Raw genomic sequence first — 57,671 nt, forward strand, 5'->3', positions numbered from 1 at the left:
AGGTTAAGGGGTTCACTTCACGTAGTGCGCCCGCATTAAAAGAGGATTGATGATGGATGCACTGACACTTCGGCTGGCCTTGATACAGCGCCATTGCGCGGCTGATGCCGTCGAGCTGGAACACCTGCTCACCGATTGTGAAGCGCGTGCGGCGGGCATCAGCGCCTTTGCTGCGCAATTTTTCTCGCCAACACTGCTGCCGGCAAATGCCTGGGTCTCTGCTTTGCAGCCGCCGCTGGAGTTGCCCCATGAGTGAGTTGATCGATGTCTCGATGCTGACGTTGGCACAACAGCTGCGCATGCGGCAGACCAGCGTCCCAGAACTGGTCGAAGCCTGTCTGGCGCGTGAGGAAACTACACGCGATCTCAATGCCTTCAATGAAGTCTATGTGTCTCAGGTTCGCCAGACGGCCAAAGCCAGCCAACGCTTGCTGGAACAGGGTTACGATCTGGGCCCGCTGCATGGCATGCCGATTGCCATTAAAGCCAATATCGATTTGGCCGGTGAGGAGATGCACGCGGGCAGCCAGATACTCAGTGGCAATATCGCCCAGCGTGATGCGGTGGTCGTGCAGCGCCTGAAACAGGCGGGTGCGTTAATCATCGGCAGCACCAATATGCATGAGTTCGCCTGGGGCGGCACCACTAACAATCCACACTACGGTGCCAGCAGCAATCCCTGGGATGATGCCCGCATTCCCGCCGGATCCAGCGGGGGTTCCGGCGTGGCTGCCTCGGTGCGCAGTGCGCTGGCCACGCTGGGAACCGATACCGGTGGTTCGATACGTTTACCGGCTTCGATGAACGGCATCACGGGCCTGCGCCCGGGCGTGGGCCGACTCTCCACGGAGGGCATTTTCCCCCTCGCCACCAGTCTCGATACCGTTGGGCCGCTGGCACGTTATGCCGAAGAGTGTGAAGTGCTGTTTAACGTGCTGGACGGAAAAAACCAGCCGCTGACAGCATTACCTGAACTGGCCGGATTGCGTATTGGTTTGCTGCCCGATGTGCATCAGCAGGTACAGCCTGATGTCGCGGCTGCCTATGATCAAATGGTGCAGTGGTTGGGAGCGGCGGGTGCGCGTTGCCAGACGCTGAGTTTGACCGGGCTTGATCAGGCAGTGAATGCGCTGGTGCTGATCAATCTTGCGGAACCGGCTTCATTGCACGCTGCCTGGCTTGCTGATCGTCCGCAAGAATACGGTGCGGATGTGCGTAAGCTGCTGCAAGCGGGGCTCGCCATTACCGCCGTCGAGTATCTGCAGGCACAACGTTTCCGCACCGGTTTACGCTTGCAGTTGTTGCAGCATTTGAATCAGGTGGATGTGATTCTGGTGCCGACGCTGCCGTTTACCGCACCGCACAAAGGACTGGAAGCGATTCAAATGGGCGACCGCGAAGAGAGCGTGTTGACCGGCAACATGCGTTACAACGCGCTGGCAAGTCTGTCAGCACTGCCTGCTATCAGTCTGCCTGCCGGGTTTGATCATGAAGGGATGCCCATCGGCATGCAGCTCATTGGACGTGATGGCGCTGAGCGCAAACTGCTTGCTTTCGCGCGTCGATTCCAGCAGGAGCACGATTATCATCTGCAAACGCCAACCCGGCTACGTGCGTGAAACCCATTCCCCTGCGCGACCTGTTAATCCTGCTGTTGGTGGTAAACGGCTGGGCTTTTAACGTTATCGCCATGAAGCTTGGCCTGATGGAACTGCCGCCGCTGTTCATGCTGACGCTGCGTTTTGTGCTGGTGGCAGCCCTGTTGCTGCCGTTTCATCGCCTGACGTGGCGTCAGCTACCTGGCATGATGCTGCTGGGATTCACCTTTGGTTTTGTGCATTTCGGGTTAATGGTGATTGGCATGCAAAGCACCGATGCGGGCACCACCGCGGTGTTTATCCAGATGGGCACGCCGATCGCCATGCTGCTGGCCGCATTCTGGCTCAAAGAGCGGCTTCGCTATCAGCAAATCGGTGGCGTGGTAGTGGCGTTTTTTGGTGTGATGATTCTTGCAGGCAGTCCGGCATTCGCGCACTGGCAAAGCATCTTGTGGTTATTGATGAGCGCCTGTGGTTGGGCATGCAGCACGGTGCTGATCAAGCGTCTGCCGCCGATCGCGCCGCTGGCGATGACGGGCTGGCTGTCACTGTTTGCCATTCCACTGGTAGGGATGAGTTCACTACTCACCGAGCAGCACCAACTCGCTTTGCTGCTGGCGGCGGGTTGGCGCGGTTGGCTGGGGGTGATCTACAGCGCGCTGGGTTCGTCCATCCTCGCTTATTCATTGTGGTACGGCTTGCTAAAGCGCTATCCCGCCAGCCAGATTCTGCCCTGGTCATTGCTGAGCCCGGCACTGGCGCTGTTAATGGGCGTGGCGATTCTGCATGAATCACTGGATCGCAGCAAAGTGATCGGCACGCTGCTGATTGTGGGCGGGATATTGCTGGCAGTGGTACGAGGCACAGTAATAAAGAAGAGGGTAGTGGTGTAATTGGGATTTTTCAGCCGCAAAGCTCAGATATCTTTATGTAAGAGAGTTTTATCCGCGTATCACTCAAACCTGTCAATGCGGCATGTCAGGCACGCACGTCGGCTCAAAAGCGCGAGTTTATTCCCTTATTTTAATTTGATTCGTTGCGGTAAACACAGCGCTTACCCGTGTTGATATTGTCGCAGCCCGATGTCCCTGTGTTAAAACGCCGAGTTAAGGGGAGGAATGAATGGGTTTGCGTTTTATTATTCTGTCCGCCGCGCTCATGCATACTGCACTCTCTATCTTCCTAATCATTACCCTCCTATTTAATTAATTCCATCAATGCAATGCCTTACTAATAGCTGGTACTGATTTTTATAAATATTGCTACTAATCTGATTCGAACAGAAAACCCTTCACTATTTTCGTGTAAACAGTCACAGTATCGACCAATTAAAATGAAAGCGTAAAGTAAAGAGAGAATGTGAAGGTTATTTGACTATATAACCTTTTTGCAAATAAATATACCAGTAATGCATATAAATCCCGTTGCTTTTGAGCGTAGAACATCAATCAAGCATAACAACTGCAACTCAACATAAGTGTATGTGAGACGTGAAATGTATTCTAACGCAATATGGATCATGCTGGAGAAGTCAGTCAACATCATCGGGCTGATATATATCAATTCGTTAATGGCTAAATACATTGGCCCAGATAACTTTGGCAAGATAAACATCGCCACCTCTCTGTTTATTTTTGTGCAGACGTTATCATGGTTTGGCGGTCAAAATATTATCTTCAAGCGCATGAGCGAGAGGACGCGATCGGGTATCTCTTTAGCAATGCATACTCAGAATCAGCGACGTTTTTTCTTTCTTATCTCCTCAAGTGCAGTACTGACGTATCTCTACTTCTTTACGGATCTCACGGTCTTTATCTTTGGCGTGGCCAACTGCATCGCGACCTATTACATCGTGATGGACTTCTTTTCGATTTACAACAATACCCAATTAAAATCAAAAATCAACACGATAACCAATGTCATCGGATTATCCCTGGCACTGTTAGCCCGATACGGCATCGCACACTTCGAGCTGCCTATTTACTACTTCACGATCCCCATTATTATTATTCCCCTTATCCCTTACATTATGCGTCTTATTTACTTTAGGCAGACTACGACAATCAATGAGAGCAGTAAGGGTGCCATCATGTATAACCGTCATATGTTGTACACCGGTGGAGCCTTGATCCTATCGAGCATATCAGCGGATATCTACACGCAGATTTCGAGTATTTTTCTGGCCAAAATGATTTCTTACTCAAATCTGGGAATCTATAGCGTTGCATTAACCATAGGAGGCGCCTGGTCATTTATTGTATTGGCATTAATAACGAGTTTCTTCTCAAAGATTTACAACGAAAAGAATCAACCTGCTGTTGATGAATTACTCGGTAAAATCAACAGGATTGTTATCCTGCTGTCCCTTGTTGTGCTAGGTGGATTCTATCTGTTTGGTGAGTACTTTATCCATTTGCTGTATGGCAATAATTATATGGGTTCTGTGGAAATCATACCCATCATCATTATTGGCACGATGTTCTCGTCACTGGGAACGATCTGCTACCGGTATATGATCAAAGAGTCCGGATACAACTACCTGGCTAAGAAAATGTTTTTATGTTGTGTCTTAACCGTGCCATTTTCCTGGGTCATGATCCGTTCCTTCGGAATTAATGGCGCTGCATACTGTTTTTTGATTGTTGAAATTTTGTCTTGCACGTTACTGAATTATTTTTTCAAGAATAGAACAATCATCAAAATGCACCTCAACATTTTTAAAACGAGATAATTTCAATGAGAATGATAAAACACACAGTTAAGTCAGCTCTGAAAATTAGCGCTAATATTTCACCAGAATTCTGTGCTAAAGCCCACTACTACATAAAATTTAAGAAGAAACTTAATTTAACCAACCCGACCAATTTTAATGAAAAGATTCAGTGGCTCAAGTTCAATGAACTGAGCAATGATATCTACACTCGCTGCGCGGATAAGTATAAAGTCAGAGAATATATTACATCCAAAGGCTGCGGTGAAATTCTCAATGAGCTTTATGGCGTCTACGATACTCCTCAAGACATTGACTATGCTGCACTGCCTGAAAGGTTTGCGCTCAAGTGCAATCACGGTGCAGGCTACAACATCATTTGTAGTGATAAATTCTCATTAGATGTTGAAAAAACCAACAGGCAGCTGAGCAAGTGGTTAAGTGAGGATTTCTCATCACATTTTATTGAGCCACAGTACCGAAAGATTGAGAGAAAGATTCTCTGTGAAAAATTCATCGAGAATGAACGCGGTGGTTTTCCAGACGACTATAAGTTTTACTGCTTTAACGGTAAACCTTACGCCGTCATGGTTTGTGTCGGCCGTGAAAAAGGCACGCCTAAATTCTATTACTTTGATATGAACTGGAATCCGCTTCCTTTTGAAGACACAGTGAAGTTACTTAATAAGCATGATCTGCCAGAGATGCCTGATGGCTTTGTGAAAATGAAGCATTATGCAATGAAACTGGCGACCGATTTTAAGTTTGTGCGCGCTGATTTCTATCTTCTGAACGGTGAGGTCATTTTTGGCGAACTGACATTTACGCCTTCAGCAGGACTGGATGTCTCACTTCAGGAAGCGGATGCCATTTTGGGTGGGCAGCTGAGGTTGTGATCAGTGTGCATTGAGCAAACACAGCACACTCATGTCGCCCCTCCCTGTGGGTGAATAGCGGCTCGGGGATTGAGGGTGGCATAAAGCAACCCTTGATCCCCTTGTTATTTATTGATTAAGTTCCTTCAATAGCCTTGTGTTCATATACAGCTTCTCGCGTCCGTAACTTTTCTCTTCCAATACGCCAATTTCCACCAACTGTTTCAAATAGGAAGAGGCCGTTTGACGTTTAGAGATACCACTTTCAACCAGATTTTCGATGCGGCAGTAAGGTTGCGCAAACAGCACCTGCATCAACTCATAGGAATAGATTTTTGGCAGTTTTTCACGTACGTAAGCCGCTACTTCGGTGATTAATGCACGCACAATGGCAATTTTTTTCGTCGTCCAAATGGCGGTATTTCGCACGGCTTCCAGCATGAATAGAATCCAGGCTTCCCATTCACCGTTTGCGGTGACGCCACGCAGCAGCGTGTAGTAATCGTCTCGGTTTTCCAGAATGAACCGCGAGAGATAAAGAATGGGTAACGAAAGCAACTCGGTTTGGATCAAGTACAGAATATTCAGGATACGGCCAGTACGACCATTACCGTCAGGAAAGGGGTGAATGCACTCAAACTGATAATGGGAAATCGCCATTTTTACCAGTGGATCGATCTCGTCATTGGCATGAATGAAACGCTCCCAGTTTGCCATCAAATCACGAATAGCGGTTTCACCCACAGGAGGTGTATAAACCACGTTGTTGTGTTGGTCACGCAACACCGTCCCCGGCGTTTTGCGAATATCACTTTGCACTGCACGTAGCTTGGTGCAAAGCGCTATCGCTGTATTGGTACACAGTGGGTAAGCATCAAGATGGGTATAGCCCTCGAACAGGGCCGTGCGGTAACGTAACGCCTCTTTTGTGGAGGGATCGGCGTTTTCGTCATGATCGGCATATTGGAAAAGCTGATCGCTGGTGGTCACGATGTTTTCAATGCGAGATGAATCCTTCGCTTCTAACATGGGTAAGATGTTAATCAGCAACCCTTGATCGGGAATCAGTTCCCCGGCGGTTTTTAGCTCCGCGACTGCGGCCCGAGCCGCGATGCAAGCCTTCAAAACCCTACGTGTCTCAATGGTTTCGAGGTCAGGCGGCAGCAACGGCAAGGTGTTATAGGGGGTTTCAGGTTTCCAGCTCATATGTTTAAAAAAACCGATTTTATCGACATATAGCCATAATATGTCGATGACTTAAACATGTCACGGCCATATGTTTAAAAAAACCGATTTTATCGACATATCGTCGAAACATGACGATGCCGTGTACATATCGAAATCCAGGTCTCTGTCAAAAATCGTCACAACTCTGCCGGGTTATTGGGGTGTTTGCCAACCCCTTTGAAGAAGAGCGGCGTGTGTTGGCTGTAATTCTCGCAATAAGGGAACGAACCTCATACTCTAAGTTTTTCTCCTGGGTAAATATGCAACAGAAACAATAGCGCACATGATCTATTTTTTAACCTTAAAACTAAATGGAATATGCCTATAAATTTAGCGTTAACTCTTTATGTTCAATAAAATAAAGCTAACCATACTCAATCATTCAGGTTATCAATGACCAAACTTTATTCACTTTCGAGCGCTTTTCCACTCATGCCAGTGAGGAAAATTTTTGCGTTTGTTATGAATTATCGCGCCCCATATAAACGAAAAGTAAGATATATCATATGACCTGAGACATTAGATGAACAAGTAACAACAAAAGGTCAATGCTCAAGGGAGTAATCATTTATAAATCAATACATTAATCCCCTTACAAGACGGAGTTTCGATAAGTACTTTCCTACAGACTATTCTTAGTTATCTTGCTAGGCTATCTTTCAAATCAATCCTGTCAACCGATCTTACGGGCTGCCTATTCCATGAAGAAAGTGCTTATTGTCGATGACCATCCGGTGATTCGTTTTGCCGTGAAAATGCTGCTGGAGCGAAGCGGTATGGAGGTTGTGGCCGAAACCGATAATGGTGTGGATGCTATCCAGAAGACCAAAGACACGCGCCCGGATCTGATACTACTGGATATCGGTTTACCCAAAGTGGATGGTTTTCAGGTGTTACAACGTCTACGCGCACTGCAGTTACCGCTGAAAATTTTGGTGCTGACCTCGCAAGAGGGGGCGAACTTTGCCCAACGTTGCAAGCAGGCTGGTGCCGACGGTTTTGTCACCAAAAGCGATGATTTAGGCGAACTCACCGATGCGATTAAAATGGTGATGCGCAATTACAGCTTCTTCCCGCAAATGGAATATGGACAGCCGAGCAACCAGGATGACGGCAAATTGCTTTCTGATATTTCCGATCGTGAACTCAGTGTGCTGATCAGCATTGCTAAAGGGCTGACCAATAAGCAGATAGGGGAGCAACTGGTATTAAGTGAAAAGACCATCAGCACTTATAAACATCGCCTAAAGCAGAAACTCAATGCACATACCTTAATTGAGTTGATCGATTTTGCCCGTCGTAACAATTTGATTGGATAATGCTCGCTATGCAGCGCTTACGTGTCATTTTACTGTTTATTGGGATGTGGCTGGTTTGCGCTCCCGTTCAGGCTTCCGAACTTCAGTTAATGACGCACCTGATAGGCTCAGAACAACCTGCTTTAATACTGTCCCCCGATGAAAAGGCCTTCCTTCATCAGAAGCATCAGTTGGTAATGGGCGTGATGCGTAACGACTCGCCCCCATATGGAATGCGCAATATTCGTGGCGAATTTGAAGGTATCAGCGCGGATTATGTCGGCCTTATCGCGCAACAGTTTGGCATTCCGGTTCGTATTGAAACCTTTAACGATCCTGAAAAGCGCTGGAAAGCATTGGCGTCAGGAGAAATCGATTTTATCCCCTCAGTCCCCAAATGCATGCCAAAAAACGATTTTGCCATGTCTACATCCTATGCCAGAGACCGGGCGGTTCTGGGCACTGAGATGACACATACCAAAAAGCTCCCAGCTGACCTGCAAGGGATTCAGGTGGCTTTAGTCAGAGATTACCTGCCGCTTTCACTACTACGCCAATATTACCCACAAGCTAAATTTCGTCTTTATGAAAATTATCAGGATGCACTCAGCGCTGTGGCTTTCGGCAAAGCGGATGTCTACCTGGGAAACAGTTATTCGCTCAGTCGCAATTTCCTGAATAATCTCCAGTTAGCCAGCTACAGCACCTTGCCAGTCAGGGATATCGCTTTCGCGTTTAGCCACGATCAGCCTGAGCTGTTGTCATTGTTCAACAAGGCGTTAGCGAATATTCCTTTGGATGATAAGTTGCAAATCAACCGTATCTGGCAACCTGATTTAGTCGATATCACCCAGTCTGTTAATCCGTTGGTTTTCACCCCTGAAGAGAAACGATGGATGGCGACACACCCTCGCGTCAATGTGGTGTTGTTTAGCGGCGATAAAGCGGCGCCAGTGACCATTGTGGGGGCCGATGGGCGATTACGTGGAATGGCATACGATTTGCTCTCGATAGTGCGTCTGAAAACCGGGCTAAACTTTGAATACAGTACTGTGGATAATGCCATTCAGTTGCTGCAACGGGTTAAAACGGCTGAAGTTGACATGTTCGCCTCGCTGACACCCAGTACACAGAGTTCGCAACAGATCCTTTTTACTCGCCCTTATCTGCGCAGTGCCTATGCCCTTACCACGCGCGCAAATCGCAGCGATATTCATTCCCTGCCAGATTTGCGCGGTAAGCGGCTGGCGATGGTGTCGGGCAGTGGGTCAGAAGATCTCATTCACACACATTTTCCTGATATCACATTGGTTTCAGTGGATAACGAATCTGCATTGATGCAAAGCGTGGCTGAAGGGCGCGCGGATGCCGCTGTGGGCATTCTAATGATGTCGGATTATCAAATTAAATCTTACTACCCCCGGCAACTTAAAATTGTCGCGACAGTAGGGGAGCGACCCGCCTGGATATCTTTTGGTGTCGGGCCAAGCGATCCTGAACTGCAATCCATTCTTGATAAAGTGATGTTAAGCATTCCGCCCGTCGAAATGGAGAGCCTGGCAAACCGCTGGCGCCCAGGGGATTTTGTTAATATTGACGATTTTTGGTCACGATATCGTGATTTGATGATCGCGTCCGCTATTTTCACCGGCATCATTATCCTGATGACGGTGGGATGGGCACTTTATCTGCTTCAGCAGATAAAACGTAAGGCGGCGCTACGCCGGGAATTAAACAATCAACTGGCGCAACTGCGTACCGTGGTCAGCAGTATGCCGTTCCCCGTTTCACTGCGCGATCGTCAGGGAAGACTGACATTCTGCAACGAACGCTATTTAGTCGAAACCGGTGTCACCTATGACGAGGCGCTGGGCAAAACCATGGTGGAACATCCCGGCCTGCGCACCCCAGAACAAGCGGCTTTCTACCATGGTCAGCTAATGGAAGTGATGAACTCCGACTCGCGCATTCTGGAAGATCGTCGGTACGACTTGTGGGACAACCCCAATTCTTCCATCGGCGTGACCGTTTATCAGTGGATTGAACCCTGGCATGACAGTGATGGCACAGTGGTGGGTGTGATCGGGGGGTGGATGGATATCTCGGAACGTGAAGCCCTGTTTGCCGAGCTACGTGAAGCCAAAGAGCGTGCGGAAGATTCTAACCGGGCGAAATCGGTGTTCCTTTCTACCATGAGCCACGAAATCCGTACGCCCATGAACGCGATCATCGGCATGCTGGATATGGCATTAAAGAAAGGACGCAATGGCGAGCAGGATATCCAGGCGCTGGAAGTCGCCTATGAATCTGCTGACAGTCTGGTGGGATTGATTGGCGATATTTTGGATATTTCGCGTATCGAGGGTGGACAGCTGGATTACCATCCTGAACCCGTTGATTTGGCGAAACTGATCGATAATCTGCTCAAAGTTTTTCAGGGATTGGCACTGGACAAAAACATCAGTCTGACCAAGCGCTATCCCGAAGAACCGCTACAACCGGTGCTGGCCGATCCTCTGCGTATCAAGCAAGTGCTCTCCAATTTGCTGGGCAATGCGATTAAATTTACCGATCAGGGCGGTGTGTCACTGACTGTTCATCAGCAGGTGGATGCAGTGAGCAATCTGGTGACCTATACCATCGATGTGCAGGACAGCGGTATCGGTATTGATCAGGCACAGCAGGCGACGCTGTTCCAGCCCTTTAGTCAGGCGGACAATCGCCGTTCCGGGACCGGTTTAGGCCTTTATATTAGCCGTACCGTTTGTGAAAAAATGAACGGCACCTTAACCCTGAGCAGTGAGCGGGGCATTGGGACTTGTGTGCAAGCGGTGATGCGTTTGCCCCTGTTGAGCAGTGCAGGGGAAAGAGACGAATCAATCCATGATATTGCTGCGGCTTTGCCCAGCGGTAAAGTACTGGTGGTGGATGATAATGCCGCCAACCGCATGTTACTGGCTAAACAGCTCAGTTGGCTGGGGCAGCAGGCAACGCTGGCGTGCGATGGCTATGAAGCACTGCAATGCTGGCAGCAAGAACACTTCGATGTGATCATCACTGACTGCAATATGCCGGGCCTCAGTGGCTATCAATTGACCCAGGTGATCCGTGAATCGGAAGAAGAGCAGTCGCGTCGGGCGGCGTGGATTATTGGTTTCACCGCCAATGCGATGCACGAAGTCTATGAGCGTTGCATGGAAGCGGGCATGAACAGTTGTTTATTTAAACCTTGCTCGTTAAACAGTTTGTCCGCGGCACTTAGTCAGGCTCATTCCGACCAGGCTGCTGAGTGGGTTGAAGAACAGAACCCGCCAATTGAACAGGCGGATGAAGAACAACGCATGGCGGAAAGCCTGCATGATTTAATGATAACCACGTTGCAAGAGGATCTCTCCAAACTTGCTGTTTTAACGCCCGCGGAGGATCGCCACGCGATCGCCGATCTTGTCCATCGTATCGCGGGAAGCCTGCGTATTGCGCGGCGTAATGATCTGGCAGATGCCTGCCTGAGTCTGGAAAAGCAGTGCCGGGATACCTCTTTACCGGCCGAGGTCTTCACACCCGCCCTGACTTCACTGACGACAGAACTTCACACCTATCTCTCTGACTTGCAGAATTCGCCGGTGCTGTGAGGCACCGGTTTATTTCTTAGTCAGGCAAAGCCATTTCTCGCGGCTAAATCCACCACATCGCTGATGTTACTGGTCTGCATCTTTTTCATAATGCTGCGTTTATAGGTACTGACGGTTTTAGAACTGATATCCAATTCCTGGGCAATGGTCTTGTTTTTTTTACCGGCGGCCAGATGACGTAGCATCTGTATTTCCCGATTGGTGAGTGATTGTATAATCAGTCTGTCAGGATATCGCTGATGATAAGCATTTTTAGCATGGCGAAATACCACGGACTCGTTATTGGCGAGTGCGGTTAATACGCTGCTGAGTTTTTCAATGGGACAGGCTTTGCTCATATACGCCTGGTAATCCAGGCGTAAACTGCGCAATAAATAATAAACGCTTTCGTCTCCTGCATAGGCAAAGATTCTGAGATCGATATAACGGCGCTTTAACTGAATGAGTTTAACCAGTGAGGCGTGGCTGAGTTGGGCCGGATCAAACACCACAAGATGTGGGCGATACACCACCGTACTGTAGATGAAGTCATCCTCATCACCAGTGGCGATAATCACTTTATCGTGACGTTGCTGAAAAAAAAGCACTAAAACATCGCGAATGAGCGGTTGCTTGTCATAAATAATAACGTGCATATGGGCGTCCTTGCTGTGCGAGAAAATAGAAAATCATTCTCACACAGCACCGTCTTTTAATAACCAGGCCGCGTCCTTAATTCATCGAATCATAGACAAGAATACTTTTAAGAAGTGGGGAGATGAAGATGTCGCTCAACCCATTGCGCTAATTCTTCGGGGGAAAGTGGTTTTGTCAGGCAGGTGTTCATACCTGAGCTGAGACAGGTTTTGGTAGCATCGAAGCCACTCATCGCGGTTAGCCCCAGAATCGGCACAGGGCCAAGCTGCTCATTGGCTTCCTGCTGGCGAATATGTCGCGTCATCGTAAAACCATCCATTTCAGGCATGGTGCAATCTGTGATGATCACATCGATTTGAGCCTGGTGTTTTTTCCACAAATCCAATCCTTCCTGGCCATTACTGGCAACCAGAACCTCATGGTTGTTGTTTTGCAGCTGCTGGCTGAGCATCAGGCGCGCGGGAGGGTAATCTTCAACAATCAGCACCTTCGAGCGCTTCTGCTCACTGGGGAGCGTTATCGGTGTGAGTCTGGCAGGATGCGCACTGAGATGGAGACTCACCGCGCTGCCTTTGCCTGCAACTACTTCAGCGGTAATCTCCGCGCCAGCAGCATGTGCCATCCGCTGACAGGCCGCCAGGCTGAAGCCTGTCATCGCCCAGTCGCGTTCGTCGGCTTCCTCTGTCAACTCTGCGTTGTTCATGAGTGCGGAGGCGGCATCAAACCCGCTGCCCTGGTCGCTCACTTCAATGACCAGATGATGGCTACCATCGGGCAGGGTTTCCAGCGGGTAGATTGCCACTTCAATTTCCCCTTGTTCGGTATGTTGAATGGCATTACGCAGCAAGCTAGAGACAATACGGATAATAAACAGCGGATCGAACTCAAACATCGGGGCTGGCAGCGCATCGGTCATTTTGATTTGCAGCCCCTTGTCTTCAGCCTGCTGGCGAAAGAGCGCCACCGTACTGTGCAGCAGCGATGGGATATTCACCACCCGACTGTGATTACTACTTTCACGCGCTTCGGCACGGAAGATATCAAATACATCCCCTACCAATGACAAAAGAATACAGGCGGACTCATAGGCGGTTTGCACATTCTCATTATGCAATTTTTGCTGCTGCAATCGACCGAGTTCCAACTCCAGCAATCCCATCATGGCATTGAGCGGCGTGCGAACCTCATGGCCCATACTCTTCATAAATTGGTTGCGTGAGTGCAACACCTGTTGGTTCTCGGCGGTGGCACGCTCCAGTTGTTCGATTAATGCTTCTTTGGATTGCAAATGCCGGGCCACGGTTTTCAGGCTGTTGCGCAGGCGAGTCACCCACAAAAAGAGACAGCCTGCTATCAATAGGGCGGCGATGATGATGATGAAAAGTGTCCACGACGTCTCAGCATCGTAATGACTCTGCTCAGGGACAGGGAGGGTATCACGCCACGATGCGGCCAGATGGGTCAGCGTAAGCGGGGTAATCTGCTGCAATGCCTTATTGGTCACACTCAAGGCCAGGGGATTATCCCGTTTCGCTGCAAAACTGATATTCATCGGCTTCACTGGCAACGCCAATGCCTGATAGAGCGAGCCGATGCCCGTGCGTTTCAGATGATATTGCGCGGCAAACTGTGAGGCTACCACAGCCCGCACCTGCTGCTGTTTTAGCAGGTGAAGGGCCGTTTGCAGGTTCTCCACTTCAACCAATTGCAGCGTCGGGTACCAGGTTTGGAGCCAGGGGATTAATGGGCTTTGTCTTACGATGGCAATCTTCTCGTCTGACAAATCCTGCAGCGATAACGGACGTTCATGTTGGCGATTCATCAACAGCACGGGCGGTGTCACCAACCATGGCGTACCGGTTTGCAGCCGGGGTGCCGTGGTTTCCTCTTCACCCGGCACACTGAAAGCCTGGCTGACTAACGCCTGAGGATAACGCGCGAGAAAAGCAGCCTTTTCTCGATCGCTGTTGATGACATGGTAGTCAAAAGCAATACCAAAGCGATCGCTAATAAACTTCAGCAGATTGATGGAGAGGCCATCGGGCTTGCCCTGGGCATTGATAAAGCTGTAAGGCTCAAGGCGACTATCCAGCACCACTTTGACCGGTTGGTTTTCGGCTAACCACGCCATCTCTTCAGGGCTTAACGCCAGCACGCGTGACGCTTCAGCAGCGTCCTGGTTCAACCCCCAATCGTGAGAAATGCGCAACCGACTCACCAGCGGCAGGGCGTCCAGCACCTGGTCAATAGCGGTAAGTAATTGTGGCGCGCGGCTGTTCACCCCAAAGCTAAAGTTCAGCGCACCTAAGGTTGCATCCGGCGTCAGCCAGACATTATCCATTTGTAAGTCGCGTGTCAGGTAGTGGGCGGTGGTGCGGTTAATGGTAATCGCACCAGACTCACCGGTAGCCAGTTGCTGTACCGCATGGTAATAATCCAAAAAACTATTTGGTGAGGCACCATAAGGGTCCCATTGATGCTGTTTGTCCTGCATTAACGCCAATAACCCGTTTTCAATTTCCGTATGCTGAAGTGGAGCCTGAGCGGAATGTAACACCACGGCCTGATCGTGCAGCCATGGTAAGGAGGCGGCAACGGTGCGATTTTTCTCCAGAGCGGGACGCCAGATGGCCAGCATGTCGATGTCACCGTCATGTAAGGCGCTCAGCGCTTCGCTGCGTGTTGGGAAATAGAGCAATTGGAAATGCACATTCAAGGTTGATTCGATGACGGATAAATAATCGGCATCGATGCCTGCTAGCACACCACGCTCGACCCCCAGGCTGACAGGGGGCTGCGATACGCCCCAAACCCCGACGTTAATGCGTGGGTGGCGTTGCAGCCAGTGGCTGACATCGGCATTAAACGTGACCGCAGGCGGGTTAACCTCAATGCGGGGAGTTAACACCAAGGGTTCGCCACCCGCAATGCTGCCGCTCGCGAAAAGCAGGGTATAAATAAGTACGAGATGCGATAGCAGGCGAGAGAATTTCATAATAATCCGCTGAGTTCCAAAGCAGGAAAAGTCCAAGAAGCAGGCACGGCGTTATCGGCGCGTCAGAATAATCTGGGGTATTGTGCGAAATTGTGGCGTCAAGTAGGCCAGGCGCGGTCTTGTTTTGCCGACTTCTGTCAGAGAAGTTTGATGGCACTACGATTTGCTATGGCTGTGTCAGTAAATTCCTACCGTTTAATCAGTAACTGTTGACTCAGAATGGTCTCACCTTGCGTTACGATCTGCGCGCAATAAAACGTATTTTGGTGTTTATTCTGGCTGACTGATGAGGTTGAAATAGATGATTCGTTACGCGGGTGAAAAAATAACGGTGGTATTACTGGATGACCACCCGATGATTCGATTATCACTGGAAATGGCGGCCAGCCATCATCCCGATATGCAGGTCACCGGCAGTTTTTCCCATAGCCACGAACTCTTAACATGGTTGCAAAAGAACACTGCTGATGTACTGGTATTGGATTATATCTTGGGCGGCGATGAGCTGGACGGCTTGTCGTTGATCAAACAGATTTTATCACGCCATCCAAAACTAAAAATTTTACTCTCATCATCCATGGAAAGCCTGGCGGTAATACGTGCCGCCTTTATGAATGGCATCAAGGGCTATATTTCTAAACGTGAAGAGGCGCAGGCGTATTTTGAAGCCATTCGCGTGATTTACAGCGGGCTGCGCTTTATTCCAGACAACATTGAAAGTGAATTAAGCAAAATACCGGTGCGTAAACGCGATGGTGCGGTATTAGATGGGCCGCTGTATCACGCCAACGGCGAGAAGCTTTCTCGCCTGGATACGCTGTTATCCCCGCGTGAAGCTGAAGTGATCCGCTGTTTCCTTGATGGTATGCAGGTCATTGAGATTGCAGAAAAATTAAAACGCAGCCGTAAAACCATCAGCGGGCACAAGCAATCGGGGATGAGAAAGCTGGGGCTGAGCACCGATTTAGAATTGTTTAAATACCGAGACCATCTTTTTTAATATTCACTTTTTCATGCCATCCAGCAGAAACTGGATGGCTTTACGTCAATCAGGAACAATAAACCTTATGAACACGGCCCCCATTTTAACGCGCGTTAATATCCAGATTCGAGCAGCCAGTTTATTCACGCTGGTAATGATGGCTGCGGCACCCGCTTATGCGGAGAAAAGCTGTGAAGTCCGTCGTACGGAAATGACTCAGGCGTTACAGTTGGCTGAGCAACATCAGCACGTAGAAAAAGAGGCAGGATTGCGCAAGGCGCTGGACGAATTGAACGCACACTGCACGCATGCTGGCACGCTGGCCAATACCCGCCATGAGTTGGCGCAGCTTGACGATAAAATCAGTGAAAAGCAGGAGTCAATCAAAGAGATTCAACAGGAAATTGACCTTGCCCGCGCTAAAGACGACGCAAAAAAGGTCAATAAATTACAACGCAAGCTCAGTCATAAAAATGACGAATTACTCGAAGCACAACAAAAACGTGCCGAAGTGAACATCGAGCTGGTGGCGCTAGAATACTGATTAATTTCTGTATCGCGGTTAACCCGTTTATTGTCAGACTTTGCCCCGGGCTCTCTGGGGCATTTTTATTTTAATTCTGCCTATCCCTTTAATCATCAGTATTTACTTACAGCCTGCAAATCCTTCACTGATATTTGGCAGCATTTCTCCCGGGCATAATAGCCATCAAGCCGCTGCATCAGCGTGACAGAAATTATCTGAAACAGACAGCACGGTAAACCTCCATAAACTCATTGGTGAGAAATTAAAGAATGAAAATGATGCAAAAATCCCTGCTGGCTCTGGCCGTGATTGCTACCACCGCGCTGAATGTTCAGGCGGCGTCAAATGTGGATGTGAAAGTGATTGGCCGCATTGACCCGGGCACCTGTACGCCAACCCTGAGCGGTGGCGGCACCATTGATTACGGCACCATGAGCCCGTCAGTGCTGGATGCGACCGGTCTGACCGTACTGCCTGAGAAACAGCTGGACTTCGCGATTGCCTGTACTGCGCCATCCAAGGTGGCAGTTAAGGTGGTGAATGGCCGTCCAAACACCGTTGCAGGGGCAATTGAGGGCGCGTCAGGATTTGCCACAATCACCGCAAATAGCGCCCGCTTTTTTGGTGGGGCTACCGCAACGTCTGTTGCGGGCCTCGGGGAATCTAATGGCGTAAAAGTCGGTGGTTACGCCATCCGTATTGTACCGGCCACAGTGATTGCCGATACAAACTCTGTTGCTAGCCTATTCGCTCCAAATATCGCATCCCCTGTTTGGGCTGGTAATCCAACTGGTAGTCTGCTCAGTACTGCGGCCGTGCGTGGTACAACCTGGGCTGCAACCGGCACCACCACTCCAATCGCCTTCACAAATCTGAGCGGCAAGCTGGGCGTTCAGGCTTTTCTGAATGAAAAGTCAGCCTTTGACCTGACCAATACCGTGCAGCTGGATGGTCTGAGCACGCTTGAGCTGGTGTATCTGCCTTAACATCGTATTGTTTATTTATTATCGCCCCGGACTAACCGGGGCGTTTTTATTTTAATTCTGCCCATAGTTTTAATCGTCAGTATTTACTGACAACCTGCTAATCCTTCACTGATATCTGTCAGCCTCACGGAAACCAATAATAGCCACCAGACCGCTGCATCAGCGTGACAGAAATTCTCTGAAACGGACAGCACGGTAATACTCCATAAACTCAATGATGAGAAATTAAATAATGGAAATGATGCAAAAATCCCTGCTGGCTCTGGCCGTGATGGCCACCACTGCGCTGAATGTTCAGGCAGCGTCAAATGTAGATGTGAAAGTGATTGGCCGTATTGACCCGGGCACCTGTACGCCAACCCTGAGCGGTGGCGGCACCATTGATTACGGCACCATGAGCCCGTCAACGCTGGCTGCATCCGGTTATACCGTACTGCCAGAGAAACAGCTGGACTTCGAGATTGCCTGTACTGCGCCATCAAAGGTGGCGGTTAAGGTTGTAAATGGTCGTCCAAGCACGGTTGCAGGGGCAAATGAGGGAGCATCAGGATTTGCTAGTGCGCCTGGCGGTGCAAATATTTTTGGTACGGCTAGTGTGGTAGTGGCAGGATTAGGTGAGTCCAATGGCGTGAAAGTGGGGGGGTACGGTATCCGAATCGCAACAGGCACAGTGATTGCTGATACAAAATCCGTAGATACTTTACGGACGGAAAATATTGTATCACCTGCCTGGAGTAAGTACGATTTGGGTAGCATGCTTGCGGCTGCTAGCGTTCGTGGCATGACATGGGCAGCAACCGGCACCACCGCCCCAATCGCCTTCACAAATCTGAGCGGCAAACTGGGCGTTCAGGCATATCTGAACCAGCGTTCAGCCTTTGACCTGACCAATACCGTGCAGCTGGATGGCCTGAGCACCCTTGAGCTGGTGTATCTGCCGTAGCATCGTATTGTTTATTTATTATCGCTCCGGGCTCTCCGGGGCATTATTATTTTAATTCTGCCCATAGCTTCAATCGTCAGTATTTACTGACAGCCTGCTAATCCTTCACTGATATTTTCCAGACTTACGAAAACCCATAATAGCCATCAAGCCGCTGCATCAGCGTGACAGAAATTCTCTGAAACGGACAGCACGGTAATATTCCTTAAATTCATTGATGAGAAAATAAATAATGAAAATGATGCAAAAATCCCTGCTGGCACTGGCCGTGCTGGCCACCACCGCGCTGAATGTGCAGGCGGCGTCAAATGTGGACGTGAAAGTGATTGGCCGCATTGACCCGGGCACCTGTACGCCAACCCTGAGTGGCGGCGGCACCATTGATTACGGCACCATGAGTCCTTCAGAGCTGGCCGCGACCGGTTTGACCGTACTGCCAGAGAAACAGCTGGACTTCGCGATTGCCTGTACTGCGCCATCCAAGGTGGCAGTTAAGGTCGTGAATGGCCGCCCAAATACGGTTGCAGGGGCAATTGAGGGTGCGTCAGGATTTGCCGGCATCCCAGCAAGTAGTGCATCCCTTTTTGGTTCGTCAGGGTCAATTGGGGTTGCGGGCTTAGGCCTCTCTAATGGTGTGAAAGTGGGGGGTTATGGTATCCGAATCGCTTCGGGCACAGTGATTGCTGATACGAAATCTGTTGATAACTTAGTAGCGTCAAATATCGCATCTCCTGTCTGGTCTGCAGCTGCTGCTGGCGCTACGGGAAGTTTGCTTGCTTCTGCGACCGTGCGTGGCGTGTCCTGGGCAGCCACCGGCACCACCACCCCTGTTGCCTTCACAAATCTGAGCGGCAAGTTGGGCGTTCAGGCTTATCTGAATGAAAAGTCAGCCTTTGACCTGACCAATACCGTGCAGCTTGATGGTCTGAGCACGATTGAGCTGGTGTATCTGCCGTAACATTGTATTGTTTATTTATTATCGCCCCGGACTACCCGGGGCGTTTTTATCTTAATTCTTCCCATAGTTTTAATCGTCAGTATTTACTGACAGCCTGCTAATCCTTCACTGATATCTGCCGGCCTGACCAAAACCCATAATAGCCACCAGACCGCTGCATCAGCGTGACAGAAATTCTCTGAAACGGACAGCACGGTAATACTCCATAAACTCATTGATGAGAAATTAAAGAATGAAAATGATGCAAAAATCCCTGCTGGCTCTGGCCGTGATTGCCACTACCGCGCTGAATGTGCAGGCAGCGTCAAATGTGGATGTGAAAGTGATTGGCCGTATTGACCCGGGCACCTGTACGCCAACCCTGAGCGGTGGCGGCACCATTGATTACGGCACCATGAGCCCGTCAACGCTGGCCGCAACGGGTTTCACCCTGCTGCCTGAAAAACAGCTGGACTTGGCCATTGCCTGTACTGCACCAAGCAAGGTGGCGGTTAAAGTGGTGAATGGCCGTCCAAATACCGTTGCAGGGGCAACTGAGGGAGCGACAGGATTTGCCGCTATCCCTGTAAGTAGCGCAGCCCTTTTTGGTGTATCAACGGGTACAATTGGTGTGGCGGGTCTGGGTGAGTCCAATGGCGTGAAAGTGGGTGGCTACGGTATCCGAATCGCACCAGGCACAGTGGTTGCCGATACAAAATCTGTTGCTAATTTAATAGCACCAAATATTGAATCTCCTGTTTGGGCTGCAGGTACTGCTGCGGGTACATTGATGGCCTCTGCAGGCGTGCGCGGCGTGTCCTGGGCAGCCACCGGCACCACCACCCCAATCGCCTTCACAAATCTGAGCGGCAAGCTGGGCGTTCAGGCTTATCTGAATGAAAAGTCAGCCTTTGACCTGACCAATACCGTGCAGCTGGATGGTCTGAGCACGCTTGAGCTGGTGTATCTGCCGTAACATCTTATGGTTTATTAATTACCGCCCCGGACTCTCCGGGGCGTTTTTATTTATCGCTGTCTTGAGAGTGTTGTAAGTATTTACTGACAAGATGGTAAGCCTTCTCTGCTATAGCCGCATTATTCTATTTCGCATAATTAATCCCACGCAGACGAAAGCTCATTCTAAAAAAGTTTTCGCGCAACATATTATTAAACGCGCCTTTACATGCGCCCGAATAATCGGAATCGACTATGAAAATGCCATCCCTGTTTAAGTTCGGGGCCGTTGCCCTGTGTTTAAGTTCATCCGCTGCACTGGCTACCGGTATGGTGCCGCAATTGCCGGTTGCCATTATCGATCAGGCAGAGGGCGAATCTTCAATGAATGTATTAAATACCGACAACACGCCGCTGCTGTTGGTCACGGGCCTGCTGAATATCGAAGACGACAATATCACCAGCCTGGTCACCGTGACGCCACCAGCTGCGCGCGTCGAGGCGGGCAAAAAACAGTTAGTGCGTTTCATCATGACGGAAAAAACGCCGCTGAAAACTGAACACCTTGGGCGCGTCACCTTTGAGGGTGTTCCACCGCAAAACAAAGGTGAGAATCAGGTGCGTATGTCAATTCGCCAGAACCTGCCGGTGTTGATTCGCCCGGCGGGTTTGGCGAAGGATGAAGCACCCTGGAAGCGGCTGACATGGAAGCAGACCGGCAATCAGCTTACCGCAGTGAATGACTCACCCTACGTGGTGCGCTTCAGCCCGCAGGTGACGACGCTGCCGGATAACAGCACCTGGACCATGCCGCAAACCTATATCTTGCCGGGCAAATCCGCCAGTTTCACGCTGGACAAGGGCCAAAAAGGCGGCGCGGCAACCAGCATCCGCATCATTCCCACCAATGTCTGGGGTTTTAGCGAAAAGCCATATGACGCGCAGTTGGTGAAATAACCGCGATGATACCGTCCCCTAAATTAAAACCATTTAAAAGATCGCGCATGGCGATTGCCGTATTCGGTGTGTTGTGCAGTACGTGCAGCACACTTGCAGGGGCGGAATCGTTTACCGAATTTGATGTGGAATCACTCAAAGCCAAAGGGCTACCGGCTTCGCTGGCGACCGAATTCGCGGCAGCACCGCGTTTTATGCCCGGCAACAGTACGGTAGAGCTGAAGGTCAATGGTGCGAAGCGTGGACGTCACGCGGTGCAGTTTGATGAAAAGGGTCAGCCTTGCGTCAATGCCGATTTCATTCACGCGGCGGGTCTGAAAACGCCCCCCGGCATGAAACCGGAAGAGAGCTGTTTCGATCTCAGCAGCGTTTGGCCGCAAACCGAGTGGAACCTGGACTCCGCCGAATCGCATGTTGAACTGGTGGTGCCACCAGAGGCGATCAATCCCGAGGCAGAAACCACCAACTGGCAGCACGGCGGTACGGCTGGCTTGTTGAACTACGACGCGCAATACAGTGGTTCAACCGGCGCCATGGCGGGTCTGGAGTTTATGCAGTTGGGGACGGAAGCCGGGTTTAACGCAGGGGACTGGATCTTTCGTAGCCGTCAGACCTTAAGCCGCTTTAATGGCGTGGATAATTTTCAGCATCAGAATGCCTATGCGCAGCGCACCTTTGCGGGCTTGAAAAAAGTGATGCAGGCCGGGCAGATCAGCCTCGGCAACTCGATGTTTGGTGCCGGCCAGGTATGGGGTGTGCAGATGTTCCCGGAACAGGCGTTGATGGGCGATCGTGGCGGACCGGGTTTAGTGGAAGGCATCGCTGAAAGCCAGTCCGTAGTGGAAGTCCGTCAATCGGGGGTGCTGTTGTATAGCACCACGGTGCCAGCGGGTCCGTTCAGGTTGCAGGGCTTTCCGCTGCTCAACACCCGCACCGATCTGGCTGTGACTCTAACGGGGAGTAACGGAGATAAACGCCAGTTTATTGTTCCGGCTTCCGCACTGTTGTTAAACGGCGGTGCAGTCGCGCCGGGGCTGTCGTTTGGCATCGGTAAGTTGGACCAGCAGGGAAGTGGCGAAGAGCCCATGATGGCGACGCTGTCAAACGGCTGGATGCTCTCACCTGGCACGATGTTGAACGGTGGCGTGTTTGGTTCTGATCCCTGGCGTGCACTTGGCGCAACGCTGGATGCCCAGTTGTGGAAGCAGAGCATGCTCGGTGTGCAGCTCACCGGTGCGCAAGATAATCGTCATGCCAATAAGGGTGTACTGGCCAGCACCAGCTTCAGCCAGCCTGTCAGTGAGAGAGTCACAGCCAATATCAACTACACGCGGCAAACCATTGGCTACCGTGAACTGAGCGATGCGCTGGTGCGTGAGAAGCAATCAGCCGGTGATCGCAACCGCGATCAGATTGGCCTGGGTCTGGGTTGGTCACATGACATGTTGGGGAGTTTGAGTTTTTCATGGGCGCGTGGCAGCACCTTTAATGGTGATGCCATCACCTATTTACGTGGCAGCTGGAGTAAATCATTTGGGCGCAGTTATGTGGGGTTGAGCCTGGAGAAGGACAGCGGCGGTCGTCAGCGCGAAGGGGACATGCGCGCCTACCTATCGGTCAGTATTCCGCTGGGCAACGATCAAAGTACCAGTAGTTATCTCAGCACCAGCAATCACAGTACGCGCGGCGGCGTGCGCTACGACAATCGCACCAGTCAGGATCGCGGTTGGTCGTTAGCAACGGATCGTGACTTCCGCAGCCAGCGTAATTCGGGTACCGCCAGTATCGACATGGTGACGCCGCTCAGCCAACTTTCTGGCAGCGTCAGTACCGACAGTGACCATTACACCAGCTATTACACCCGCGCCAGCGGTTCGCTGGTGGCACATGGCGGTGGCATTACGCCTTCGGCTTACAAAGTCACTGATACCTTTGCCATCGCTAAAGTAGGGAAAGAGAAAGGTGTGCGGCTGGAGACGCCAGGCGGCCCGACATGGACCGATAGCCGGGGTTATGCCGTGATTCCGTCCGTTAGCGGTTTCCAGAAGTCGACCATACAGGTTGATACCCGAACTTTGCCGAAGAACGTCGATATTTCCAACGGCTGGGGGGAAACCGAGGCCGCGCGTGGTGCGGTCAGTCACCTCAACTTTGAAGTGATTCGTAACCGCCGCGTGCTCGCCACGCTTACCGATGCGAACGGCAAACCGATGCCTTACAGCGCAGCGGTGTTCAACCAGGAAGGGCAGTTTGTCACGGCGGTGGACGAGAAGGGACGTGCCTTTATTACCGATGCCGATAACGCCGGCAAAATGGATGTGCAAAGTTCCGGCAAGACCCTGTGCAGCTTCCATCTGGATCTGCCGGAGCAGGCCGCCGCGAATGAATTGTTTGAAACTGCCAACGCGATTTGTCGCTAACCGGAGAGATGAAATGAAAAATTTACTGTCACTGCTAGCGCTGAGTCTGCTGATGATCAATCCGCTGCGTGCCAGCACGTCGGAAGCGCCACAACCCCTGGTGCCGGTCGATCCCCGTTGTTCGGTCTCCGTGGGGAATAGCACGGTGGATTATGGTCGGCAGTCGCGCGGTCAAATGGAGTGGAACGGTGCCACCTATACGCCGGGTAAACGCACCATGACGTTGAGCGTGGTCTGCCCGTTTGCCCAGCCGATTAAGCTGGCGTTGCAAGGCGATCGTGCCGCAGATGGCAGCTTGCGTTATGGCGATAACGGTCGTCTTAAAGTGCGTCTTTCTGATGCGCAGTTAGACGGCCAGTCCGTTCAGCTGCGGGATATTACGGCGGGCGATAAAGCCGTGGCCTCTTCGTTGCAACTCAAAGCCAATACCCGCTTTGAAGCAAGTGGTAACGGCTTACCCCTCAGCGGTAAAAGTTTCACCGCCAGGCTGGAGCTCGAACCTGAATTGAGTATGGATGCGGCAACAGTAAGCCGCTCAACCCAGTTCAGCAGCAGCTTCGCGTTAGATGTGATTCAGTGAAGTCACTTCTAGCCCCAGCATGATCAACTAACCCCATCAACCAGTATGCCGCTCGGGGGAATGACTCCCGCGAGCGGCGTACTGCTGCGCGCTGTTCACCCACCACGCCATTAAAAAAGGAAGCGATTATGGCATTTAAACGTACGTTACTTTCCACCCACTGCTTGTTAGCCCTTACCGCAGGCTCATGGTCTGTTGTGACCCTTGCTACACTCACCGATCAACCGCCCATCATCATGGGGGCGGAAGATCTCACCTTTTCCGACATTGCCATTACCGCGACGGGCACTGTGCGCGGTATTGAAATTTACAATCCCGCACACAGTGCGCATGGCAGCATCACGCTAAGCAACAGCACGGTCAGCGCCGAGCAAGGTGACGCCATCTATTTGCTGGATGGCGATGCGATATTGGATAACGTCGGATTGCTCAGTGAAGCAGGCAAAGGCATTGATGTGAATAATTACTCCAATGCGAAGGTCAGTAATAGCCAAATCACGACCCATGGCACCTACGGAGATGGCATCTGGTTAGCGCAAGCGGATACCACCCTGTCCCTCAGCAATAGCACCATCACCACAGACGGGGCGGTCGCCCATGCCCTCAACGCGCAGTACGGTAAAGCCACTTTTAATGACAGCGTGCTGAGTACATCAGGCAGCGGCAGTTATGGGCTTCACAGTGAGAATGAAGTCAGTGGCAGTGGCAATACCATCACCACGCAAGGCACCAGTGGCATTGGCGTATTTGCCGCGCGCGGTGGGGTGATCTCATTAACGAACACCACGATTACCACTTCAGGAGATAGCGCAGCCGGACTGCTGGCCTATCCCGGCTCAACCATCAATGGCGATGGGCTAACCGTGACCACCCGAGGGAGTGATGCGGCGGCGGGCTGGGTACGCGAGGGCAACCTGAACCTGAGCAACAGTCAACTCAGTGCCAATGGCAGTGGCGGGATCGGTTTACTGGTGACGTCGGGTATCAGCGGTATTGTCAGCGATATCACGCTGGATAATACCCAGGTGAGCAGCAGTGGCAATGTATTACAGGGCAACAGCAATGCTTTAGCCGCAGTCACCGCCAGCAATGGTTCGGTGCTCACCGGTAATGTCCGCACTGACACCACCAGCCGCATCGCGCTGACATTGAACAGGGGGTCCTCGCTTGCGGGGGCGGTGACCGGTTTAGACAGCTTCAGTATTGATGGCAGCAGTAGCTGGTGGCTCAATGGCGACTCGTCCCTCAATCAGCTGAATAATAACGGCACCGTCACCTTTAGTGACGCGACATCCGGCTTTAACACTCTCGCCTTAAGCACGCTCAGCGGTAACGGCAGCTTCGTGATGAATAGCGATATTGCTGCGCTAAGTGCCGATCGTATTGATGTCAGCGGTGATATTAGTGGCTCACATTTACTGTCGGTGAAGAACAGCGGTGCAGAACCCAGTGCGCCAGATGGCATCGTGACACTGGTGACCAGTGGCGGTGGCGCGGGCGTCTTCAGACTTGCCGGAGGTGCAGTGGACGCCGGGGCATACAGTTACGGCCTGCAAAAAAGCGGTAATAACTGGGTGTTAGCGGCGAAGACCAACAGTGGGGGAACGTTGTTGCCATCGCCCACCGCCGCCAGCGCCCTGGGTCTGGTGAACGCTATTCCCACCGCATGGTACAGCGAACTCAGTACCTTACGCAGCCGTCTGGGTGAGGTGCGTGAAGGCAACCGTGAGGGCGGAGCATGGGTTCAAACTCGTGGCAGCAAAACGCGGGTCGATAATCAGGCCGGTGTGGCGTATCAGCAAAATCAACAGAGTGTGACCCTTGGCGTGGACAGCGCGCGTGCGGTGGAATCCGGTCAGGTGATCAACGGTTTGTTCAGCGGTATAAGCAACAGCGATCTGGATTTCAAAGGGGGCAGCACCGGTAGTATCAACAGCTTCTATCTTGGTGCTTACAGCAGTTGGCTGCATCAGGACGGTTGGTTTACCGACAGCGTGCTGAAGCTAAACAACTATAACGCACGCGCCAATGCCGTGATGTCGGACGGTGAACGCAGCAAAGGTGGGTTTAGTGTGCCTGCACTGGGTCTCTCCTTTGAGGCGGGACGTAAACTGCAACTTGATGATGGCTGGTTCGTTGAGCCATCGGCACAGTTGAGTACGCTGTGGGCGAAGAGTGACAGCTTCCGCTTTAATAATGGCCTGGCGGCCCGTAGCGGTACGGCACGCTCGCAACAGGTTGCGCTGCACGGCGTCGTGGGCAAATCAGTCACCTTATCTCAGGGGGCGCAGTTAACGCCGTGGGTACGGTTATCGGCGATTCAGGAGTTGGAAAACAACAACCGCATGACCCTTAACGATCAGCGTTTCAACAATGATCTGGCAGGTACGCGTGCAGAGATGACATTAGGTATGTCTGCTCAGCTTCAACCTGATCTACAGCTTTATACCGAAGCCACGACCAGCAAAGGACGGCACATCAGCAGTCCGTGGAATGCGGCTTTCGGTGTGCGCTGGAGCTGGTAATCACGGATGTCCGGCGGCGTCCTGTCGCCGGATTTTTGCGCAACAGATAAGTAGTCTCCTACAGCCGATACAGTGTGCGCGGGCTAAGGTGATAAGCATGCAAGGACGTTTATTCACCCTCTGAAAGGAACATCAGAAAACCATGAAAACCGCCATTATCATCGATGATCATCCAGATCACAGCCGCGAGCGCGTGATGGCGCTGAAAAACAGCGGCATCATCGTCTTAGCTGAAGGCTTGCCTGTGGTTGAAGCATTGGATCAGGTTCAACAACTGTGTCCAGACTTGCTGGTGGTCAATCTCATCAACAACATTGAAGGTTTAACGCTACTGTCCGCACTTCGCGCACTCAGTGGTGCCATGAAAATTTTGGTGATAGCGGCACCGCACAGTGGGCTTTTCGCGCAGCGTTGTCTGGACGCGGGCGCAGATGGCTATGTCATCGCCTCCGATCAGCTCACCGAATTCAAAGAGGCGGTACGCATGGTGATGCGCGGCTACAGTTTCGCCCCTGCGCAGGATTTTCCGACGGCAGCCCATCGTCGCTATGGCGCCAGTGATGAGCAACACTTACGCATGCTCTCCGCGCGAGAAATGACGGTGTTGATTTTGCTGGCAAAAGGCCTGGGCAATAAACAGATTGGCGCGCAACTGTCGCTCAGTGAAAAAACCATCAGCACCTATAAACATCGCCTCAAATTAAAGCTGAACATCAGTTCAGCCGTGGAACTCATTGACTTCGCGCGGCGCTATCATCTGCTGTAGCATCACTCTCAGTCTTAATTAAAGTCCCTCCAGGCATTTAACAGCATGACGATGCGCCCCATGTGGCGGATGAATGGGCGATTGACGAAACCCCATCTCAGACCCCAATCAACAACCATTCATCAACAGCCTTCATTTAATCCTGCGCCTCAGCGAATAGTGCACGAATTCGTACAGATTTATCGGTAACGTACTCAGCTTCATCCCTTTTCGGAACCACAGTTGTATGAAAAATCTGTCAAAGCTGGTGATCACTTTAGGCCTGTTTTTAGCCGTCAGCGCTCAGGCTGAAGCACAGGGATGCCTGAAAGGCGCGATGATGGGTGCCGCAGCGGGACATGTTGCGCACCATGCCGTGATGGGTGCGGTTGGGGGCTGTATTGTGGGCCATCACATGGCCAGTAAGCAGCAAAAAGAAGCTGCAGCCAAACAGCAGCAAAAGTAATAGGCAGAGATGCGCTTCCGGTTTAACGTGCTAAGTGCAGTTTTTACCGGAGGCGATGAGCGTCATCGCCCGCCTATCAGGAAGATAGCCCATCATGATCACTATCGAACCCGCCGATCCTTTTGCACCTGAATCTCAACGTCTGATTGAACAGCTCTCTACCGAGTTGGCGGCGATTACCGGAAACAACGGCAGAAGCCATTTTAGCGCTGAAGCGATTGATGCAAAGCGATCCATCTGGGTGTTAGCAAAAGATCAACAAGGCAGAGCAGTAGGCTGTGCTTCACTGCGACCGCTGTCGGATGACGTCGCAGAACTGAAACGCATGTATTCGGATCGCAGCGTATCCGGCGTGGGTGATACGCTGTTGGATTATCTGCAAGAGTGGGCGGCAAAAGCGGGCTATAAAGACATTCAGCTCTCAACGCGTGTCATCAACACGCGCGCCGTGGCGTTTTATCTCAAACACGGCTTTGAACAGATAGACAATTACGGCCCTTATGTGGGGAGACCCGAGTCTATCTGTCTCAGTAAAACCCTTTAATTCGCGTCCGTCCCGTCAAAAAACTGGCACAGCAGCTGCCAAAGGTGCTGTGCCGCTGGGGTAAAGCGGTGGTCGGCGCTGCGTAACAGGTGGCACTGGCTCTCGCGGGCGATGCGATGATTGATCGGCACCGCGATCAGATTGCGTGATGCCAGGGCGTCTTCCACCACTTTCGTGGTCATAAAGGCAATGCCCATTCCCGCCTGGCTCAGCGCAATCGCACTGGAAAACAGGTTGCAGCTGTAAGCGGGCGTGAACACCAATCCTTCCTGATTAAACATGACATTCATATAGCTCTGAATACCAAAGTCTTTATCCATGCCAATCAGCGGATATTCGGCAAGATCGCTGACCTCTACCTGTTGATACAATCCGATAGGGTGATCACGATGCACAATGGCGCAGATGGGGCCGCGCAGATAACTGTGACACTTCACGCCGGGTGGACCAAGAGGGCCAAAACCCACGGCCATATCCACTTCGCCACGGGTGATCAGGCTCACCGTGGTTTGCATATCGCCCGATAAAATATCGATGAACACTTCAGGGTAGCTTTGCGAAAAAGGCCGTAAGACATACTTCACCACCTCATCGACCATCCCCTGGCCGACACGCATGCGGATCGAGCCGCCGCGTTTATGGCGCAAATCACGCAGACGTCTTTCCAGGTGGCTTCTGCGCTGATGCGTTTGCGCATAATCCTCAGCCAGCAATTTCCCCGCTTCGGTCAGCACGACATTGCGTCCGCGCCGCTCCAGCAGCGGCAATTGCATATCACGCGCCAGCTGCGAAAGTTGACGACTGATGGCCGCAGGATCCACATCCAGCGCCTCCGCCGCTCGACGAATGCCGCCATGGACACCGACTTCATACAAGTATCTTATGGACTTGTCAGGATAGAGCAGCATTGCCATAGGTTTTCATTATCTGTTGTTCTCAGGTCAACAATAATAACGTTTTATACCCATTTTTTAAGCGCAATTTTATCCTCATACTCGGGATTCACTTGGTGAGGACAGAAGTAATGAAAAATATAATAAGTTATTTGCAACAGCATTCAGACGACATTCTCTCAGATATCAAAACCCTGGTGGCAGCTGAGTCACCGTCAATGAACAAGGCAGCGGTGGATCGCTGTGGCGACGTGCTGCGTGCCCTGTTTGCTGAGCGTCTGGGTATTGATGCTGAAATCGATGTTCAGGAACACTACGGCAACCATCTCAAATTCACGCTGGGTTCAGGCGAGGATCAAACCGTGGTGCTCGGCCATTTTGATACCGTCTGGGATGAAGGCGAATTGTCGATGCGCGAGGAAGACGGCAAATTCTACGGTCCCGGCATTCTGGACATGAAAGCCGGACTGGTGCAGTCGATTTGGGCGGCACGCGCGTTAAAAGAACAGGATTTGCTGGCAGGGAAACGCATCGTTTTCCTGTGCGGCAGCGACGAAGAGGTGGGCAGCCCAAGCTCCAGTGAATGGCTGTCTCGTCATGCGCTGGGATCATCGCAAGTGCTGGTGGTGGAACCCGCCGTGGCTGGCACCGGCGCACTGAAGGTGGCGCGCAAAGGCACGGGCCAGTATCAGATCGTGATCACCGGGCAGGCCGCGCATGCGGGTAACAATCCTGAAGAAGGTATCAGCGCAGTGCAGGAGATGGCGCATCAGGTGCTGTTCCTGCATGGATTAAATGCACCGGATCGTGGCACGACCGTTAACGTTGGTATTGCGCAAGGTGGTAATCGCATCAACGTGGTGGCGGATAAAGCGGTACTGGGCATCGATACGCGCGTCACCAGCGAAGAGGAAGCGCAGCGCATTCACGCCGAGATCACTCAGATTCAGCCGCACTTACCGGGCATTAAGCTGGAGATTACCGGCGCACAATCACGTCCGCCGATGCGCCAGAGTGCAGAGTCGCGGGCTATCCTGCAGCGTGCGCAAGCGGTGGCACAACAGATCGGCTTCAGCGTGGAAGGTCAATCGGTCGGCGGCGGCAGCGATGGCAATTTCACTGCGGCGTTGGGTATCCCAACTTTAGATGGCCTGGGTGCGGCCGGCGCAGGTATTCACGCGCGTCACGAACACATCATCATTGCCGATATTGCCTCACGCACCGCGCTGGTGGCGGGTTTGATGCTGGGGGAAAACCATGTCGCAGGTTAATGTTGAGAAAAATAGTGCGATGCAACCCGCAGGGAAAAAGAGCGAGCAGAGCCCTTATCTGCTGCTGTTTATCATTCTGGTGCTGGCTGCGGTCGCCACCTGGATTATCCCGGCGGGCAAGTTTGATCACGAAACCCGCAATGGCGTGACCTTTGCCATTAAAGGCAGTTTGCATGAAGTGGCGCGTACCGGCGTTTATCCCGGTGAGATTTTCATGGCCATCGTGCAGGGCGTGATTAAAGCGGCACCGATCATTTTCCTAATCCTGTTCACCGGCGGGCTGCTGGCGGTGATTGAAGCCACCGGCGCGATTGCCACGGCGCTGAATTCGCTGTCACGCAGCACCAAAATCAGCGATACCCGTCTGATCCTGATTTTCGCGGTGATCTTCGCCATCCTTGGCAGTACTGGCGTGGTGCAAAACTCGGTGGTGGCCTTTGTGCCGATTGGTCTGCTGGTGGCGCGATCCTTAGGCTTGCCACCGGTGATCGGCATGGCGCTGATCTACCTGACCTGCGCGGCAGGGTTCAACGTGGCGTTTCTTGGCCCGGCAACCACCGGTCTGACACAGCATCTGGCGCAGTTGCCGCTGTTTTCGGGCATGTTACTGCGCGGCATCACCAACCTGCTGTTTGTGTTAACGGTGGCGATCTATCTGATCATTACCGTGAAGCGCATGCGTAAAAATGGTCAGGTGCGTGCGGACAATACCGTGGAAAGCGCTGAACCGCTGGCGATTACCGGTCGTCATAAACTGATTCTGCTGACCTGCGCGGTGACGCTGATTCTGTTTATGGTGGGCACGGTGCAACTGCATTGGGCCACCAACGAGATGTCGGCGATGTTTATCATTCTGTCGATTATGGTCGGTTTGATTGGTCGTTTGTCCGGTTCTGCTATTGCTAACACCTTCCTGTCCGGCTGCTCTCAGCTGGTCAAAGGCGGCTTTATTGTCGGGATGGCAGGCGCGATTTCGGTGGTGCTGCAACAGGGCAATATCCTCGATCCGATCGTCGGCTTCCTGTCAGACATGCTGGCGCCGGTTCCGCCTGCGATTGCCGCTGTGGGCATGTTTATTAGCGCCGCACTGATGCACTTCGGCATTTCATCCGGTTCGGGCGAATCAGCGTTATTGATCCCGATTTTCTCCCCGCTGGGTGATAACCTGGGTCTGACACGTCAGGTCACGGTGCAGACCGTGCTGCTGGGCGAAGGGATTGTGAATTCCATCAGCCCGACGTCCGGGGTATTAATGGCCGCGCTGGCCACCGCCAATATTTCGTTCGGCAAGTGGCTTAAATTCGTGGCGCCGGTCGTCGCCATCTGGTTTGTGATTTGCGTGGTGACGCTGCTGATTGGCGTGGCGATCAACTGGGGTCCGTTCTAACCCAGCGAAAATGAGAAGGGATGCTGACGATAGCATCCCTTTTTTTGCGGCTTTAGGCCTCGTTACGCCTGCAGGAAATCCCGGAACTCCTCACTCAATTCGTCAAAGAGTCGATAGATCACCTGACCGCCCTGAGCGGTTTGTCCCCTGGCTTCCGCTGCGGCAAGCGCATCAAACAGGCGATGCTTGATATGAAAACGCCATATGACCGGCACGCGAGACAAGATATCAGTCAGTGCCCGATATCGCTCCGGCGTCCAGCTCTGCTCAAAGCGAGTACGCCATGGGCCAAAGTCAAAATGTGCCACGCTGGCGGCTGTCGCAGAGCGTTGGTTGCGTGTCATCTGCGTAGCTTCCACGTCCAGTAGACCCTCGCGGATCACCACACCGTAATCCTGCTCGGCACGCGCCGAAGATACGTAGCCGCTTTTCACATCTGATAACACCTGCTGGGGATCACGCTCCAGCGGTGAACCATATCCGCCGCCACCGGCTCCGGTTAATCGAATCACATCTCCTGCCTGGCATCGGATCACATCGCTATTGCCGAGCATTTCTGGTGCTTCGCTCTGCGGGTTTTTCACAAAAATGGCATTACTGCCCGCTTTCCCGCCAAGGACGCCCCAGGAAGCAAAATGGGTGCGATCGCGGTTGCGCGCTGTCACGGTGGTATCAGGTGCAAACACCTGAAACTCCATCATTAGTCCGGAACCACCGCGATATTTTCCTGCACCGCCGGAGTCGGGTACCAGACAGTAGCGGGTGATACGAATCGGCACTTCCGCTTCGTTAATCTCCACTGGCGTATTGCGCAGAAATGCCACGTTAGCCCCCGATCCCTCTTCTCCGTCACCGAACGGCATGCCGCCCGCACCGCCGCCCACCGGACCAATGGAAGCGATCACCGGTCGGCCCGAGGTGTTGGTGGTTTTAACGTTCAGAATCGCCAATCCACAGGCCGCGCAGGCAGGCAGACGATCGGGAATCGCCTGTGAAAACGCGCCAAAGGTCAGTACATGCGTTAACTTACAGGTCAGACTGCGCATGCCGACGGCAGCCGGGTAAACGGCATTCATCACGCTGCCTTCGGGCAGCACACATTCGACGACACGATCCAGCCCCGCGTTGAGCAAAATATCGGGATTCAGGGTATAGAGCACATAGTGATAGCCGACCAGCGCCAGCGCGTGACGCGTCATGCCGCCGGTCGGCATATTCAAGGATGAAAGCAATTGCGGATCGCTGCCGGTGTAATCAAGGATGGCGCGGCCGCCGCGAATTTTCAGCGTCATCGCCACGCGCATCGGTTTGCCGTTCACACTGTCTTCATCAGCGTATTCCGCGAAGAAGTAATCGCCATCAGGCACGCTCTCAAGGATGCGTTGTGCCTGCTGCGCGGCATAATCCAGCAGGGCCACCATACCTTGCTGAAAATCTTCCACACCGAAATGCGCGATCATCTCCAGCACGCGTTTTTCGCCATTGGCCAGCATCGCCAGTTGCGCATGCAGGTCACCCATATTCTGTTCCGGCGCACGCACATTGGTTTTGATCAACGTGAGCAACGCTTCATCCAGCACGCCTTCACGCACGATCTTAGTCGGTGGGATACGGATACCTTCCTGATGGATCTCCGTCAGCGTGCGCGACAGCGAGGCGGGCACGGCCCCGCCCACATCGGTGTTATGAATATGACCGCCAACAAAACACACCAGCTTGCCTTGCCAGAACACCGGTTTCCACATCACCATATCCGGGCTGTGTGTCGCGACGTTACCGCTGTAAGCATCGTTGGTCATCGCCACATCGCCGGGGCGATAGTCCTCGATCATGCCGAGTACCGGTCCGTAATCGAGACCGATATACCAGGTGGCACCTAAGGTTTTCGGCGAAGCAAATGCCAGGCCTTCGGGGGTGAGCAGGGCGCAAGAGAAGTCTTCCGTCTCTTTGACAAAAGTCGAATGCGCGGTGCGCACCAGCGTATGGGCCATGCTTTCTGCTGCCGCCACACAGTAGTTAGCCAGAATCTGCAGACCTGAAGTATCAAAAGCCATATCGCGACTCCTTTATTAAGCCGTGTGGGTGAGGTCAGTGAGGATCAGATTGCCGAGCGCATCCACCTCGGCGCGGAAATCGGGTAATACGGCGACAGTGGTGTCGGACTGGGTAATCACCGCGGGTCCGGTAAATGACTGACCGCCCGCAAGCTGCTCACGCTGGTAAAGTGGCACGGTGAGATAACGGCCCGACATCCACACATCAATATGCCCAGCGGGGATTGGTGCGGCGTCAGAGTGCGGCAAAGGTTCGAGTTGCGGCTTCGGTGTCGGCATGCTGACCACCAGACGCAGGGATACCACCTGAATCTGCGCATCACGGTCGCTGTAGGCATATAAATGATGATGTTGCGCATGGAAGGCTTCACGCATTGATGACAGGTTGCCGTTGGCTAAATCATCCCGCTGCAACGGCGTGGCGATCTCGAACGACTGTCCCTTGTACCGCATCTCCGCCGAGAGGCTAAACTGGCCCTGGCTGGCATCACTGACTTCGTGGCTCAGCCATTCGCGCGCTTGTTGTTCGAGTTGCTGATATTCAGCTTCGAGGTGTGGCAAGCTCTCTGCGCTTAAATCACCATAAATGATGCGAACAAAATCGTTTTTCACATCGGCAACCAAACCGCCTAATGCACTTAGCACGCCGGGCGTCAGCGGCACCAGCACTTCACGCATGTGCATGGCACGCGCCAGATAACAGGCCATCATCGGACCGGCACCGCCAAAAGGCATCAGGGAAAAGGCGCGCGGGTCGATACCGAAGCGGGAAACCAGTCGGCTAATTCCTGCGTACATGCCGGACACGGAAACGTTGATGATCGCTTCCGCCGTTGCTTCGATGGATTGACCCAGCCGATCGGCCAGCGATCCTATTGCGGCTTTGGCGGCGGCGACATCCACATTCACCGCGTTGTAGCCCAACTTTGCCTGGCCAAGAATGCCCAATGACACGAAAGCATCGGTAATCGTGGGCTGCGTGCCGCCTCGTCCATAACACACTGGCCCAGGCGTTGAGCCTGCGCTTTCGGGCCCCACTTTGAGCACGCCAAACTCATCAACGCGCGCCACAGAACCGCCGCCATCACCAATCGATGTGACGGATACAGACGGAATATGAATCTGGTAGTCACCGATATACTCACCGGTGTCATATTGCGCTTCTCCGTTGACGATCAGCGCCACATCGGCGGTGGTGCCGCCAATATCCAGACTCATGACGTTCTCACGACCGCACTGGCGTGCCACCCAGGCTGCGCCCATCACACCCGATGCGGTTCCCGACAAGATCATCTGCACGCACTCGGCTTTACCGCGCTCTGCGCTCATCACGCCGCCATTGGACTTGGTGACTTTCAACTCAGCGGTCACGCCTGCTTGCGTCAGTGCCTGCTGCAAAGCACCGAGATAATGCGCGACGCGTGGCTGAACATAGGCACCAATCACGGCGGTTTGCGTGCGCTCGAATTCGCGGATAGTCGGCCAGACATCACTGGAGCAGCAGACAAAAAAGCCTGGCACGGCCGCTGCAATCAGAGCCTGAACCTGCTTCTCATGTTCGGGATTGCGATAGGCATGCAGCAGGGCAATCACCACACCTTCACAGCCCGCATCGCGCAGGCCCGCGACAGCGGCCAGTACACTCTGTTCTGCAATCGGCGCGAGTTCTTTTCCGGTCGCATCCATTCGACCGTCAATGCCAAACACATTTTCGCGCGACACCAGGGGTTCCGGACGCAGCGAATGCAGGCTGTACATATCCGGCGTCTTCAGCCTGCCAAGTGCCAGCACATCCTCGAAATAGCGATTGGTGATCAGCCCCAGCTTCGCGCCTTTTTTCTGCACCACGGCATTCACGCCAACGGTGGTGCCGTGGGTGAAATAGTCAATATCGGCGGGATCGATCCCATAGCGTTTCACCAATTCCTGAACGCCGTGCAGCACTTCCTGGCCCGGATCATCGGGACGTGAAAACACCTTCAGGCTGTGCAACTGACCCGTTGCTTCGTTGAAAACGGCGAAGTCGGTGAACGAGCCGCCGATATCGACACCAATGCGTAGTCCCATACTTCCCCCTAATTGGTTTGTGGATGAGCGGATTTATCCAGGCGATCGCGCACCTGGTAGTAGCTGCCAAGCAGCGGCATAAACCAGGTGTTGCCGGTGTAGAGCGGGTGGCCGGGCAGCGGCGATACCCCATAAGGACTTCCGTTGAGCGGTGTGTTTTCAATCAGATGACGGGCTAATCGATGGCCGAGCCAACTCATCATGGTGACACCGCTGCCGTTACAGCCCACGGCATAAAAACAGCCCTGCGGCGTCTGGCCGATATGCGGCAGGTAGTCGAGCGTGACGGCGACTTTACCGCCCCAGCTATGGCTGATTTTGATGTCGCGTAACTGCGGGAAACGTTGTGTCAGATGTTGATGCAGCACGCGCGCAGACTGCTGGCGATCAAGGGCGTAGAAGCGCGCGCGCCCCCCAAAGAGCAGACGAGAGCCATCGGGTGAATAACGAAAATAGTGCGTGACGCGTTGGGTTTCAGCAATGCCGCGCTGGTGCGGGATCAGCGTGCGTCGTAAATCTGCGGATAACGGTTCAGTAGCAACCTGATGGCTGGTGACGGGTACCACGCGTGCGTGTAAATGCGCCATTTCAGGCCCGGTATAGCCATTGGTGGCGATAATCACCTGACGCGCGTTGAGACGGCCGCGCAGAGAATCAACCTGGTAATGCGCCCTGTGTTTCTCAATACGACTCACTGCAGAACCACTGCAAATGACCACGCCAGCTTTGCGCACCGCATCCAGCAAACCTGCGTAATAAAGCGCGGGATTGAGCAGACCAGCACGCTCAATCAGCACGCCGCCGTGATAGGCCGGGCTATCCAGCTCGGCGCGCAATTCATCGCGCGTCAGTATGCGCGCCTGCACCTGGCTCACGCTGTTTAGCAGCGGCAACCGCTTTTTCCAGCTCTCCAGATGTTGCGGTATCCACGCGGCGGCGAGGCGACCGGTTTGTCGATAATCGCAGGCGATGTGATGTTGTGCGATCAGATCTTCCAGAAAGCGATAACCGTCAGCGGCCTCCAGCAACATGTCGCGCTTCAGTTGCTCATCGCTCTGCCGCAGTCCCTTTTTTGCCGACATGGTCTTGCCCACGTTGATGCCGCCAGTGACCTGACCGCCGCTCAACGTACTCGCGCCACTGCCCGGTAGGCCGGCTTCCAGAATCACCACCTGATTGCCGTGTTGCGCCAGCGTCAATGCACAGCACAGCCCGGCATAGCCAGCGCCAATAATCACGTATTCCGTTTCGGGCGGAACCCCACTGGGCAACGCATCCTGCGGCTGCCACTGCTCCCACCAATAGGGTGCCGCCTTAAAATCTTCGGTAAATATCGACTGATGACCTGCCATCACTCCGCCTCGCTAAACATCATTGATGAATTCAGCGGCTGAAAACTTAGCCGTTCCACAATAAGGAATGCCATTCCATAAATTTAACGTGACATGATTTTATCTGCTCTGCAAGCACAAAAATTAAGCATTCGGAGGAAATTGTGATCGGCTCACGGGCAAAACGCCGAGCGGGAGATGGCAGGCTGTGCCATATTACGGCACAGCAAGTGGAGACAATGACGTCAGAAAGTAGGGAGATTGGAGCGATGCAGAGCCTGATTAAAAGCCTGAAAGTGCTGGAGATGGTAGCCGAGAAACAGCCGATCAGTGTGGGTGAATTGGCTAAGATGATGTCGATGCCAAAAACCACCGTGCAGCGCATTCTCTGGACCTTTCATGAGGCGGGCTGGTTACGATTGATTGAAGGCGACATGCCGCGCTGGACCGTCAGCCCGCGTGTGCTCAGCGTGCGGCCGATCGAGCTGGCGGGAGGTGGGCTGTCTGCTGCCGTCCAGGATCCGATGGCAGAGTTGCGCAATAGTACGCAGGAGACGGTGTACGTGTCGGTGTATGACGGCAATGGCGCGGTGGTGGTGATCGACAGGCTGGAAAGTCCGCATCCCGTTCGCGCGGTGAGCCCGATTGGGGATATTGCTCCCATTCACTCCACGGCCAACGGCATGGCGATTTTGGCGTTCTTACCGGAAAGCCAGCTTGAAAATATCCTTACCGGCGAGCTGAGTGCCTTTAACCCGGCCACCATCACCGATGCCGATAAACTTCGCGCAGAACTGAAGCAGGTGCGTGAGCGCGGCTACTCAATCAACCGTGGCTATTATCGCTCCGGTATTTTCGCCATCGGGGCACCCATTTTTGATGCCGCCCACCAGCCGGTCGCCAGTATCTGCATCTCGATGCCGGACTCTCGTTACCATGAAGAAAAAATCGCAGAGTGGGGCGCGCTAACCGTTCAGGCTGCCCAGGCAATTGGCTTCCAGAGAAATGCCAGAGGTTAACGGCATGACGCAATGACCACTCTGCGGTGTGGTCATTTCATCCTAACGTATTGTTTTTGCATTAAATAAATCGACTCCTCTCCCTTCTCACTCTTCTGCTCAATCTCCGTGTGACCTATAGCGAAATCCTCTCACCCGCGTATTGACGTCTAATTTTCACTCAACTAACGTAATTAACGGAATGCCATGCCGTAATGTGGAATGATTAAATTCATTCTGAGTCACGTTCACTGACCGTGCTGTTATGCGATGAAGATGGGGTTAACCATGACAACTTCTGCCACGCTTCCTCAGGTGACACCTGAAATGCAGCGCAAAACGCTGATCGGTGCTGTTGCCGGCAATCTGGTCGAGTTTCTCGACTTTGCCCTCTACGGCCTACTGGCCAGTGTGATTTCACGGATTTTTTTTCCGCAGGATGCGCCATTGACGGCACTGCTCTCGGTATTACTGCTCTATGCATCGAGTTTTCTGGTGCGCCCGATTGGTGGCATCGTGCTGGGATTGGCGGGCGATCGCTGGGGCAGGCGTTCGGTGTTAATGATTACCATCACCGGCATGAGTGTGGTGACCGGCTTGACCGCCCTTCTCCCCACTTACGCACAGGCAGGCACCAGCGCCACCGTACTGCTGGTGATTTGCCGACTGATTCAGGGCTTTTTCGCTGGCGGCGAGTACGCGACAGCCACAGATTACATCGTCGAAAACAGCGATCAAAAACGCCGCGCTTTTCGTGCTTCATTCTCACCCATAGGTGCCTATATCGGCACTGTGATCGCTATTGGCCTCTACACCCTGTTGTCTTCGTTAATCACGGCGACACAAATGGAGGAGTGGGGCTGGCGTGTGCTGTTTGCCATCGGCCTTCCGCTGGGGCTTGTCGGGTTAATCATTCGCCGCAAACTTGATGAGAGCCCGGAGTTCCGCGCGGTTGAACGGGCGCGTGTGGAGCAGCGTTTGAACCCGCCAACGGTGACTCAGGTCATTCGCTCGCAGTGGAAAAATATTCTGGTGTTCATGTCGATACTCATGAGCCATACGCTGCCCAATTATCTGATTCTGGGCTTCTTTGCCACGTATCTCACCACGTTTGTCGGGTTAGCCAAAACCGATGCAGCAATGGCGGTGTTAGTTTCGCAGTTTGTACTGATTTTTAGCACGCTATTACACGGCTATCTCAGTGATGTGGTGGGTAGAAAACGCTGGTTGCTGCTGGGCTGTGTACTGGTGATTCCGGCGATGTTCTTTGCTTTCACCTATGCTGAGCATGGCACGTTAAGCAGTGCCATTATTGCAGCGGTTGTGCCAGTGATGGTTTTCCTGATGGTCACCAGCGGAATGACCATTAGTCTGGTCGATATGTTCCCGGCAGAGATGCGTGCTTCTGCCGGTGCGATGGCGTACAACACCGGTACCGCGTTGTTTGGCGGCACTGCACCGCTGATTGGTGCGGCGTTAATTGGCTGGTCAGGCAGTGCGTTTACGCTGGTGTATTATGTTGCCGCCGTGGCCATCGTCTCATTCATTTCGATTGCGCTGTTTTTCCGCTATCCGCAGCGCGCCTCGCATAACGCTTATCAGCTTGCGAGCAGTGCTGCGCAGGGCAATCCGGTAGCGGCGCGCCTGCGCCGATAAACGGTTACATCACCTGACATCGGTCGCCGTTTCAGGGGTTGCCGATGAATTAACACCGGGTAAGGATGTGCTCTGTTTTAGGGTGCCTTAATCTGTGACGCCCCCTGGCATCTCAGGGGGTGAAACCGTTTTACCGTACCTCATTCACATACATGAAGTGCTCGGTGCTGAAACGGTGGTGCGCAAGGATCACCGGAATCGCACTCTGGTCAAAAGACACTTCATCTATCACCATCACCGCGTGCGGCAATGTCAGCTCCAGCAATGTCGCATCTTCCTCGTTCGCCAGCTGTGCCGTGATCTGCTCACGTACCGCTGCGACACGCACATCGTAATGTTCGAACAGGAAGCGATAGAGCAACGGCGGCAAGTATTCCGCTGGAGGGAAATCAGGCAGACGCGCAGCAGGCAATATCAGTGTTTCATGCATGGCGGCAATACCTTTCACCCGACGCGTACGTTTCAGGCGTATCACCTCATCTCCTGCGGCGATCTGCAGTTTTTCTGCTTCCCGCTCGTTGGCTTGGCTCAACTGATAATCCAGCAGTGTCGTTTCCGAATGCAGTAAGCCGCCGCTGTTATCGTGCAGGCGAAAATACTGGAAAAAGTGGCTCAGGTTGTGCAGCGGTGCCCAGCCGGTCACCACCGTGCCGGTTTTGCGACGGCGCATCAACATCCCTTCGATGGTCAACGCGGCCAGCGCTTTGCGCACCGTTCCCACCGACACGCCAAATTTCGACGCCAGGCTGTTTTCACTCGGCAGGATCGTGCCCGCAGGTAGCTCACCCTGCAGGATTGATTCGCTGATATGGCGTTTCACCACTTCATACAACGGCGCGCCTTCTCCTTCGCTTAAACGAGAGAATTGTGGTGTGTCGTCTGCGTCATAGTTTTTTTGCATGTTTCCGATTACCGATTGACCTGCGTCCTTGAATTGCATTATCTATAAACTATATAGAAATACAACAGACGATAATCCTATGTCGCAGAATTCTCGCCTTAACAATGCGTTAGAGAGCATTGCGGATGACACCGCACAGATAACTGATGATATGCAGCGCATGCTGGCCGTGGATACCTGCTTTCCACCGGGCAATGGCTATGCGCAATTTGCCGACCTAATGACGCAGTTATTAGCGCCCATGAGCTTCAGCTTTGAGCGCGTTTCAGTGCCGGAAGATCTCTGGCAAGCACCCGATGGCAGCGCGTACGGCGAGCGAGTGAATTTGCTGGCAACGCTTAACTGTGGCGCAGCCGAAAACTGCAATCTCTACTTTCACACCGATACGGTGCCTGCGGGGGATGGCTGGCGATTTCCTCCGCTGGCACTGACGGTGGCCGAAGGCAAGTTGTTTGGGCGCGGCGCGGCGGACATGAAAGGGACGATCGTGGCAGCGATGGCGGCGATTCGTGCAGCGCAGGCCTGCAATCTGCCGTTGCGCTTCAATCCGGTCTTTCTGCTATGCACCGATGAAGAGGGCGGGTTGTATCCCGGTATTCGTTACCTCGCCGAACAGCAGTGCTTCGCCGGGCATCTGTTGAGCTTTAACGGTGGTGCAGTACCACGCATCTGGGCAGGTTGCTTTGGCAGTATCGACCTCAAAGTGATTATCACCGGGCGTTCCGCGCATTCCGGCGATCCGCTGCACGGCATCAATGCCATCGAAGCCGCGCTGCCGTTGATGAACGCGCTTTATCAACTGAAAGGCGAAGTGGAACAGCGCACCTCGGCAATGCCTGCGCCGCCGCACTATCAGGGCAAACCGCTGACCTCACTGTTGACGCTGGCTGCCGCACAGGGTGGCAGTAAAGGCTCGACCATCCCCGAACGCTTTGAGCTGCTGATCAATCGACGCTATGCCCCGGAAGAGGCATTTGATGACGTTTGGCAGGAGTTGACCCACTGCATCCATCAAGCGATGCAAGGCAGCCCTGCGCTGGATGTTAGCGTGCAAATGATTGGTCATCTGGCCCCGGTGGCCAACCCTGATGGTCCGCACTGGCCACGCTGGCAGGCCGCGCTGAGTCAGGGATTTGGTTTTAAAGCGGAGGCGTTTAAACCCTGGGGATCCTCAACCAGTTCGGATATGGGTTGGGTCCAGCAGGCCGGTATGCAGGAAATTTTACTGGGCGGTTTAGCCCGCCCCGACAACCGCATTCATGCCGCCGATGAGTACACAACGATGGCAGATGTTATCGCACTTTCGCAGTCCATTCTGGCGTATCTCGCCGATGAGTTTCAGCCAACCCAGGGTATTTAACAAACTAACGAGGAAGAGAAGATGTGCGCGATGAAAGGGTTAAACCGCAGACAGTTTATCACCAGCTCTACCGCTCTGACCGGTGCAGCCATGCTGCCCTGGTCGTTCTCGGCCCATGCCGCAGCGGTAACCAGCGCGACGCCAGGCGGCACGCCACGTAAAGGCGGTGTACTGCGTATTAGTGTTGATCAGGCGGTCAGTGTGCTGAATCCGCATCAGGTGCGCGTCAACCCGGAATATCTGGTCGCGGAGTTGCTTTACAGCGGCCTGACGCGCCTGACGCAGCAGATGAAAGCCGAAGCCGATTTGGCCCAATCCTGGCAGGCGAGTGCCGATCTAAAGCAGTGGACTTTTACCCTGCGTCCAAACCTCAAGTTCAGCGATGGCACGGCCTTAACTTCAGCAGATGTGGTGGCCAGTTTGCAGGCGCTGCTCGATCCGAAAAATGCTTCACCGGCCCTGCATAACATCGGCCCGATCAAAGCAGTGAGCGCCACAGATGCCAACACTGTGCTGATTGAAACCGATGCCCCTTACGCTGACCTGCCGGTGATGCTGGCTTATCCAGACGCCAAAATTATTCCTGCCAGCATTGCGCAGGGTCAGTACGACAAGCTCACCAAAGCCTCGCTGGGCGCGGGTCCTTTCCAGCTGGTTTCCTACGATCCGGAACGCAAAATCGTGGTGAAACGCAACCCGCATTATTACGACCCGGCGCGTCCTTATCTGGATGGCGTGGAAGTGGTGGTCTATCCCGATGGCATCGCAGAAAGCTCGGCGCTGATCTCCGGTGATACCGATTTGATGCTGAGCGCGCAGTCGAGCGAATTTGCGCGTCTCTCCAAATCATCCGGTGTGTTGCCACTGCGGGTGGCATCCGGTCAGTTCCTCAATGTGAACATGGGCTGCGATCAAAAGCCGTTTAACGATGTGCGCGTGCGCCAGGCGCTGGCACTGTGCGTTGATCGCCCGGCATCGGTGGACTTTGTTGCCGATGGCCTCGGTTCGCCAGGCAACGATACGCCGATCAACGCCTCTTACCCTTACTTCGCTAATCTGGCGAAAAAAGCGGTGGATTACAGCAAAGCCAAAGCCTTATTGGCGGATGCGGGTTATCCCAACGGTCTCGATTTAACGTTGATTGCCTCGGATAAACCGGCGACTCGCACCCAGTTGGGTATCGCGTTGCGTGAGATGGCCAAGCAAGGCGGTTTCCGCATTGAAGTGCAGACCATGGCACACAGCACTTATCTCGATCAGGTGTGGAAAAAAGGCAATTTCTACGTCGGTTTCTACAACATGCAACCGACGCCGGATGCGGTGTTCTCACTGCTCTACACCTCGACCGCGTCATGGAACGAAACACGCTGGAACAACGCCGATTTCGATAGTGCAGTCAACGCCGCCCGTGAAACCAACGATGATGCGCAGCGCACCACGCTGTACGGCAAAGCACAACAGTTGATGCATGACGAAGTGCCTTCGCTGATTCCGACCTTCTTCGATCTACTGGCTGCCAGCCGTGATTACGTCGGCGGATATCATCTGCATCCGCGCGGAGCGGTGTTCCGTCTCGACCATATCTGGTTAACTGACAAAGCGCCTAAGCGTGCAGTGTAAGGAGCGACCGTGACAGCAAGTTATCTGCTTAAACGCCTGCTGCTGATGATCTACACCTTGCTGGTGGTGTCATTGCTGGTCTTTGGCATCACGCAGCTGTTGCCAGCGGACGCCGCTGTCACCTTGCTGGGCCAGAACGCCACGCCAGAGGCACTCGCTGCGGTGCGCGAACGGCTGGGATTGGATGCACCAGCATGGTTGCAGTATTGGCATTGGCTGAGCCAGGCGTTGCAGGGCAATTTTGGTGTGTCGATGCGCAATGGGCTGGAAGTGGGGCCGACGTTATTGACCGCGCTGTCACGATCGCTGTTGCTGGCGGTGTGTGCACTGTTGCTGATGCTGGTGATCGCCATCCCGCTCGGTATCTGGGCGGCTGTGCGTCGCGGTAAAACCGCCGATGTGCTGGTCAGCGTCATCTCCTATATCGGCATCTCTTTCCCGGAGTTTGTCACCGCCACGCTGGTGCTGCTGCTGTTTGCTGACGTCTGGCAGATTCTGCCCGCCACCGGCTATGTGCCGCTGAGTGAAAACTTCATCAGCGGCGTACAGCACCTGATCCTGCCGTCAATCACCGTGGCGCTGATTCTGGTGGCGCACGTCTCACGCATGGTGCGTTCGGAGATGGTCGATGTGCTGCACACCGACTACATCCGCGCTGCCTGGCTGAAAGGCCTCTCGCGCCGCCGCATTCTCTGGCGCCATGCACTGCGTAATGGCTTGTTGCCGACCATCACCATTGTGGCGCTGGATGTTGGGTATCTGCTTGGCGGCATTGTGTTGGTCGAGGAGATTTTCGCCATTCCCGGTATCGGCCGTGAGCTGATTGTTGCCGTGCAGGCGCGCGATCTACCCACCATTCAGGCCGGTGTGATGATTCTCGCCGCGACCTATTCGGTAGTGAATTTCCTCGCCGATTTGGCCTATGTGGTTCTGGATAAGCGAATTTCCTATGCCTGATATTTTAAAACGTTTGCTGCGTTCACCGCAGGGCGCGGTGGGGGTGCTGATTATCCTGCTGTCGCTGCTGATGGTGGTGGGCGGGGCGCATGTCGCGCCCTTCGATCCTGAATCCATCTCGATTTTGACCCGTTATAAACCCCCCAGTGCCGAGCACTGGTTTGGCACCGACCAAATGGGGCGTGACATCTTCAGCCGGGTGATGGTTGGCGCACGCTCCACCATCGTGCTATCGCTGCTGGCAACCGCGTTAGCCATGGTGATTGGCTCAGTACTGGGCACCGCCAGCGCCTATCTGGGCGGCAAGTTCGATGAGTTTATGATGCGCACCATGGACGCGGTGATGGCGATTCCCAGCCTGCTGTTTGCCTTGTTGATTGTCAGCACGCTGGGTCAGAGCAGCATGAATGCGGTGCTGGCAATCACCATCGCGTTTGTGCCGGGCATGGTGCGTATTTCACGCAGCGTGGCGCTGGCGGCGCGGCAGCAGGATTACATCAACGCGGCGATTGCCCGTGGTGAAGCCGGGCACTACATCATCCTGCGCGAGATGTTGCCGAACATCCTGGCACCGATCATCGTGGAAGCCACCATTCGTGTGGCCTTCGCCATCATGCTGTTCGCCACCCTGAGTTTCCTCGGTTTAGGCGCACAGCCTCCTGAGCCAGAGTGGGGGCTGATGGTCTCCGAAGCCCGCACTTATTTCTTCACCGCACCCTGGATGATGATGATTCCAGGTCTGGCGATCGCGCTGGTGGCGATTGGTTTTAACTTACTGGGTGACGGGCTGCGAGATGTGCTTAACCCAAGGAGCCACTGATGAGTATGAAGCCTGAGCCGGTGCTGTCGGTGGAAAATTACAGTCTTGATTACGCGTTACAAAACGGTGAGTCACTGCCGGTGCTGCGCGATATTACGTTAAACGTGATGCCCGGCGAAGTGCTGGGTTTAGTGGGGGAATCCGGTTCGGGCAAAACTACGCTCGGCTGGGCGATCATGCGCTGGCTGGCGGGCAATGCCCGCGAGAAGTGGGGCGACATCCGCCTCAACGGAGAAAGTCTGCTCAGTCTGCCGGCCCCTAAACTGATGGCTCTGCGTGGCGCGAAGCTGGGGATGATTTTTCAGGACCCGAGCGCCTCACTCAATCCAACCTTAACCTTGGGCGAGCAGGTGACGGAAGTGCTGCGGCGCCATCGCCGATTAACCGCACGTGAAGCGCAGGAATTGGGCGAGTCGCTGTTACATGACGTCGAGCTTAAGCATCCGGCACGCATGATGCGCCGTTATCCGCATCAGGTTTCCGGGGGCGAAAAGCAGCGCATCTTAATCGCCACGGCCTTCGCCTGTCAGCCGGACTGCATGATCTTCGATGAACCGACCACCGCGCTGGATGTCATCAGCTCGGCGCAGATCCTCGATCTCTATGAACGTCTGCGCGAAGAGACGGGGGTAGCCTCACTGTATATTTCCCACGATCTGGCGCTGGTGGCGAAAGTCGCCGATCGCGTTTGCGTGCTGGAGAAGGGCCGTATCGTTGAGCAGGCCGACACGCAGAGTTTGTTTAGCGCACCGCAGAACAGCTATACCCGCAAATTGATTGCAGCAGTGCCGAATCCGCAACAGCGGCTGGTGCAGGATGCCGCCGGATCGCAGCCGCTGCTGACGCTGGACGCGCTCACCATCGATTACGGCCAGCAAGGTTTTGTCGACCGCTTGCTGAAACGCGAGGCGAATACCACGCGCGCGGCCAATGCGGTCACGCTCACCGTGCATCAGGGCGAAATCCTTGGCGTGGTCGGCGAGTCAGGTTCGGGGAAATCGTCGCTGGGTAAAGCCATCACTGGGTTGGTGCCGTTCAGCGGTGAGATCGATTTTTGTGGCTATGCGCTGCAAGGACGCGCGCAGATGGACAAAGAGTATCGTCGCCGCGTACAGATGATCTTTCAGCATCCCGACGCCTCGCTGAATCCGCGCATGACCATTGGTGAAATCATTGCGCGTCCGCTGCGCTTATACGGTTTGCCTCCGGGAGAAACGGAAGCGCAAGCCGTGGCGCGCCTGTTAGAAGAAGTGCGGTTGCCCGCTGAGTTTGCCACGCGCTATCCGCATGCGCTGTCCGGCGGTCAGAAACAACGTGTTGCTATCGCTCGCGCTTTTGCCAATCCACCGGATTTAGTGATTTGCGATGAAATCACCGCTGCGCTGGATGTGTCCGTGCAAGCCACCATCATCGAGCTGTTGCTGGAACTGCGTCGCCGCTACGGCACGGCTTACCTGTTTATTACTCACGACCTCAACCTGATACGCCAAATCGCCCATCGCGTGGCGGTGATGTATCGCGGCGATGTGGTGGAAGTGCTGCCCGGCGAGAATATGAGCGCGCTGGCGCAGCATCCTTATACCCGTGCACTGCTTGAAGCGGTGCATGTTCCCGACTTATCCCAATCCGTTGCTTAACGAGAAACGCATGAATCCTGAACAGTTAATTCATCATATCGATCGCGAGTTCTGCCTCTCATTTTTGGCAAAAATGGTGCAGCACAAAAGCTACAGCGCCACCGACGGCGAACGTGAGTTAGCCCGTTATATGGCAGAACAGATGACGCAGTTGGGCCTTGAAACCGAACTGCAAAAGGTTCCAGGCGACCGTCTCAATGCCATCGGCCGCCTGGCGGGCAGCGGCGGCGGCAACAGCCTGCTGTTCAATGGTCATCTGGACACCAATCCGGTGACCGAAGGCTGGACGGTGGATCCCTGGGCAGGAAAAATTGACGACCAGTTCATTTACGGCATTGGCGTCTCCAATATGAAAGCGGGCGATGCGGCCTATTTCTGTGCGCTGAAAACGCTGATTGATGCCGGTGTGAAACTGAAAGGTGATGTGATTCTGACCTACGTGGTGGGCGAATTGCAGGGCGGTATCGGCACGCTGGCGGCAATTGAACAGGGCGTGCGCGCGGACTACTTCATCAATGCGGAACCGACCGATCTTCAGGCGCTGACCATGCACGCGGGATCGCTAATGTTTACCATTGAACTGACGGGCGATACCCGCCATCTGTCGAAACGTGAAGAAGCCGTCGATGCGATCAACGCCGCCGTCGAGCTGATTCCGCAGATTAACGGCATGGTGTTCAGCGGCGCAAAAAGCGATGAGCATCTGAAAATTAACCGTGGGCACATCGGCACCGTGCACGGCGCGCTGGGGCGCGATCTGGAAGAGTGGCGTCCACCGCAGGTGGCTGACTTTGTACGCCTGAAGGGTTCAGCCCGCTTTGCGCCGGGTCAAACCGTTGAAGGTGTGTTGGCGGATCTGCAAGCGCTGCTGGATACGCTGTGCCAGCGCTTCCCCGGCCTGAAAGCCGAGCTGTTTGATGACGGTATCCGTGATAAACCCACCATGTTGCCTTTCGAAGTCTCGCCAGAGTCACCGATTGTCAAAGCGGTCAATCGCGGCTGGAAAACAGTGCGTGGCACCGAACAGCCAACCGGGGTGATCACGCCACCGGCCTTCTTTGGGACTGATGCGGCACATCTGTATCAGCATGCGGGCATGGAAGGTATCGTGTGCGGCCCCGGCGGGAAATACAACACCATGCCGGATGAGCGCGTTGAGATAACCGAATTCCTCGATATGGTGCGCATCTATCTGCTCGCCATTCTGGAGATCTGCCAGCCGGTTGAGGGCGCATAATGAATGCTGCCGCGTTAAGCCGCCTGCGTGCCACCCTGCAGCAGGCCAATGTGGATGTGCTGATCATCGATCATGGCGAACTGCTGGCCTGGTTGACCGGCTACACCGTGTCGGAAACCTTGTATCGCGCTTGTCTGGTGCCGCTTAATGGCGATCCCTGGATGGTGCTGCGTCAGTTGGATGAAGCGCCTTGTCGGGCGCAATCTCCTACGCTGACGGTAGAAAGCTATCGCGATGATCAAGACCCGTGGGCGGCGGTGGCGCACAGCCTGGTCCGGCGCGGTTATCAGCGTGCGCGTCTTGGCGCGGATTACACCTCCTATGGCATGACAGTGCACAGCTGGCAGCAGCTGTCGCGCCATTTGCCCGAGGTACAGTGGTGCGATTTAACCGGTGTGAGCGATCGGCTGCGTAGCGTAAAATTCCCGGCGGAGCTGGAGGCGTTGCGTCAGGCTTCCGCCATTGCCGATACCTCGCTGGACGCGATTGGCAAAACCGTGCAGGGCAGCTGGCGTGTGCGCGATGTCGCTGCACTGGCGGCTGGCGAGTTTTTGCGCTTGGGTGCGGACACCGGGGAAACCGGGCCGATTGTCATCGCCAGCGGCGACAACGGTTTTCTCCATGCCAGCGGTCACGAGCAGCTGTTACAGCGTGGCGATGTGCTGCACGTAGAGCTGATTCCTAAAGTGAAACACTACAGCGCGCGTCTGATGCGTCCGTTTATTGTGGGCGAGATCTCCGCCCAGCGCGCCGAGCTGGCGCAGCAACTTATCGCCATACAGGATGAACAGTTCAAGGCCATGAAACCGGGCATCAGCGCGCGGGAAGTGGATGCGATTGTACGCGATGGGTTATTGCGCAATGGACTTCGTGCGGATTATCCCAACATCACCGGCTATGCGCTAGGGTTGTATACGCGCACGCCGCGCCCGAGTGATTTTTCCTGTAGCTTCCATGCGAAAGCGGAGTGGTTACTGGAGGAGGATATGGTGTTCCATATGTATACTTCTGCGCAAAGTCTGGCGTTCAGCGAAACCGTGCGCGTCACGCCGCAGGGAGCAGAGCGGCTGACAACGCTGCCGCGCCAGCTATTATCATTGCCGGAACATTGATCAACAGGATAAAGGATGACGCAGGACATTTTACTCACTGATTTAGCCGCTGGCTTTCCAACGTTGGCTTTTGACCTGAAATACGCCACGACCGATAACATCACCGGCTACGCCATTTATCATGAAGCGCGGGCGTTACTGCATCCAGAAGCGGCGCGCGCGCTGCAAAAAAGTGTCGAAGTCGCCCGACTGGCCGGCTTCACCTTGTTGATTTTTGATGCTTATCGCCCGCAGCAGGCGCAATGGCATCTGTGGGATGCCTGCCCGGATGCCGACTATGTGGTGCCGCCCGCCACGGGTTCTAATCACAGCCGAGGCGTGGCAATTGATCTGACGTTAGTGGATGGCGCGGGCAAGGTGCTGGATATGGGTACGGCCTTTGATGCGATGGAAGATCTGTCGCATCCGTTCCATCCCGATGTACCGCCACAGGCACAGCGCCATCGTTTGATGCTCAATGCGATTATGCTGGCAGGCGGTTTTGTCGGCATGCCAACCGAGTGGTGGCATTTTGAGTTACCGGATGCGCAGCGCTATCCGTTGCTGGAAGATCGCTTTGGTTGCGTGGCGCGATAGCCATAAATCTCGTCGGCACGAAGGGGCTGTCCGATTAGCCACATTGAGGAAGATTAGGGGCGAGGTAGGGTGCTGAGGATGGCATTAAAAGTCGGATAGGTGACGAGCCGTGTCCATCTGTTGATGTAAAATACGGGCAATAAATATCCCGTAAGGATAGGCAGTATAGAAAATGGTATGTGACTGGAAAACAATCCGTTTTACATCCTGCACGCGCGGGTAATCCTGTCCCATCTCAGGCATTTTTGACAATGTTTCAAAGAACTCATCTAGTGCATCGGTGTAGCGATCGGCTTGTGCTTCACCAAATTTTAGCAGGGTGTAGTCATAAATATTGGCAAAGTCACTGTCGGCAAGTTCGGACAGTTTATACACGATTAAGCTTCTTCCTTTCAGCAGCAATTTCACGCAGTGAACGCGGGCTTTCACCGCTTTCAAGCCCTTCAACAACCGCCTGACGTACGGCTTGATCCCGTGATTCTTGCTGTTCTAACAAGCGTAAAGCCGAACGCATCACTTCGCTGGCCGATCCATAGCGGCCAGAGTCCACCATGCGCGTAATAAAAGTATCGAGTTGTTCACCCACGCTTACGGACGTAATTTTTCTCATTGAGCTCACCGTGTATTAACAGTTAATACAAAAGAACATAGTTTGCTCAAGTCTTCATCGCCAGTCAAATCGGCCTTGTTATTATGGAATGTGCCACGCAACAGTATGCTTTGCTCAGCCACTTAACCTTCACTCAACAACTATAATATTCCCTGACCGGCTGCCCGGTATGGGCACACAGATCATGCTGGCTGTTTCCCTTGCTCACTATCATTGGTGCTTTTGCTGAAGGATGACCCATGCGTACGTTTCTGGTGGCGTTGTACGCCTCGTTGAGTGTTTTGACTTTCCCGAGCCTGGCGGCAGGCACACTCAGTGATGGCTGGGAATGGCTCAAGCAGGATGTCTCACAAACCTGGGAACAGCCGCAGTATTACGATCTCTATTTGCCGTTCATCAGCTGGCACGCTCGTTTCGCCTACGACAAAGAGAAAACAGACAACTACAACGAATCGCCGTGGGGCGGCGGCTTTGGCGTGTCGCGGTACAACGAAGACGGTGACTGGAGCGCGCTGTATGCGATGGCCTTTAAGGATTCGCATAACATGTGGCAGCCGATTATCGGTTACGGCTGGGAGAAGGGCTGGTATCTGGATGAGGCACGCGATGTGCGTTTAGGGCTGGGGTTAACCGCAGGCATCACCGCGCGTGATGATTTTGCCAACTATGTGCCGTTGCCGATTGTTCTGCCGCTGTTCTCCGCGGGCTATAAACGCCTCAACGTGCAGTTCACCTATATTCCGGGCACTTATAACAACGGCAACGTGCTGTTTGCCTGGTTCCGCTATGGCTTCTAAAACGGTACAGCGTGCATCCGCGCTTAAGTGGCTGAAGAGAATCGCCCTGGGCCTGGTTTCTTTGCTTGTCATGTTTCTGCTGATTCGCGGGTATCAATCCGAGCAGGGGCCGCCGCTCCATCGCTGGCACACCTGGGCGGCTGACGAAATGACAGTGCAACAGATGGATCACGCCACCTTCGCCGACTACCTGGCGCAGGAAAATGTGATATTCCAGCAAATGAAACACAACGTCACGGACGCATTGAGCGAGGAAGAGAAAACCTCGCTAAACCGCTATTACGCGCAAAGCCCGGTCTATCCGGCAGGGTTTGCCACCGACTGGAACCACTCTTTTGTACTCAAGCCGACAGGCGAAATCAAAGGCGCGGTCGTGTTGCTGCACGGATTGACCGATTCGCCCTACAGCATGCGTTATTTGGCGCAGGCTTATCAGCAACAAGGCTATGTTGCCGTAGTGCCGAGATTGCCGGGTCACGGCACCGCGCCAGGGTCATTAACCAAAGTTGACTGGAAAATGTGGCTGGCCGCGACGCGTCTGGCCGTGCGTGAAGCCACCCGGGTAGCGGGAACCCAGGTCCCGTTGCATCTGGTGGGTTACTCCAATGGTGGCGCGCTGGCGATGAAGTATGTGCTTGATAGCCAACAGGATCAGGCGCTGCGCAAACCACAACAGTTGGTGTTGTTGTCGCCGATGATCGGCGTCACCGCCTATGCGCGTTTTGCGGGATTAGCGGGTTGGCCAGCGGTGTTCCCGGTGTTTGCTAAAGCGGCGTGGCTGAATATCGTGCCGGAATACAATCCGTTTAAATACAATTCATTCCCGGTGCGGGCGGCACGTCAGTCCTGGCTGTTAACCCAGGCGTTGCAGGAGCAGGTGGTGCAACTCGCCCGCGAGGGCGAAATCCGTGACTTGCCAACGGTGTTGACGTTCCAGTCGATCCTCGATTCCACCGTCAGCACCCGCGCGGTGGTCAATGCGCTGTATCGTTATTTGCCGGACAACGGCAGCCAGTTAGTGATTTTCGATATCAACCAGGCGGCCAATTTACGCGCGCTGTTCCGGCCTGCGCTGTATTCAGCGGTCAGCGAGTTGTTGCCTGCTGCGCCGCGCCGCTACGCGACAACGGTGATCACCAATGCGTCACCCACCACTTATGAGGTGGTCGCGCGTATGACGCCTGCCGATCAGACCCAGGAAGTCACGTACCCGCTGCAGCTGGCGTGGCCGCAGGATATGTATTCTTTGTCGCATATCGCCGTGCCTTTCCCGCTGACCGATTCACTATATGGTCGCGAACCTCTTGAAAAAAATCGCTATGGCATTAGCCTTGGCACCATTTCACTGCGCGGAGAAACCGCCAGCCTCACCGTGGGGCTCGACACCTTGATGCGCAATACCTCGAATCCGTTTTTCGCTTATATGATGGCGCGAATTCAGGATCGGATAGCCTGCGGTCAGCAGCCGGACCTGCAACAGTGCCTTAAAGAGTAATGACTTTTTTCAGCAGCCCGTTGGCAAGAATCAACCGGGCTAGCAACACTGAGAGCACAAAGGTCAACACAATCAGCGTGAGCTTGGTGGCCAGCGAGGTAATCGGTATGAGCGTGGTGACGATGTGAAACACCGAGTAATGCATGATGTATACCCCGGTCATGGTTTTACTCACGGTGGCCAGCAGCGTCTCTTTGAGGGCGACATGGCGACGAAAGCGCACGCCGCTGGCGGCTAATACCAGAGCTACCACCAGCAGATAAATTTGTGAACCGGTGAGGAGGAAGGCATTGCGATCGGCTTTAAACAGCGCAAAGAAAAAGTGCTGCTCGTAGAGCCAGGTGAACAGATAAATAAAGGGCAGGGCGCAGGTGGCGATGAAGGCGACGCGTCTCCGATTCAGCCAATCGGCAATCACCGGCTCACACAATAGCTGGCCGGTGAGGTAAAACAGCAGCCAGGTCCAGATGCGGTATTGCGGCGCGAGGCTGAACACCCGCACTTCGGGATACAGCACCGACAACAAATCGTAGCCATAGGAAAACAGCAACAGGCCACCGACCAGCGCGCAGAACGTCAGACGATGCAGGCTAAGCCAGGTGAGCAGCGGATTAAAGCTGTAAATCACGATGAACGAGAACACAAACCACGGCTGAATCAGATAGCCGCGCTGGTAAGGCTCCCAGAAATAGTAAATCGTCATCCAGAACAGAAACACGATCACCACATTGCGGATCTTGCTGAGCTGCCAGCGCAGATCCTGCTCGGCATGGCTATCCATAATCCCCGCCACCACGAAAAATAGCGGGGTGGCGATGGTGGAGATAAAGGTCAGGAACGCCAGAATCCAGTGGTAGTCATAATCGTAGCGATCCCAAGTGTTATACAGCGTAAAGAAGGTCACTGCGGCCATGCAGCCGAGTGTCTTGATGACATTCAGCCCGGTGGCGTTCATGCTGACGTCGCTTTCTCAGCGCGGTGGAAGCAGGCATAAATCACCGGCAGAACCAACAGCGTCAGTATCGTCGCGAAGCCCAGCCCAAACATAATCACCACCGCCATGCTCTGGAAAAACACATCGCGCAGCAGCGGTGCCAGGCCTAAAACCGTGGTAAAAGCGGTCAGCAGGATGGGGCGCAAGCGCGACGTCGCGGCATACAGAATCGCGTCATGCTGTGTTTTGTCCTGTTTTTGCTGTTCAATCTCTTCCACCAGCACAATGCCATTGCGGATCAGCATGCCGCTCAGGCTCAGCAAGCCAATCAGCGCCATAAAGCCAAACGGAATACCGGTGAGCAAAAAGCCCGGCGTCACGCCGATCAGCGCCAATGGCACCGTGAGCCAGATCGCCACGGCATTTTTCACCGAGCTAAACATCAGCACGGTAATCACAAACATCACCAGATAGCCCAACGGCAACGTGGTGAACACCCCTTGCTGCGCTTCGCTGGAGTTTTCGGCATCGCCGCCCCATTCAATGCTGTAACCGTGCGGCAGGGGGATCTGATCAATTTGCGGTCGCACGCGTGACAGAATATCGCCGGACGTATCGCTGCTCAGCGGGCTGGGGTCGGTCATCACCGTCAGCACGCGGCTGCGGTCGCGCCGCAGAATTAATGGATCTTCCCATTCAAGATTAAAGCCACTCACCACATTGCTCAGCGGAATGTAATGCTGCTGGCTTTGGCTCCACACCAGCACATTGTTCAGATGATTGGCATCCTGGCGTTCGCTGGCGGGCGGACGCACCACCACCGGCAGCAAATCTGCGCCTTCGCGATATAAGCCGACGCGGCTTCCGGTGAAATTCATTTGCAGCGCGTTATCGATCTCCTGCTTATCCACGCCCAATTCGCGACCCAGCGCCGGATTAAACTGTGGACGGATGACCTTGCTGCGGTTTTGCCAGTCATTGCGCACGCTGTCGGTGGCGGGGTCTTGCGCGAGGATGTCGCCCACTTCGCTGGCAATGAGTCGCATACGGTCAGGATCGGGGCCTTTGATACGCACCTCGATGGCGCTGCCGCCGGAAGGGCCAAACATCACGCGTTTGGTGCTGGCATTGACCTGCGGATACTGGCGGGCGATATAATCATCTACGCGGCGTGACAGCGCGGCGATGTTACGCTGATCGTCCATGCGCACCATGATTTGCGCGTAGTTGCTGTACTGGCGCTGTCCATTGTAAGTGAGGATAAAGCGCATGCTGCCCTGGCCGACGGTCGTCACCGTTGACACCACGCCTTGCTGCCCGGTGATCGATTTTTCTATATCGCTGGCCATTTGCTCGGTGGCCTTGATGTCCGTGCCGTAAGGCAGCCACAGATCGACAAAGAAGATCGGCGTATTGGACGAGGGGAAGAAGTTTTGCCTTACGCCACCAAAGCCCCAGATCGCCAGTGCTAACAGGGCGGCCATTATCGCCAGCGTCACGGTTTTCTGCTGCAATAGCGCATTGAGCGTGCGTTGGTAGAGTCGATAAAATCCGCCATCGTAGGGCGAGGCTTCAGCGGCGGGCGTTTCCTTGTTACCTGTTTTAAACAGCCACCACTTGATCAACACCGGCGTGATGGTCAACGCCGAGAACCAGCTCAACATCAGCGAAATCAGCAACACCTGGAACAGCGATTTGCAGTACTCACCGGTGGAATCCTGCGACAAGCCAATCGGTGCAAAGGCCAGTATCGCAATTATCGTGGCCCCTAACAGCGGGAAAGCCGAACGCCGGATAACAAAGTTGATCGCCGAGGTACGCGATGAGCCTTGCTGACGCGCAATCAATACCCCTTCGACGATCACAATCGCGTTATCCACCAGCATGCTGAGGGCAATAATCAGCGCACCCAGCGAAATACGCTGCAGCTCAATGCCCCATAAATACATGATCAACAAGGTGCCCAGCACGTTCAGCGCCAGCGAGAGGGCAATAATGATGCCGCTGCGTACGCCCATAAAGATCAGCAGCACGCCCACCACAATCGCCAGTGCCATCAGGAAATTGGTGATAAACCCGTTCACCGAGTGCGCTACTTCGGCGGCCTGATCGTAAAAGGTATTGATTTGAATACCGGCTGGTTTTTCAGCCGACATCTGCTGCAGTTTGGCTTCCAGTGCACGCCCCACATCAATTACGTTGACGCCAGGGATAAAGGAGACCCCCATAGTGACCGCCGGGCGGCCGTTGGCGTGATAGATGCTGGAAGGGGATTCACTCAACCCGCGCGACAGCGTGGCGATATCACGTAATCGAGTGGTCGCGGTGTCACCTATCGGGCTGATAAGCAGATCGCTCAACTCATCGATATTTTCAAATTCCCCGGTAGGATGCAGACGAATCGATTCGGAGCCAGATTTGATCTCCCCCGCGCTGGAGACCACGTTGAGGCGACTCAGTGCGGCGGAGAGTTGAGCTGGCGTGATGCCGCGCGCCGCCATTTTCGTCAGCGAAACATCGATATTCACTTGCTGCGGAATGGCACCGCCAATCGCTACCTTGCCGACGCCAGGCACCAGCACCAGTTCTCGCCGCAACTGCTCGGCGTAGCGAACCAGCTCAGGATTGCTGAAGTTGTCACCGGAAATGGCGAAGAAAAAGCCGAATACATCGCCAAAATCGTCATTAACGAAAGGCGTCGCCACGCCGGGCGGGAAGAAGCGTGATGCATCACCCACGCGTCGCCGCAGTTCATCCCAGATTTGTGGCAGTTCGTTGGAGTGATAGCGTGACGCGATGTTGACGGTAATTTGCGACAGGCCGTTAGAGGAGATGGAACTGACGCTGTCCAGATACGGCAACTGCTGCAAAGCGTTTTCCAGTGGCAGCGTCACTTCTTCTTCCACCTGCTGCGCGGACGCGCCAGGGTATTGTGTGACCACCACGGCGGTTTTAATGGTGAAAGCGGGATCTTCCAGCCGACCAATGTTCAGCAGGGCAAAAATACCGCCCAGCCCTAACAGCAAAATCGCCAGCCAGACGCGAATCGGGTTATCAATAAACTGTTTGGAGATGTCCATTACAGCCCTCGCTCACGCGTCCAGATGCGTACGGGCTGCTGCGCATGCAGCTCATTCACGCCTGCTGCGACCACGCGTTCACCGGCTTTCAGCCCATCGGTGATCACCACGCCCTGATTTGTGACATCGCCAACAGTGACTTTTCGGTCTTCCAGCTTGAGCTGATCGCCGCTGCCTTGCACCACCCAGACATGCGGCTCATTGCGCTGGTGGCTATCGGGGTTGAACACCGCTTCGACCGGAACGACCAGCGCAGCGTGATTAACATTGGCGGGAAGATTGGCCAGATTGATGGTGACAGTACCACTGACACCCCCCACGGCCGGGAAATCGGCAGGGCGG

At 53.8% G+C, this 57,671-nt stretch carries 47 protein-coding genes (1 of these 47 running past the window's edge); 34 read left to right on the forward strand and 13 right to left on the reverse strand.

Features of this window, described 5'->3' with window-relative positions:
* The first annotated feature begins 49 nt into the window (after window positions 1–49).
* The 5 genes from VH86_RS08375 (at window position 50) to VH86_RS08395 (ending at window position 5,204) form a co-directional block, all read left to right on the forward strand.
* Window positions 50–256 (forward strand): hypothetical protein, encoded by a 207-nt coding sequence (locus VH86_RS08375; RefSeq protein WP_045832575.1) that lies wholly within the window; start codon window positions 50–52, stop codon window positions 254–256.
* Window positions 249–1,619, forward strand: coding sequence for an amidase (locus VH86_RS08380; RefSeq protein ID WP_045832576.1), 1,371 nt, complete (start codon window positions 249–251; stop codon window positions 1,617–1,619). The genes VH86_RS08375 and VH86_RS08380 overlap by 8 nt, the downstream gene beginning before the upstream one ends.
* A gap of 5 nt (window positions 1,620–1,624) precedes the next feature.
* Window positions 1,625–2,491 carry a DMT family transporter gene (locus VH86_RS08385; protein ID WP_045832628.1) on the forward strand — a complete coding sequence of 289 codons (867 nt, stop codon included), beginning with the start codon at window positions 1,625–1,627 and terminating at the stop codon, window positions 2,489–2,491.
* A gap of 602 nt (window positions 2,492–3,093) precedes the next feature.
* Window positions 3,094–4,329: an oligosaccharide flippase family protein gene (locus VH86_RS08390; RefSeq protein WP_045832577.1), complete on the forward strand. Its 1,236-nt coding sequence runs from the start codon at window positions 3,094–3,096 to the stop codon at window positions 4,327–4,329.
* 5 nt (window positions 4,330–4,334) lie between these two features.
* Window positions 4,335–5,204, forward strand: coding sequence for an ATP-grasp fold amidoligase family protein (locus VH86_RS08395; RefSeq protein WP_052696572.1), 870 nt, complete (start codon window positions 4,335–4,337; stop codon window positions 5,202–5,204).
* Between the two features lie 108 nt (window positions 5,205–5,312).
* On the opposite strand, the gene fic is transcribed toward VH86_RS08395, so the two are convergent.
* Complete coding sequence (fic, locus tag VH86_RS08400) at window positions 5,313–6,389, reverse strand: protein adenylyltransferase Fic (protein WP_045832579.1); 1,077 nt, start codon at window positions 6,387–6,389, stop codon at window positions 5,313–5,315.
* A 722-nt stretch (window positions 6,390–7,111) separates the two neighbouring features.
* Here fic and VH86_RS08405 point away from each other — a divergent pair.
* Together VH86_RS08405 and VH86_RS08410 are read left to right on the forward strand one after the other, a co-directional pair.
* Window positions 7,112–7,729 carry a response regulator transcription factor gene (locus tag VH86_RS08405; protein WP_045832580.1) on the forward strand — a complete coding sequence of 206 codons (618 nt, stop codon included), beginning with the start codon at window positions 7,112–7,114 and terminating at the stop codon, window positions 7,727–7,729.
* An 89-nt stretch (window positions 7,730–7,818) separates the two neighbouring features.
* Window positions 7,819–11,340 (forward strand): transporter substrate-binding domain-containing protein, encoded by a 3,522-nt coding sequence (locus VH86_RS08410; protein ID WP_045832629.1) that lies wholly within the window; start codon window positions 7,819–7,821, stop codon window positions 11,338–11,340.
* Between the two features lie 20 nt (window positions 11,341–11,360).
* Here the strand turns inward: VH86_RS08410 and VH86_RS24680 are convergent, their stop codons facing one another.
* Both VH86_RS24680 and VH86_RS08420 read right to left on the reverse strand, forming a co-directional pair.
* Window positions 11,361–11,975, reverse strand: coding sequence for a response regulator transcription factor (locus tag VH86_RS24680; protein ID WP_052696576.1), 615 nt, complete (start codon window positions 11,973–11,975; stop codon window positions 11,361–11,363).
* A 107-nt stretch (window positions 11,976–12,082) separates the two neighbouring features.
* Window positions 12,083–14,971: a transporter substrate-binding domain-containing protein gene (locus tag VH86_RS08420; RefSeq protein ID WP_045832581.1), complete on the reverse strand. Its 2,889-nt coding sequence runs from the start codon at window positions 14,969–14,971 to the stop codon at window positions 12,083–12,085.
* A gap of 355 nt (window positions 14,972–15,326) precedes the next feature.
* Between VH86_RS08420 and VH86_RS08425 the strand changes: the two genes are divergently transcribed.
* The 13 genes from VH86_RS08425 to VH86_RS08485 all read left to right on the forward strand — a co-directional run bounded on the left by VH86_RS08425 (window position 15,327) and on the right by VH86_RS08485 (window position 28,536).
* Window positions 15,327–15,971, forward strand: coding sequence for a response regulator transcription factor (locus tag VH86_RS08425; RefSeq protein ID WP_231647177.1), 645 nt, complete (start codon window positions 15,327–15,329; stop codon window positions 15,969–15,971).
* Window positions 15,972–16,005: 34 nt separating this feature from the next.
* On the forward strand, window positions 16,006–16,497 hold the full coding sequence (locus VH86_RS08430) for a DUF1090 family protein (RefSeq protein ID WP_197080201.1): 492 nt from the start codon (window positions 16,006–16,008) through the stop codon (window positions 16,495–16,497).
* 257 nt (window positions 16,498–16,754) lie between these two features.
* Window positions 16,755–17,465: a DUF1120 domain-containing protein gene (locus VH86_RS08435; RefSeq protein ID WP_197080202.1), complete on the forward strand. Its 711-nt coding sequence runs from the start codon at window positions 16,755–16,757 to the stop codon at window positions 17,463–17,465.
* Between the two features lie 232 nt (window positions 17,466–17,697).
* Window positions 17,698–18,408 (forward strand): DUF1120 domain-containing protein, encoded by a 711-nt coding sequence (locus VH86_RS08440; protein WP_052696577.1) that lies wholly within the window; start codon window positions 17,698–17,700, stop codon window positions 18,406–18,408.
* A 232-nt stretch (window positions 18,409–18,640) separates the two neighbouring features.
* Window positions 18,641–19,366, forward strand: coding sequence for a DUF1120 domain-containing protein (locus VH86_RS08445; protein ID WP_045832585.1), 726 nt, complete (start codon window positions 18,641–18,643; stop codon window positions 19,364–19,366).
* Window positions 19,367–19,604: 238 nt separating this feature from the next.
* The gene (locus VH86_RS08450) at window positions 19,605–20,321 is read left to right on the forward strand and encodes a DUF1120 domain-containing protein (protein ID WP_197080203.1); all 717 of its coding nucleotides are present in this window, start codon (window positions 19,605–19,607) and stop codon (window positions 20,319–20,321) included.
* 233 nt (window positions 20,322–20,554) lie between these two features.
* Complete coding sequence (locus VH86_RS08455) at window positions 20,555–21,256, forward strand: fimbria/pilus chaperone family protein (protein WP_045832587.1); 702 nt, start codon at window positions 20,555–20,557, stop codon at window positions 21,254–21,256.
* Between the two features lie 47 nt (window positions 21,257–21,303).
* On the forward strand, window positions 21,304–23,676 hold the full coding sequence (locus VH86_RS08460; RefSeq protein WP_052696579.1) for a fimbria/pilus outer membrane usher protein: 2,373 nt from the start codon (window positions 21,304–21,306) through the stop codon (window positions 23,674–23,676).
* Between the two features lie 13 nt (window positions 23,677–23,689).
* Window positions 23,690–24,256: a hypothetical protein gene (locus VH86_RS08465; protein ID WP_052696581.1), complete on the forward strand. Its 567-nt coding sequence runs from the start codon at window positions 23,690–23,692 to the stop codon at window positions 24,254–24,256.
* 128 nt (window positions 24,257–24,384) lie between these two features.
* Window positions 24,385–26,781, forward strand: coding sequence for an autotransporter outer membrane beta-barrel domain-containing protein (locus tag VH86_RS08470; protein ID WP_052696583.1), 2,397 nt, complete (start codon window positions 24,385–24,387; stop codon window positions 26,779–26,781).
* A 142-nt stretch (window positions 26,782–26,923) separates the two neighbouring features.
* Window positions 26,924–27,547, forward strand: a complete 624-nt coding sequence (locus tag VH86_RS08475; RefSeq protein ID WP_045832589.1) for a response regulator transcription factor — start codon at window positions 26,924–26,926, stop codon at window positions 27,545–27,547.
* Window positions 27,548–27,773: 226 nt separating this feature from the next.
* Window positions 27,774–27,992 carry a hypothetical protein gene (locus VH86_RS08480; protein WP_045832590.1) on the forward strand — a complete coding sequence of 73 codons (219 nt, stop codon included), beginning with the start codon at window positions 27,774–27,776 and terminating at the stop codon, window positions 27,990–27,992.
* A gap of 94 nt (window positions 27,993–28,086) precedes the next feature.
* Window positions 28,087–28,536: a GNAT family N-acetyltransferase gene (locus tag VH86_RS08485; RefSeq protein WP_045832591.1), complete on the forward strand. Its 450-nt coding sequence runs from the start codon at window positions 28,087–28,089 to the stop codon at window positions 28,534–28,536.
* On the opposite strand, the gene VH86_RS08490 is transcribed toward VH86_RS08485, so the two are convergent.
* Complete coding sequence (locus VH86_RS08490; RefSeq protein WP_045832592.1) at window positions 28,533–29,450, reverse strand: LysR family transcriptional regulator; 918 nt, start codon at window positions 29,448–29,450, stop codon at window positions 28,533–28,535. The genes VH86_RS08485 and VH86_RS08490 overlap by 4 nt on opposite strands.
* A 110-nt stretch (window positions 29,451–29,560) precedes the next feature.
* Between VH86_RS08490 and VH86_RS08495 the strand changes: the two genes are divergently transcribed.
* Together VH86_RS08495 and VH86_RS08500 are read left to right on the forward strand one after the other, a co-directional pair.
* A complete protein-coding gene (locus VH86_RS08495) occupies window positions 29,561–30,700 on the forward strand; it encodes a M20 family metallopeptidase (RefSeq protein ID WP_045832593.1) in 1,140 nt (379 codons plus the stop codon).
* A complete protein-coding gene (locus VH86_RS08500) occupies window positions 30,687–32,087 on the forward strand; it encodes a YfcC family protein (protein WP_045832594.1) in 1,401 nt (466 codons plus the stop codon). Before VH86_RS08495 ends, VH86_RS08500 begins: the two co-directional genes overlap by 14 nt.
* Window positions 32,088–32,149: 62 nt before the next feature.
* Here VH86_RS08500 and VH86_RS08505 read toward each other — a convergent pair whose 3' ends face one another.
* The 3 genes from VH86_RS08505 to VH86_RS08515 are packed head-to-tail and all read right to left on the reverse strand — an operon-like array spanning window position 32,150 to window position 37,560.
* Complete coding sequence (locus tag VH86_RS08505; RefSeq protein WP_045832595.1) at window positions 32,150–34,141, reverse strand: hydantoinase B/oxoprolinase family protein; 1,992 nt, start codon at window positions 34,139–34,141, stop codon at window positions 32,150–32,152.
* 15 nt (window positions 34,142–34,156) lie between these two features.
* Window positions 34,157–36,208, reverse strand: coding sequence for a hydantoinase/oxoprolinase family protein (locus VH86_RS08510; protein WP_045832596.1), 2,052 nt, complete (start codon window positions 36,206–36,208; stop codon window positions 34,157–34,159).
* An 8-nt stretch (window positions 36,209–36,216) separates the two neighbouring features.
* Window positions 36,217–37,560: an FAD-binding oxidoreductase gene (locus tag VH86_RS08515; protein ID WP_045832597.1), complete on the reverse strand. Its 1,344-nt coding sequence runs from the start codon at window positions 37,558–37,560 to the stop codon at window positions 36,217–36,219.
* 248 nt (window positions 37,561–37,808) lie between these two features.
* Here VH86_RS08515 and VH86_RS08520 point away from each other — a divergent pair, with 248 nt between their 5' ends.
* Window positions 37,809–38,558, forward strand: a complete 750-nt coding sequence (locus VH86_RS08520) for an IclR family transcriptional regulator (protein ID WP_045815313.1) — start codon at window positions 37,809–37,811, stop codon at window positions 38,556–38,558.
* Between the two features lie 267 nt (window positions 38,559–38,825).
* Window positions 38,826–40,193: an MFS transporter gene (locus VH86_RS08525; RefSeq protein ID WP_197080204.1), complete on the forward strand. Its 1,368-nt coding sequence runs from the start codon at window positions 38,826–38,828 to the stop codon at window positions 40,191–40,193.
* A gap of 130 nt (window positions 40,194–40,323) precedes the next feature.
* Here VH86_RS08525 and VH86_RS08530 read toward each other — a convergent pair whose 3' ends face one another.
* Entirely contained in the window at window positions 40,324–41,094 is a 771-nt protein-coding gene (locus VH86_RS08530) for a GntR family transcriptional regulator (protein ID WP_045832599.1), read from the reverse strand.
* A 79-nt stretch (window positions 41,095–41,173) separates the two neighbouring features.
* On the opposite strand from VH86_RS08530, the gene VH86_RS08535 reads away from it, so the two are divergent.
* From VH86_RS08535 to ddpX, 8 genes are read left to right on the forward strand one after another with little or no spacing between them, the layout of a single operon-like run.
* Window positions 41,174–42,454 carry a M20 family metallopeptidase gene (locus VH86_RS08535; protein WP_045832600.1) on the forward strand — a complete coding sequence of 427 codons (1,281 nt, stop codon included), beginning with the start codon at window positions 41,174–41,176 and terminating at the stop codon, window positions 42,452–42,454.
* A gap of 21 nt (window positions 42,455–42,475) precedes the next feature.
* Window positions 42,476–44,074 carry an ABC transporter substrate-binding protein gene (locus VH86_RS08540; protein ID WP_045832601.1) on the forward strand — a complete coding sequence of 533 codons (1,599 nt, stop codon included), beginning with the start codon at window positions 42,476–42,478 and terminating at the stop codon, window positions 44,072–44,074.
* Window positions 44,075–44,083: 9 nt separating this feature from the next.
* On the forward strand, window positions 44,084–45,031 hold the full coding sequence (locus VH86_RS08545; protein ID WP_045832602.1) for an ABC transporter permease: 948 nt from the start codon (window positions 44,084–44,086) through the stop codon (window positions 45,029–45,031).
* Window positions 45,024–45,851 (forward strand): ABC transporter permease, encoded by an 828-nt coding sequence (locus VH86_RS08550; protein ID WP_045815319.1) that lies wholly within the window; start codon window positions 45,024–45,026, stop codon window positions 45,849–45,851. Before VH86_RS08545 ends, VH86_RS08550 begins: the two co-directional genes overlap by 8 nt.
* Window positions 45,851–47,488, forward strand: coding sequence for an ABC transporter ATP-binding protein (gene nikE, locus VH86_RS08555; protein WP_045832603.1), 1,638 nt, complete (start codon window positions 45,851–45,853; stop codon window positions 47,486–47,488). The genes VH86_RS08550 and nikE overlap by 1 nt, the downstream gene beginning before the upstream one ends.
* 10 nt (window positions 47,489–47,498) lie before the next feature.
* A complete protein-coding gene (locus VH86_RS08560; RefSeq protein ID WP_045815321.1) occupies window positions 47,499–48,725 on the forward strand; it encodes a M20 family metallopeptidase in 1,227 nt (408 codons plus the stop codon).
* Window positions 48,725–49,837, forward strand: coding sequence for a Xaa-Pro peptidase family protein (locus tag VH86_RS08565; protein WP_045832604.1), 1,113 nt, complete (start codon window positions 48,725–48,727; stop codon window positions 49,835–49,837). The genes VH86_RS08560 and VH86_RS08565 overlap by 1 nt, the downstream gene beginning before the upstream one ends.
* A gap of 15 nt (window positions 49,838–49,852) precedes the next feature.
* A complete protein-coding gene (gene ddpX, locus VH86_RS08570) occupies window positions 49,853–50,413 on the forward strand; it encodes a D-alanyl-D-alanine dipeptidase (protein WP_045832605.1) in 561 nt (186 codons plus the stop codon).
* Between the two features lie 84 nt (window positions 50,414–50,497).
* Here ddpX and VH86_RS08575 read toward each other — a convergent pair whose 3' ends face one another.
* Complete coding sequence (locus VH86_RS08575; RefSeq protein WP_045832606.1) at window positions 50,498–50,788, reverse strand: type II toxin-antitoxin system RelE/ParE family toxin; 291 nt, start codon at window positions 50,786–50,788, stop codon at window positions 50,498–50,500.
* Window positions 50,781–51,023, reverse strand: coding sequence for a type II toxin-antitoxin system ParD family antitoxin (locus tag VH86_RS08580; RefSeq protein WP_045815325.1), 243 nt, complete (start codon window positions 51,021–51,023; stop codon window positions 50,781–50,783). Before VH86_RS08580 ends, VH86_RS08575 begins: the two co-directional genes overlap by 8 nt.
* A 239-nt stretch (window positions 51,024–51,262) precedes the next feature.
* Between VH86_RS08580 and pagP the strand changes: the two genes are divergently transcribed.
* Together pagP and VH86_RS08590 are read left to right on the forward strand one after the other, a co-directional pair.
* Window positions 51,263–51,820 carry a lipid IV(A) palmitoyltransferase PagP gene (gene pagP, locus VH86_RS08585; RefSeq protein ID WP_045832607.1) on the forward strand — a complete coding sequence of 186 codons (558 nt, stop codon included), beginning with the start codon at window positions 51,263–51,265 and terminating at the stop codon, window positions 51,818–51,820.
* Window positions 51,810–53,315 (forward strand): carboxylesterase, encoded by a 1,506-nt coding sequence (locus tag VH86_RS08590; RefSeq protein ID WP_045832608.1) that lies wholly within the window; start codon window positions 51,810–51,812, stop codon window positions 53,313–53,315. The genes pagP and VH86_RS08590 overlap by 11 nt, the downstream gene beginning before the upstream one ends.
* Here VH86_RS08590 and VH86_RS08595 read toward each other — a convergent pair.
* The 3 genes in view from VH86_RS08595 to VH86_RS08605 are tightly spaced (each overlapping or abutting the next) and all read right to left on the reverse strand, a layout consistent with a single transcriptional unit that may run on beyond the window.
* Complete coding sequence (locus tag VH86_RS08595; protein ID WP_045832609.1) at window positions 53,305–54,270, reverse strand: acyltransferase family protein; 966 nt, start codon at window positions 54,268–54,270, stop codon at window positions 53,305–53,307. The genes VH86_RS08590 and VH86_RS08595 overlap by 11 nt on opposite strands.
* Window positions 54,267–57,329: an efflux RND transporter permease subunit gene (locus VH86_RS08600; RefSeq protein WP_045832610.1), complete on the reverse strand. Its 3,063-nt coding sequence runs from the start codon at window positions 57,327–57,329 to the stop codon at window positions 54,267–54,269. The genes VH86_RS08595 and VH86_RS08600 overlap by 4 nt, the downstream gene beginning before the upstream one ends.
* Window positions 57,329–57,671, reverse strand: the final stretch of a protein-coding gene (locus VH86_RS08605) for an efflux RND transporter periplasmic adaptor subunit (RefSeq protein WP_045832611.1). It continues 743 nt past the right edge of the window; the window shows 343 of its 1,086 coding nt (coding positions 744–1,086); the start codon falls outside the window, past its right edge; it ends in the stop codon at window positions 57,329–57,331. Before VH86_RS08605 ends, VH86_RS08600 begins: the two co-directional genes overlap by 1 nt.

The organism is Pantoea sp. BL1, assembly GCF_000963985.1.
Classification (GTDB): Bacteria; Pseudomonadota; Gammaproteobacteria; order Enterobacterales; family Enterobacteriaceae; genus Pantoea; species Pantoea rwandensis_B.

Coding starts and splice junctions, on each gene's coding strand:
- VH86_RS08375 (WP_045832575.1), top strand. CDS start 50: ATGATGGATGCACTGACACTTCGGCTGGCCTTGATACAGCGCCATTGC.
- VH86_RS08380 (WP_045832576.1), top strand. CDS start 249: ATGAGTGAGTTGATCGATGTCTCGATGCTGACGTTGGCACAACAGCTG.
- VH86_RS08390 (WP_045832577.1), top strand. CDS start 3,094: ATGTATTCTAACGCAATATGGATCATGCTGGAGAAGTCAGTCAACATC.
- VH86_RS08395 (WP_052696572.1), top strand. CDS start 4,335: ATGAGAATGATAAAACACACAGTTAAGTCAGCTCTGAAAATTAGCGCT.
- fic (WP_045832579.1), bottom strand. CDS start 6,389: ATGAGCTGGAAACCTGAAACCCCCTATAACACCTTGCCGTTGCTGCCG.
- VH86_RS08405 (WP_045832580.1), top strand. CDS start 7,112: ATGAAGAAAGTGCTTATTGTCGATGACCATCCGGTGATTCGTTTTGCC.
- VH86_RS08410 (WP_045832629.1), top strand. CDS start 7,819: ATGACGCACCTGATAGGCTCAGAACAACCTGCTTTAATACTGTCCCCC.
- VH86_RS24680 (WP_052696576.1), bottom strand. CDS start 11,975: ATGCACGTTATTATTTATGACAAGCAACCGCTCATTCGCGATGTTTTA.
- VH86_RS08420 (WP_045832581.1), bottom strand. CDS start 14,971: ATGAAATTCTCTCGCCTGCTATCGCATCTCGTACTTATTTATACCCTG.
- VH86_RS08425 (WP_231647177.1), top strand. CDS start 15,327: ATGATTCGATTATCACTGGAAATGGCGGCCAGCCATCATCCCGATATG.
- VH86_RS08430 (WP_197080201.1), top strand. CDS start 16,006: ATGGCTTTACGTCAATCAGGAACAATAAACCTTATGAACACGGCCCCC.
- VH86_RS08435 (WP_197080202.1), top strand. CDS start 16,755: ATGATGCAAAAATCCCTGCTGGCTCTGGCCGTGATTGCTACCACCGCG.
- VH86_RS08440 (WP_052696577.1), top strand. CDS start 17,698: ATGGAAATGATGCAAAAATCCCTGCTGGCTCTGGCCGTGATGGCCACC.
- VH86_RS08445 (WP_045832585.1), top strand. CDS start 18,641: ATGAAAATGATGCAAAAATCCCTGCTGGCACTGGCCGTGCTGGCCACC.
- VH86_RS08450 (WP_197080203.1), top strand. CDS start 19,605: ATGATGCAAAAATCCCTGCTGGCTCTGGCCGTGATTGCCACTACCGCG.
- VH86_RS08455 (WP_045832587.1), top strand. CDS start 20,555: ATGAAAATGCCATCCCTGTTTAAGTTCGGGGCCGTTGCCCTGTGTTTA.
- VH86_RS08460 (WP_052696579.1), top strand. CDS start 21,304: ATGGCGATTGCCGTATTCGGTGTGTTGTGCAGTACGTGCAGCACACTT.
- VH86_RS08465 (WP_052696581.1), top strand. CDS start 23,690: ATGAAAAATTTACTGTCACTGCTAGCGCTGAGTCTGCTGATGATCAAT.
- VH86_RS08470 (WP_052696583.1), top strand. CDS start 24,385: ATGGCATTTAAACGTACGTTACTTTCCACCCACTGCTTGTTAGCCCTT.
- VH86_RS08475 (WP_045832589.1), top strand. CDS start 26,924: ATGAAAACCGCCATTATCATCGATGATCATCCAGATCACAGCCGCGAG.
- VH86_RS08480 (WP_045832590.1), top strand. CDS start 27,774: ATGAAAAATCTGTCAAAGCTGGTGATCACTTTAGGCCTGTTTTTAGCC.
- VH86_RS08485 (WP_045832591.1), top strand. CDS start 28,087: ATGATCACTATCGAACCCGCCGATCCTTTTGCACCTGAATCTCAACGT.
- VH86_RS08490 (WP_045832592.1), bottom strand. CDS start 29,450: ATGGCAATGCTGCTCTATCCTGACAAGTCCATAAGATACTTGTATGAA.
- VH86_RS08495 (WP_045832593.1), top strand. CDS start 29,561: ATGAAAAATATAATAAGTTATTTGCAACAGCATTCAGACGACATTCTC.
- VH86_RS08500 (WP_045832594.1), top strand. CDS start 30,687: ATGTCGCAGGTTAATGTTGAGAAAAATAGTGCGATGCAACCCGCAGGG.
- VH86_RS08505 (WP_045832595.1), bottom strand. CDS start 34,141: ATGGCTTTTGATACTTCAGGTCTGCAGATTCTGGCTAACTACTGTGTG.
- VH86_RS08510 (WP_045832596.1), bottom strand. CDS start 36,208: ATGGGACTACGCATTGGTGTCGATATCGGCGGCTCGTTCACCGACTTC.
- VH86_RS08515 (WP_045832597.1), bottom strand. CDS start 37,560: ATGGCAGGTCATCAGTCGATATTTACCGAAGATTTTAAGGCGGCACCC.
- VH86_RS08520 (WP_045815313.1), top strand. CDS start 37,809: ATGCAGAGCCTGATTAAAAGCCTGAAAGTGCTGGAGATGGTAGCCGAG.
- VH86_RS08525 (WP_197080204.1), top strand. CDS start 38,826: ATGACAACTTCTGCCACGCTTCCTCAGGTGACACCTGAAATGCAGCGC.
- VH86_RS08530 (WP_045832599.1), bottom strand. CDS start 41,094: ATGCAAAAAAACTATGACGCAGACGACACACCACAATTCTCTCGTTTA.
- VH86_RS08535 (WP_045832600.1), top strand. CDS start 41,174: ATGTCGCAGAATTCTCGCCTTAACAATGCGTTAGAGAGCATTGCGGAT.
- VH86_RS08540 (WP_045832601.1), top strand. CDS start 42,476: ATGTGCGCGATGAAAGGGTTAAACCGCAGACAGTTTATCACCAGCTCT.
- VH86_RS08550 (WP_045815319.1), top strand. CDS start 45,024: ATGCCTGATATTTTAAAACGTTTGCTGCGTTCACCGCAGGGCGCGGTG.
- nikE (WP_045832603.1), top strand. CDS start 45,851: ATGAGTATGAAGCCTGAGCCGGTGCTGTCGGTGGAAAATTACAGTCTT.
- VH86_RS08560 (WP_045815321.1), top strand. CDS start 47,499: ATGAATCCTGAACAGTTAATTCATCATATCGATCGCGAGTTCTGCCTC.
- VH86_RS08565 (WP_045832604.1), top strand. CDS start 48,725: ATGAATGCTGCCGCGTTAAGCCGCCTGCGTGCCACCCTGCAGCAGGCC.
- ddpX (WP_045832605.1), top strand. CDS start 49,853: ATGACGCAGGACATTTTACTCACTGATTTAGCCGCTGGCTTTCCAACG.
- VH86_RS08580 (WP_045815325.1), bottom strand. CDS start 51,023: ATGAGAAAAATTACGTCCGTAAGCGTGGGTGAACAACTCGATACTTTT.
- pagP (WP_045832607.1), top strand. CDS start 51,263: ATGCGTACGTTTCTGGTGGCGTTGTACGCCTCGTTGAGTGTTTTGACT.
- VH86_RS08590 (WP_045832608.1), top strand. CDS start 51,810: ATGGCTTCTAAAACGGTACAGCGTGCATCCGCGCTTAAGTGGCTGAAG.
- VH86_RS08595 (WP_045832609.1), bottom strand. CDS start 54,270: ATGAACGCCACCGGGCTGAATGTCATCAAGACACTCGGCTGCATGGCC.
- VH86_RS08600 (WP_045832610.1), bottom strand. CDS start 57,329: ATGGACATCTCCAAACAGTTTATTGATAACCCGATTCGCGTCTGGCTG.